The following is a 56,648-nucleotide window of genomic DNA, read 5'->3' as shown; positions in this document are numbered from 1 at the left end:
AGCTAAGTCGCCGAATGGCGGCTTTTTTAGTTTTGTGGAGTTCTTCCTAGTAATACTTGATATTATGTCTCTATAGTCAAACGTGACAGAAGACGACTATCATTTCTCCTGCAGGCCATCTCAATTAGAGGTGGTTTTTTTGTCGTTTGCATATCTACCCTTATCGGACGATTATAGAACTGTTAACTACTGGCTTACATTCAGTTGACAACAGATAACAAGCTTTTGCTGTCCTTTAAGGGGTTAAACTGAAACTTGAGGTCGCTTGAGGCGGGCCTGCTTTACTTTCTGACCTTTCTTATCATATTTAAAAATCCCTTTCGTTCTTTACAGAAGCTTCATAGCATGTTGATACTGCACTTACATTTCCCCTGTAACATGATAACCATGTGAGACCGTTCCCAGATGGTCCGTGTCACACAGCTTATCTAAACAAACAACATTCGGAAGGGGAAATCCGATGAAGCTCTTGGAGAAGCGAGGCTGCGTAACTCCTGAGGATTCCAGGACTCATATCCGGATTCCATTTGAGATGACCCAGGCTGGTGGTGAGATAACCATACAATTTGAGTATGGTCCCAAAGTGCTTGAAGACATGACGCGAGCCTTAAAGCTCTTAGAGCAAAGCTTTGATTGTTATGTCTTGCCAGCCCAGAGAGAAAAAGCAGCTAAGCAGGCAAATAAATACTTGCCGCTTAAAAACTTGATTACTCTCTCTCTGGATGATCCAAACGTATACCGGGGAGCATGTCATCGTCATGATGCTTATCAGCAATTAAAATTATCCGAGCTCCGGGCTTCTCCTGGACTGGTCATAGGCAAACTGCCTAGGGGCCAATGGACCGCTACACTCAGCTTTCACTGCATTGTCACTGGCAGCTGCGATTATCGGCTGCAAATTGATTGGACGGACGGGGAGGGGGAACGATGAAATGGTTCGCTTGCGAGCTGCATACGCATACGGTGCACAGCGATGGCAGCCAAACCTTACAGGAACTGGCGACAGGAGCCAGGAAGTTGGGCTTTGAGGCAATCGCATTGACTGATCATAATACGATGTCAGGCTTAATCGATAAGGAAGAGGTTCAACGGGAATCGGGACTTATCGTTATATCGGGAATGGAATGGACGACATTTTACGGGCATATGGTTACGATCGGCATTAACTCCTTTGCGGACTGGCGCCAAACAGATAAGGACAGCATCGATCAAGGGATTGCTGCAGTACATCGCTCCGGGGGACTTGCCGGACTTGCCCATCCATTTCGCATAGGAAGTCCAGCCTGCACGGGATGCTACTGGGAATACGATATCAAGGATTGGTCGGCAGTAGACTACATCGAGGTATGGTCGGGTACATTCGCGCCTATTCAAATCAGCAACCACCGGGCCTTTGCTCTATGGACAGAGAAGCTCAATGAAAGATTCCGCGTTGCTGCCACTTCCGGCAGAGATTGGCATTCCCAGACCAAAACGGAAGAGCCTCTTTCCGTTACCTATCTTGGTGTCCCGGAAGATGCAGTTCCGACGGAAAGACAGTTAGTCGAGGCTCTGCGCTGCGGCCGTGTATCCGTTACGATAGGCCCTCTGTTAGAGCTGGAAGTGGAACTGGATGGAGAATGTATAGGCATAGGCGGAGTAATCCCACATGAGAAGGCAAATCAAGCCTTGAACCTAAGAATTAAGCTTGATTTTAGTGTTAGAGCAGAATCGTGGTCACTGCCTGATCAAGGTAGTCCGGAGCAGCGGATCAAAGTGCGTTCAGATCAGAGAATCGAAGCGGAGTGTTTTACAAACGATGAGGCAACCTTATACGAAATGACTGTTTTGGGTGGAGAAAAAAAGTGGCTAAGAGCCGAATTATGGGGAAGCGTTCATGGAGTCAGTACTCTAATCGCGTTTACAAATGCCATCTATTTTGATTGAAGGGGGGATACCTATGAAACGATTTCCGCTGGTCACTGCTCATACGGGATGCATGGGCCTGCCGGATCATTCTATAGCCTCACTGCAAACGGCCTTAGCCTACGGAGTAGATATCTACGAAGATGATGTCCGGGTTACTCAGGATGGCGAGCTTGTGCTAGCTCATGATGATGAGGTGCAATTAGCTAACGGCCGCCTTGGCAGCGTGGCAGGTATGAAATGGGCTGAGCTCTCTGGACAGGCAGCTGAACCGTTAGTTTCTCTAGAGTATGTACTCCGGATAGTTAAAGAATCAGGAATAAGGATGAATCTCGATATTAAAACAGCTTCCAGTTTACAGCCTTTATTTATTTTGATCGAGAGCTTGGATATGGTTGACCAGGTTATTTTGAGCGGATGTAACTATGAGGCAGCATGCCTTGCCGATGGTCTAAGCCATCATGTGAATAAGCTGTTGAACGTGGACGCAGCCAGTTTTCAAAGCATGAGCTATACCGACGCGGTTCTTCAAGCGTGTGAGCACAGCAGAAAGGCGGGCTGTTTTGGGCTTAATGTACCGTATTGCCTTGTTCGTACTGAACTGCTGGAAAGAGCAGAAGCAGAGTGTTTGGATGTGTATGTATGGACAGTCTCGGATGAGGCGGATATGCGGCTTATGGCCGAATTGGGGGTTGCTTCGATAACGACACGCAATGTGGACAGGCTTATGGAGGTCAGGAAGGAATGGGAACGGCTGTGAGATGCCGGATGCCGGGGATGAGAAATAGCAGCTTTATATGGAATAGGAGAGTAACCGTTGACTAATAATCTTAATCATAGTTTGAAGGAATTGGCAAAAGCAGCCGGTGTATCGAAATCGACGGCTTCCAGGGTGATTAGCGGCAAGGGATATGCCAGTCCCGAAGTGAGGGACCGTGTGCTCCAAGCGGCAGAAAGGCTGAAATACAAACCGAATGCAGTCGCAAGAGCGATGGTAACCCGGAGAACGAACAATATCGGGGTGATCGTCTTCCGCGAAAAGCTGCCGATTGTCTCCCATCCCCTGTATGGAAGAATTATCGATGAAATTTTGTTAGCCGCACAAGCTCGAGGCTACTCGATTTTTCTAAAGACCGACAGGGAGATGTCGCTTAGCTCCACCGACTATATGCTGGAGCAGAGGGTGGACGGACTCATACTGGTAAGCAGGCTGAGGAAAAACGTTATTGATTATGTTAAAAAATTCAACCTCCCCTACCTGATGGTGAACGGTTCTACCGATGACCCTGAGGTCATCCACCTTGTGAGCAAGGACGAGCAGGGGGGAGAGCATGCGGCAGATTATCTTCACGGCCTGGGTCACCGCAAGTTTTTCATCATAGCGGGACCAGGCGCACACCGCAGCCATTCTATGCGTCTTGCTGGCTTTTGTAAAAGGCTTAATCAGCTTGAAATAGGGCGGGAAGGCTGTATGACTGTTGTGGAGTCGCCAGAATCGCATTTCTCCTATGGCGTAAAGCTAATGGCCGAGCATTATCAAGCGTTCAAGCAAGGAGGGTATACAGCGTTGTTTACCACAAACGATATGCTGGCGCTTGGGGCAATGAGGGTGCTGCTAGAGGCCGGAGTGCGTATCCCGGAGGAGGCAGCGGTTATGGGCTATGACAATATTGAATATGCCGGTATGTATTCTCCCCCGCTTACTACAGTATGTGTAAATGCCTCCGCTATCGGTCAGGATGCGGTTGATATTGTGGACAGGCTGATCCGCGGAGAAACGGATTTGCCCAAGCTGATAGAATATCCCAGCCAAATTATCGTGCGACAATCAACTGAGGCTGCAAGAGGAGGTTAAAGCATGCTGTGGTATTGGAGATCCGTTGGGCTGCGAAGAATTATCGAATTTTTACTGCTCACTGTATTTGCGTTATTTTTTGCCGGCCCGCTTGTAAATTTACTTGTGCTCGCTTTTAGCGAGAAATGGACTTATCCGGATATTTTGCCGGAAATATGGGGGCTGAGGTGGTGGCGCTTCGTACTGGAGAAGGATGATATTGTCTCTTCGATTTCCCTGTCTTTCCTGATCGCATCGATCGTAACCGCGCTATCGATTGTACTTTGTATTCCTGCGGCCTATGCATTCGCCAGACTCCGCTTTCCGCTTAAGCGGGTGTTCCTGTTCTCTTTTTTGCTGACGCACGCATTTCCCAAGATGGGGCTGTATGTTTCCATCGCAGTGCTGTTCTACAAGATCGGGCTGATGAACACCCTGCTAGGGGTCGTCCTCATCCACATGATTAATGTGCTGATGTTTATGACCTGGATTCCGACTGCGGCCTTCCGCAATGTGCATGCTGCCCAAGAGGAGTCTGCACGGGACGTTGGGGCGACCCCCTTCAAGGTCTTTCGCAAAATCACGCTGCCGATGGCGATGCCCGGCATTTTGGTCGCCTCAGTGTTTACCTTTCTGAATTCTCTGGATGAAGCACAAGGGACTTTTCTCGTAGGCATTCCTGATTACAAGACAATGCCCATCGTTATGTACTCGATTATTTCCGACTTCCCCAGCAGTGCCGGAGCGGTCTTTTCCATTATTTTGACGCTTCCGACGATTATCTTACTGCTTGCTGCCCAGCGACTCGTGAGCGCGGATGTGCTGGCGAGCGGATTCCAGACGAAATGACAGAGAACACGAGACTACAAGGAGGCAGGCAAGAGCATGCAGTTGACTGTAAAAGATTTGACCAAACGCTATAAAACCGGTGACGGGGTCAGCAATATCAATCTTGAAGTGGAAAAAGGAGAGCTGGTTACGCTGCTTGGTCCATCCGGGTGTGGGAAGACAACGGTGCTCCGCAGCATCGGCGGCTTCTTGGAACCTGATAGCGGCGATATTCTAATCGAAGGCAGAAGTGTAATCAAGCTTCCGCCCGAGAAAAGGCCGACCTCCATGGTGTTTCAAAGCTACAACCTATGGTCGCATATGTCTGTTTATGACAATTTGGCTTTTGGCTTGAAGATTCGCAAAAGATCGAAAGATCAAATCCGTGAAGCAGTAACTGATGTATTGAAGCTGGTGCGGCTTCCAGGCTTTGAAAAGAAGTATCCCGCGGAGCTGTCGGGCGGCCAACAGCAGCGCGTAGCACTTGCAAGATCACTGCTGCTGAATCCTGCTGTTCTATTGCTGGACGAGCCGTTCTCGGCACTCGATGCTAAGCTGCGGCATGAAATGCGGGAAGAGCTTCGCGAAATTCAGATGAAGACCGGATTAACAATGGTCTTCGTGACTCATGATCAGGAAGAGGCGTTATCCCTGTCTGACCGCATTGTTGTCATGAATAATGGGAACATCGAGCAAATTGCCCAGCCGCAGGAAATTTACGATGAGCCGGAGACATTATATGTAGCGAGCTTTATAGGCAAAATGAACTTTTTAAAGGGGGTGGCAGATGGGGGCCATATTCAGATCAGGAGGGGGATAAACTTTCCTAACCACAAACAGTTGACCGGTAATGTGATAGCTGCGTTTCGTCCTGAGGACATTGAGCTAAGAGAAATGGCGGATAGTGAAGGGCTTTTGACAGGTAAGATCAAGCAGATTATGATTCTCGGTCATTATGCGGAAGTTACGATAGAACTGGATGACTTGGGGATTCTGCGGTCGTTCCAAACAAAGGAAATAGCCCAGGATTTATCGATCGGAAAAGATGTTGGTGTCCATGTTACAAAAGTGACCGGCTACCCGGTAAACGAAACTTATATCGGAGGTTGATACAATGCGTTCTGCTAAATCATGGTTAACTATGTCCTCTGCCGTTGCATTATCCACCGTCTTATTAGCTGGCTGCGCTGCCGGTGGCGCCAGCGGGACCGGTGGTACCCATTCCAATAATAGTAATGGCGCCGGTGCATCGGCGAATAGCGGTTCGTCCTCTGCATCACCATCGCCGAAAAATGAGCCAGTTTCTTTCAACTTCTATTTCACAGGGTCACAAAATGTTAAAGACCTGTGGGACACATTGGTCCCGATGTTTGAGCAGCAAAATGACCAAGTGGACGTGAACATGGTTTATATTCCATCCGGTACTGGCGCTGAGCCGACCTATGACCGGATTCTTGCAGCCAAACAGGCGGGTAAAGGCTCCGGCGACATTGATCTCTACGAGGACGGCATAGCCACGGTAACAAGAGGTACGACAGATGGTGTATGGGAACAATTAAGTAAGGAGTCGATTCCAAATCTGGCAAATGTAAATGAGAAGACAATGGGTGATGTCGATCATTATGCCATTCCTTACCGCTCGTCAGCTGTAGTTCTGGCCTACGACAGCACAAAGATCAGTGATCCTCCGAAAACTTTAGACGAGCTGCTTGCATGGATTAAGGATAATCCGGAGCAATTCGCCTATAACGATCCGTCTACCGGTGGCTCGGGAAGCTCCTTTGTACAAACGGTTATCTATCAGGATCTGCCTGAGGAAGAGATTCATAACTCCGACCCGTCTGTCATGGAGAAATGGGAGCCAGGATTCAACAAGTTAAAGGAAATCGGCAATTATGTTTATGGCAAAGGGATTTATCCGAAGAAAAATCAAGGTACTCTTGACCTGCTAATGAACGGCGAGGTTTCGATGATCCCTGCATGGTCAGATATGGTTTTGCAGCAATTAAATGAAGGGCTTCTTCCGGAAACAATTCGCATGCAGCAGATTACTCCAGGCTTTAACGGAGGACCAACTTATTTGATGGTTAATGACGAGTCGGATAAGAAGGAAGCCGTGCATCAATTCCTTGATTTTGTACTGTCACCCGAAGCGCAAGCTGTCATTGTAGATAAGATGAATGGATTCCCCGGAATTGAACTGCAAAATATGCCTCAGGAGACACAGGATAAGTTTGAAGGGGTTGCAGAAGGGTTTCGCACATTCAATCTTGGCGATCTCGGTACAGAGATTAACAAGCGCTGGCAGAGCGAAGTTGCTGCCCAATGAGTAAAGAGTGGAAACAAACGGTTGCGGGGCTGACGATGGTCATCCCTTCCTTCGCCATCTTGCTGATCGTTGTCATTATCCCAATTTTTCAGTCCGTATTTATGAGTTTAAGCAACGGAGAGGGCGGATATGATCTTAGCCGTTATCAAATGCTGTTTACCGATAAAGGACTTCGCAACAACATTATATTTACATTGCGGATTACGCTGATTACTTGTGTAATCGTGCTGCTCATAAGTTATACGCTCGCCATCTACATGAGGTTCAACAATGGGCCAATTGTTGAATTGATACGCAGAACCTATATGATTCCGCTGTTCATTCCTGGAGTTATAGCTACCTACGGGCTCATAAACTTGCTTGGCAACCATGGGTGGCTGGCCAGAATATTAGATGTTTTCGGGATGACCCTGCCTCGCATTATTTTCGATGAAAAAGGGATTATTATTGCTAACTTGTGGTTCAACATTCCCTTTACTACGATGCTGTTAAGCTCAGCACTGGCGGGGATACCCTCTTCGGTTATTGAGAGCGCGAAGGATGTGGGGACAGGAAAGTTTAAGCTGTTCACGCGCTTTGTCTTACCTCTCACTTATAAAACCTTTTTGGTAGCTGTGACCTTTGTGTTTATGGGGGTTATTGGATCATTTACCGCACCGTTCTTGATTGGGGCGAATTCTCCGCAAATGCTGGGCGTTTCCATGCAGCAGGTGTTCAGTGTTTTCCAGGAACGTGAACAGGCTGCGGCAATGGCAGTTTTCTCATTCCTACTCTGTTCTGTATTAGGGGCCTTTTATATCCGGTCGATGGCCCGCGAAGAAAATGCTAAGCTATAGTAAGTAAGATCTCCGATTTTTCTCCTAAAGCCCTTGCTAAAGTCAGGGGTTTTTTCTTTTACACTTTTTCGATGTAGGACGACTCCACTCCTTCATGTGACAGTACTATAGGGCGAATGTGCCCGATCGTGGAGGGCGGCCCGGTTTGATATGCCGCTGCATGCGTCAAACTTTCAATTGTACGATATCCCATCAATTCAACTGAACTTGTTACTTTCATGCTCAAGATTGCTTCTTATCCTTGTTAAGGTCAAGCATGGGGATGAAGCAAGATTAGTTAATTTATTATTGCTGTATTAGTAAACGAATGTTGATGAAAAAGAATAAAAATTCCATTAAATTCGCACTCGTTTTAAAGATAAATTTATCCAATTTTATGGTGAAGAAATATTATAGATCCAGAAAAACCACTACAATAACAGCTTTTATAGGGGATAAGAATAGTACAGCAAGAGAAAACAAGATTTGTTTAACTATTAACAAGATATGTTAGATATTTGGCAGAATTATATGCTAGAATAGTCGACAAGTAAGCGTTATCATTTAGATGCAGGGAGTTTTATTAACAGAAGTTGCGTGAAGGGGGGGCTTTAATGTCTGGTCATAACACTCATTTACCAACAAATCGTGCTCTTATTAAGGACAAGATTTATATTCGCTATCGAGAGTCTAGAAGACAGTCAACATGGTCCCTGCATTCCCATGACGGATATGAGATTTATTATTTCATCGAAGGCTCGGCGGCTTATATTATCGGAAACAATATTTATAACTTGCTGCCCGGAGATATGTTGTTATTTCAAGGGAGCATCCTCCACCGGGTTAATCCGGAAGTAACGGGACCTTATGTTAGAAGCACCATCAACTTTTTGCCCTCCTTGATTGAAAGGGCCGTAACTCGAGAGTGGCTGGATAAGTTTATTCATCTGTTTGAAGAGCCGGGCGGAAGATTGATCCGCTGGAGCAATGAAGAAGAGAAGACTGCAATTAATCTCTTGTATGAAAAGATGCACCAGGAAAAAGAAAGAGAACTGCCCGGTTTCCACATGATGATTCAAACTCATATGGTAGAGCTTATGACGGTAATTTACCGGAAATCGATGGAGATAGGCGCTCCTAATGCGATCCCTAACGTTACCCAGAAAGAAATGTACGTCCATCGGATTTTGACCTTTATCAACGAGCATTACAAAGAGCCGTTATCCCTCGATCAAATTGCGGCTTCCCTGCATTTAAACAAATATTATATGTGCCACTGCTTCAAGGAAATTACAGGTGAAACCATTAACGTATACTTGTCCAATAGACGATTAGATGAGGCGAAAAAGCTGCTAAGAATGACCGATCTGCCTATTGGCCGGATTTTCGATGAAATCGGTTTCAATAGCGCTATTCATTTCAGCAGGCTATTTAAGCAGCACGTGGGTATTACGCCGCAAACTTACCGAAAGCTTAATCGCTTTTACAGCGATAGTACTACGTAATGCGAGCTGGGTTAAGATTCGTATTCATCAAACTACGATTCCAAAAGGGAGAGTTGCTATCATGCTAAAAAACTGGAAACGGAATTCCTTCTTCATTCTTACGGTCCTCCTTACTTTTACATTGGCTGCTTGCGGTTCTTCCGGTACTGGTGGATCTAATGCAGGGAGCGGGAATGGAGGCAGCAAGCAAACGACGCTTGATTTCGTCTGGTTTACAGACGGGGTAGAAGGCGAAGTAATGAAAGGGTTGATTAAGGAGTACGAGGACCAAAATCCCGGCATTAAAATTAACCTGATTGAAGTCGCTTACACAGATCTGGGCACAAAATTGAGAACAATGGTCTCTGGAGGTAAACCGCCGGCATTAAGCCGAATATCGGATACCGGAATGTTTGCCAACCAGGCCTTGGATTTAAGCGAGTATTTGGGAACGGCGGAAGAGTTCTCCAGTCAGTTTATTGATTCCATTAAACCGTATTATATTGTCGATGACAAAGTAATCGCGGCACCGATGGATGTAACCGCTAACGGCTTGATCTATAACAAAACCTTATTTGATAAGGCGGGGGTTTCCGTGCCAACGTCAAGTGACGATGTTTGGACTTGGGAAGAGTTCTCCGCTGCATTGAAACAGGTTCAGGAGCAGGGAGGGGCCAGATTTGGCATGGTTATGGACGTCACGCCCCATCGCTGGTCCACCATGCTGTATCAATTTGGAGGAAGCATCTTCAATGAAGACGGTACGCAGGCCGTCATAAATGATGGGAAGGCGGTTAATGCCCTGAATTATTTCGTCCAGCTGCATAAAGATGGAATTATGCCTGACTCGGTATGGATCGGCGGAGAAAATCCGAACAACTTGTTCAGAACCGGAACGGTAGGCGTTCATTTCTCCGGTAACTGGATGCTCAGCAACTACAAGGATATCAATAACTTTGAATGGGGAGTCACCTATTTGCCCAAGGAGGAAATCCGCTCTTCGGTTCCCGGAGGAAAATATCTGATGGCTTTTAAAAATTCGGGCGTAGAGGAAGAAGCAGCGGAATTTATCGCGTATTTGACTTCCAAAGAAGTGAACGGGAAGTATAATCAGGAATCGCTGTTTATTAGCCCAAGGAAGGATAGTGCTCAACTCGATTATGAATTCGGTAAGGAGTTTTTTGAAGTCTTCACCGATGAACTAAATAATTCGACACCGAAAGCAGCAAACGATTGGTCAAGACAGGACGTGATTACGAAATTTACAGACGACCTGCGCATCAACATTATTGAAACGCTGACGGGTAAGATGGAACCGCAAGAAGCATTGGACGATGTGGCCGACAAAGCCAACAAGGTTATAGAAGCCAGCAACTAATTTCATGCCGGCAGGTAAGAATGGGCTGAGCGGCGGCTGCCTTAGGGCAGCCGCTCATGTTTGGCTCTTCGGAAAGGAGTGCAGCCGATGGCAAACGTTTTGGACAAAGGAGCCGCTTATTCAAATAAGAAGTGGAAAAAAACTATAGCGCCTTATCTGTTTATTCTTCCTAACCTGATTATTTTTTCTGTATTTATCGTCCTCCCGGCTATATTCGGGCTGGTTTACTCTTTCACCGACTATGACGGCCTTAACGATATGAATTTTATCGGCCTGGCCAATTATATCGACATTTTGACAGACGCACAATTCTGGGGTGCTCTTAGTCGGACGGGGATGTATGCCGCCGTTGTGGTGCCGCTGTTGTTTGCCAGCTCACTCGGAATTGCTATTCTGTTGATTCAGCAGGTCAAAATGAAAGGGTTATTTAGAGCCATCATTTACTGGCCGACAATGGTTTCTTTCATAATCGTAGGTCTGACTTGGAAATGGATACTGGGGGGCAGCTTCGGCATAGCTAATTACCTGCTGTCGTTATTTGGTTTGGAACCTGTAGGCTGGCTAACGGATCCGTTCTTCGCGAATGCATCGGTTGTGGTTGCAACTTTATGGTCTAGAATCGGTTTTTTTATGGTCATCTTTATTGCCGGTTTGCAGAGTATCCCCCAGGAATATTATGAGGCGGCCACGATTGACGGGGCCAGCAAGCTTCGCTCGTTTCGCTCGATTACTTTGCCCTTGCTGAAGCCGACGAGCCTGCTGGTCATTATGCTTGCTGTGATCGATGCCTTCAAGGCCTATCCGCTCATGTTTGCGCTTACCGGGGGAGGCCCTGGGAGAGAAACCACTTATATCGTTCAACACATTTACCAAACCGGATTTACCTCCCAGCAATTAGGCACAGCCAGTGCGATGTCAGTCGTTCTGTTTGTCATTATCGGAGTCTTTACCCTGCTGCAATTCAAGCTGGCCAAAGGAGGAGAGAACTGATGAAAGGATGGTCCAAAGCGGGCGTCTATGCTGCATTAATAGTTATTTCCCTGCTGTTCCTGTTTCCTGTGCTCTGGGTCGTTCTCTCCTCTTTTAAAAACAACACCGAGCTGTATGCCTGGCCGCCGCAAATTTTTCCGCGCCAATTTACTCTGGATAATTATGCGGCAGCTTTCAATAAAGGGAACTTCGGTGTTTACTTTCTTAACTCGGCGATCGTAACGATTTCTTCAACACTGCTGCTGCTGTTTATTAATTCGATGGCCGGATTTGCCTTGGCCAAATACCGTTTTAGGGGAGCTACAATTATCCTGATCGGGTTTATTTCTACGCTGATGATTCCTTTGGAGGTTATCATGATTCCTATCTTCTCCATCATCAGCATGCTTGGATTGTACAACAGTCTGCTGGGTATCATCATTCCTCCGGCGGCTACGCCTACAGGAGTGTTTCTCATCCGTCAGTATTTATTATCTGTACCGGATGAGCTGCTGGAAGCGGCAAGGATGGACGGGGCATCGGAATGGAAAATCTATCGCAGTATCGTTCTCCCCATTGCCAAGCCGATTCTTGCTGTGCTGACCATCTTCTCCTTCATGTGGAGATGGGATGATTTCCTCTGGCCTCTAATTGTGATAAGTGATCCGGGCAAATATACGATCCAGCTGGCCTTGTCCAACTTTATCGGAGAGTACAATGTCGATTGGAGCAGCTTGCTGGCTATGTCCGTCATCACGATGATTCCGATTCTGATCGTATTCCTTATCTTCCAGAAGCAGTTGGTTAAAGGCATCGTGACTACAGGGATGAAAGGTTGAATCCAACTATGGCTAGCTTACTACGTTACAAACCGCTTAAGTTAAACTACCAGGTTCTGAACCGCTGGCTGGTCAGCGGTACTGAAGAAAGGCCCGTCCGCTTCGTGCCGACGACCATGAGCGGAGGCATTAACGATTGGCTGCTCAAAGGATTTGCTATTCATGAGAATCCTTGCCGCAGGGAGTTTGTTTCGGGGCGCAAGCAGGAAATTCCCAGCCTTCCTCCTATAGATGATTTTCAACCCGGGGGACTCTGCGGACAATTGGAAGGGGCAGGAGAATGGAAGCTTTATTTTCCTTGGGAGAATCCGCGGGTGGAGAGATCGTCTTTCTGGATGGTACCGACTCATTTACGTACTTTTGCTTTTAGTGAGCTTGAGTGCAAGAAAGCGCATAAGGCTGTGCTGCGCCTGCAAACCTGCGGCTCCATTACGCTTTGGGTCAACGAAGAGCTCATCACGGACTTTACTCCTTTTACAAGAAACGCCGAAGCGGAAACAGAAGTTGAAGTTACCTTAAAGCAGGGACTGAACCGCCTTGTAGTTTGTTTCGAAGATCTCGCGGAGCGAGATACGCAGTATTATTTCCGCATAGATTACAAGGGAAAAGAGGATGTCGCAACCGTACTTCCTTTGGGGGAAGCTGATCCGGAAGAAGTGCTGCAGCTGGAACAAGCGATGAAGGAAGCTTACTTTCCGAAGGATACGGTGACTTCAGGAAACGTGGCATTGCATATAAATAACCCTCTGGCAAAGGATATTCCTTTTGTTGTCGAGTATGGCAGTGCAATCTTTGGCGGTAAAAAAACGATGCATGCCACGCTCAGGAAGAGCTCCGCGGTTCTGGAGCTGGCAGATGCCGGAAGCTTCGGAATGGAGTATTTATATCTTCAGTTCACAGCACGTTTGGGGAGGATCTCCATTCAACGTACACTGGCTCTTCAAGTTTATTCAGACCAGGCAGCAGCGACTGGATCGGCCCCCAATATCGTCTCCCGCAAGGCGGAAGCGTTAAAGCTCATCGCGGAGTACGGAGCCCCGAATCTTCATACAGCGCTGGCTATTCTAAAAACCGGCGGGCCAATGGGGAAAGCGGAAGCGCTTCTCAGGGAAGGGATCGCGGGGATTAACGAGCGCCGGGATTGCAGCGACTTCTTCCTCGTCGCCTTATTCCGCATATGGCGGGATTATCGGAACAGCGGAATTCTCCCGGAGAGCTTCTGGGAGGAGGCTAAGCACTGTATCCTCCACTTCCGCTATTGGATGGATGAACCGGGCGATGATGTTATGTGGTTTTTCAGTGAAAACCACGCCCTTCTGTTCCATACCTGCGAGCTGTTGGCCGGCCAGCTGTTTCCCGCAGAAATGTTCCCTAATCATAACGCCAATGGAGAAGCGCATAAGCTCAAAGCAGAGCAGCGATTGGAGGAATGGTTCGAACGGTTCTTCTCGGAAGGTCTCGCTGAATGGAACTCCAGCGCATATCTGCCTGTAGATGCTGTCGGTCTGCTGCATTTGTACGATTTGGCCGAGAATGAAAGCATCAGGAATAAGGCGAAAGAAGCGATGGATCTGATATACTTTTATTTAACAGTCAACTCGGTGAATGGCGTGCTTGCCTGTACCTATGGACGCAGCTACGAAAAAGAGTTGAAAGGCCAATACATTACCGGGACGACCTCGATGAACTGGATCGGCTACGGAATGGGACATCCGAACGGCTACTCAATAAGCAATGTGGCATTATGCCTGTCCGATTACGCCCCTCCTGAGGACTATCTGGATTTGATGAAGCTATCCCCAGGGGAGAGGCTGGTGTTCCGGTTTGAGCAGGGAGCCGGCGGTTACGCGCAGCTATATCACTATAAATCGCCGGAATACGGCTTGTCTTCTATCTATAACTTCAAACCAGGCCAGAGAGGCTATCAGGAGCATGTCGTCCATTTATCCTTCGGGGCTGAAGCCAACCTGTGGATCAATCACCCGGGAGAGCTGGCCCAATTCGGTTCGGGACGACCCAGCTATTGGGCGGGGAACGGATATTTGCCTAAAGCGGCTCAATACAGGGGGCTTGCTCTGGTGATATATGATATCCCGGCCGATCACGAGGTGAGCTTCACACATGCTTATTTTCCGACCGCTGTTTTTGACAGTTTCGAGCAAAGAAACGGCTGGTACCTGGCCAGGGTCGGATCGAGCTATGCGGCTATCTATGCGGCGGGCGGGCTGCACCTGCGGGAGGAGGGACCGGGACGACAGCGGGAGCTGATATCGGAGGGCTGTCGTAACGCTTGGATTTTGAGGGTCTCGGATGAGCAGGAAAGCGGAAGCTATGAACAGTTTGCAGCCGCGGTTACATCGATAATTATCGAAAATTTGCAGTCCCTGCAGCTGGAATTTACCGATCCTTATTACGGCAAGGTTCAGCTTGGATGGAACGAACCGCTGCGAGTTAATGGAGTGGAGCAGAACTATAGCGGATTTGGCGTTAAAGGAAATCTGGAACGGATAGGCTGAGTATTTTGCAAGAGATAACAAGATATTATCACATACTTTATTCGAGCGGGCTCTTGGCTTTTGGGCTAACAGACGGAGAGGAGCCAATCGAATGGGAAGTTTAATAAACCAAGGAGGCAGCTTGAACATGATTACATTGTCGGGATTTGCTGATGAAATTTCTGCGGAATTAGATGAACAATTGGACATTTTAAATGCTGAATCAATCCGGTACGTAGAATTCAGAGGGGTCTGGAATAAAAATGTGTTGGATTTAACGGATGAACAGCTGCAGGAGATAAAACAAAAGATGGACAAGGAAGGAATTCGAGTTTCTGCCATTGGGTCGCCGATAGGGAAAATTAACATTACCGACCCTTTTGACCCGCATCTGGAAAAATTCGAAAGGGCGATCCATATCGCCAAATTTTTTAACACGCGCAATATTCGTATATTCTCATTTTTTATTAAAGAAGATCAAAAGCCGGAGGACTTTCGTGATGAAGTTATCCGCCGTATGAAGCTGCTAGTCAAGAGGGCGGAGGAGGCGGACGTGCTCCTGCTGCATGAGAATGAAAAGCATATATACGGCGACAATGCCGAAAGATGCCGGGACCTTCTTGAATCCTGCTCTAGCGCTAATCTGCGGGCAGTATTTGATCCGGCTAATTTCGTGCAGTGCGGAGTGCGGCCATTTGAGGAAGCTTACCCAATGCTATCTGCATATATTGATTATATCCATATCAAGGATGCGAAGTCGGCTGATGGATCAGTTACGGTTGCCGGTCTTGGTGATGGCCAGATCCCGGAGCTGCTTAGAGCTTTGAAAGAACGGAATTATTCCGGATTCTTGTCGCTGGAGCCTCATTTGCAGGCGGCCGGCAGCTTTGCCGGCTTCAGCGGTCCGGGCCTGTTCAAGGAAGCTTCAGATGGATTGAAGCGGCTCCTTGCGGATTTAAACTGGAAGTGGCAATAAGCCTTTGCCATCGTACCCCAGAAACCGGTGTTCCCGCTTGAGGAACACCGGTTTTTGGGATCCGTAAAGATCAGAACAGCATCGAAATCAAAGGCTGCTATGGGGCTGTTAAGGGGTTTCGCCGGCTCATTTGTCCTGATTAGTATAGACAGCTTACGGCCTGCATGTTCTCAGCAAGTACCTGGCCCATGCTCCCTAGCGGCGGAAAAAAATAATAACATAAGGTTTAAGAGTTAGGCATAAGAGCTTCAACGGTTAAGGTACTATTAGGTTATGTTGATCCAATGAGTAAAGCGGTGGAGTCCAATGCAATGCTTGCTTATTCATGTGGAAATTGCTCCAGCTTCCGAACTGATTTGCGATACTCCATTGGACTGATTTTCAACATTTGCTTGAACACTCTGCCGAAATGGGAGATATTGTCGAAGCCGGTTAGCTCCGCTATGCGGATAATCTGTTCATCCGTTTGTCTTAATAAAGTCTGCGCTTCTTTAATTCTTACGCTGTTCACATACTCCACAAACGAAAACCCCGTTACTTCCTTGAATTTTCGACTCAAATAGTAAGGACTGATATAAAAGGATCGGGAAAGCGAAGATAAGGTTATTTCTTCTCCATAATTAACGTTGATATATTCTACAATTTCGGAAATTTTGCGATGAAGAGGACTGGCATACTCAAAGTTCATACTGCTCTCTTCTTGAAACAGCCGTTCATTTCCGATCAGCAGCTTAGCAAGAGAAGCTTGCAGGTAGGTTTTCCACCCTGGAAGCTTGTTTTCGTATTCTTTCAGCATTTGAAAAAGCAGCGTTTCTACTCGGGACTGCTCTTGAGCGGTCAATTGGAGCCGCTTGGATGGTTTATGAAAGGGCGCCAGCAGAAGAGGATCCGTAAAGGATGCCAAAAAAGAATCGTCAAATTGAATTAATATTCGTTCATGGTCCGCTACTCCGGTGTCGGCGGTTTTGTGCAGGTCGTATTTTCCGATAAACACCAAGCCGCCTTTCGTAATCGGGTACGTGCGGTCTTTTATGAAATAGAACCTTTCTCCCTTAAGCAGATAATAGATCTCATAGTAAGGATGAAAGTGGTTTTTTTGCATCGTATAGTGGCCTTTGCGTTCCATGTGCTCCATGAAGAAAGAATTCATCAGCCAGCCCCCCCTTGGACCTAGTATAGCAGATAAAAAGCAATATGCGCAAAATATGCAAGGTATTTAAGAAAATAAGCAATAATTGTTTAGATATACATATAATCTTGCGCTAAAATGAGGAAAACTTAATCGGGAGATGAGTACATGACGCTGAAAAAATACGCACTGGTTGGTACTGGCGGCAGAGCTGAGTTCTTCTATGGAGCTATTGCCAAAACGTTCAGGGAAACGTCTGCATTGGTTGCCTTTTGCGATATTAACCGGACCCGTATGAATTACGCTAATCAGCTGCTGAAGGAGAAATATGACTACGAGCCGGTTCCCGCCTATGGGGCAGACGAATTCGATAAGATGATAGCTGAAACGAAGCCCGATACCGTCATCGTGACATCCATTGACCGCACTCACCATACGTATATCATCAGGGCTATGGAGCTGGGCTGCGATGTTGTAAGCGAGAAGCCGATGACCGTGGACGAGCGTAAATGCCAGGAAATTCTTGATGCTATCGAAAAAACCGGGCGCAAGCTTCGAGTTACTTTCAACTACCGCTATGCCCCCCATAACACCAAAATCCGGGAGCTCATTGCAGGTGGAGTGATTGGTGAAGTGAATTCGGTGCATTTTGAATGGCTGCTGAACACGAAGCACGGGGCTGATTATTTCCGCCGCTGGCATCGAGATAAACGAAACAGCGGGGGACTTCTGGTTCATAAATCTACGCACCACTTTGATCTGGTTAATTTCTGGCTGGGAACGCATCCCGAGACGGTCTATGCCATGGGGGGGCTCCGCTTCTATGGCCGGGAAAATGCCGAAAGGCGGGGAGAAACCCGGTTCTATCAAAGATCCCATGGCAGCGAGGCGTCACGCAATGATCCGTTTGCCCTCTCTCTCGAAGACAATCCTCACCTGAAGGCTTTGTATCTCGATGCCGAGCATGAAGACGGTTACCAAAGAGACCAGAGTGTATTCGGAGACGGGATCAGCATCGAGGATACGCTTGGAGTGATGGTCCGCTACCGCAATCAGGCCATCCTTACTTATTCTTTAAATGCATATCTGCCGTGGGAAGGATTCCATGTCGTCTTTAACGGCAGTAAAGGCCGGATCGAAGCGAGAGTAGCGGAGAGGTCATATGTCAATTCAGGCGGTAACAAAGCTGATGAAGGCGCTTTGAAAGAAAAGCGGCTTACGGTACACCCTATGTTTGCGGCGCCTTATGAAGTCCATGTAGAAGAGAAGGCAGGAGGCCACGGAGGAGGCGATCCCGTCATGCTGAATGATCTGTTCGGTGCTCCGGAGCCGGATCCCTTCAACAGAGCGGCGTCACATATCGATGGAGCCGTCTCCATCTTGACCGGGATTGCGGGCAACAAGTCGATGCAGACCGGGCTGCCTGTCGAAATTAAAAGTCTTGTCAGCTTCGGTTAAAGGTAAGAGAGGAGAAGCAGGCAAAAAGCGCGAGAGCGCTTCCTATCGCTAAAACAGGAGGATCGATATGAACAGCTATCAATCAGTTATCGTTGAATGGAATAATGCAGAAGGGAAATCAGCTTCATCCGATGAGGTTCAACTTATCGAGGGAGTTCAAGTTTACACCCGTTCCTTCTCCCGGCATGAAGGGACCCGGTTGCTGATGGTCCGCGGCAGCACTGGCAAGCAGCTGCTTGTGTGGGGGGATGGAAGCCTGTATCAGGAACTGGCTGGCGAGGAATCCGATCATTACAAGCTTTGCGGTTTGACACACGAAAACCGGCTTGTCATTAATCGGTATTTTCCTTACACCGTCCCCCGGGCTTTCGGCAAGCAGGTGGCCACGATCGGGCTTGGGGACCGGTTGGGACTTGCCTCCCCGGGCCATATCCGTTCAGTGCGGGGCAAAAATATCCGTCCCATTCTTGCCCAGCAAAGCATACGTGAGCTGAATCTGACCGGACGCGATTACAACCAGGTGCTGGATGCCGCATGCTATGCCGCCCTGCAGGAAGGCTACACCGAGGGCTTTGGAGCGGATGGCGATCACCTGAAAGAAGAGAAAGATATCGAAATGGCGCTCGCTCTCGGTTTTACGATGCTGACGCTGGACTGCTCGGACAAGATTGACAACGATGTCGAAGGGCTGTCCGCCACCGCAGTGGAGGAACGTTATTTGCAGCTTCCTCAGGAGGTAAGAAGCCGGTATGAATCCACTTACCTGGATACCGTATTCGAAGCCGGGGCAATTCAAATTAGCTTTGAACGCCAGCAGCTAATGAGCTATGCCCTTATCTATGGGGAAGCCATCAAGATGACTATCGATATCTACAATCGCTATATCCGGCCTTTGGACCGGGAAATGGACTTCGAGCTTTCTATCGATGAGACGAAAACGCCGACCGATCCTGCGGCCCACTGGTTTGTAGCTTATGAACTGGAACAGGCCGGACTGGATTTGTACAGCGTGGCTCCAAGATTTTGCGGTGAATTCCAGAAAGGTATTGATTATATAGGCGATGTGGAACAGTTCGAGAAAGAACTGGAGGTTCATTCCGCCATAGCCGACCATTTCGGCTACAAGCTGAGCATTCATTCCGGCAGTGACAAATTCAGCGTGTTCCCGATTATTGCCAATCACACCAAAGGGCGTTTCCACGTCAAAACTGCCGGAACCAATTGGCTGGAAGCGATGCGGACGATAGCGGAGGTTCATCCGAGCCTGTACCGCCGGATGCATCAGTACGCTATGGAGCATTACCCGGAAGCGCTGGCTTATTACCATGTCACAACTGACTTTGATGCCATTACACCGCTGTCTGAAGTAAGCGATGGTGAATTGGCGGAATATATGAATGAAGACAATGCCCGTCAATTGATCCACATCACCTACGGCTTGCTGCTGCAAGCCAAGGACGGAGAAGGCAACAGCCTGTTCCGGGACGAATTGATGGACACGCTGCAGAAGCATGAGCGGGAATACGACCAGGCGTTAATTCGCCATATTGGACGCCACCTGGAATTGTTGGGCAAATAGGCCGCACGGCGATTCGTGTGAATCACAAGGAGGGACCAACATTGACTATTGCCAATAAGCAGGAGCTTGAAGCTGTCGTTCGTGATGTCGTTGCCAAGCAAAAGATTACAGATATGCATACACATCTTTATTCGCCGAACTTTGGAGATATTTTGCTCTGGGGTGTGGATGAACTGCTTACTTATCATTATTTGGTCGCGGAAGTGATGCGCTTTAGCGATATACCCATCGACGATTTCTGGGCATTGTCAAAATCCGAGCAGGCTGACTTGATATGGAAAGAGCTGTTCATTAAGCACTCGCCTGTCAGTGAAGCCTGCCGGGGAGTACTTACCACCTTGCAGGGACTTGGTCTGGACTTGAGCACTCGGGATTTGGCGCAGTATCGGGAAGCTATTGACTCGGGAGATAGCTTTGCTCAGGTAAAGCGTGTAATGGAGCTGTCTAGCGTTGATCATATCGTGATGACGAATGACCCTTTCGATGACCGGGAAAGAAAAATATGGCTTGACGGGACGCGTCCTGACGAGCGCTTCCATGCGGCGCTAAGGATCGACCCGCTTCTTAACGATTATGCCAACAGCAAGCAGCTGCTGCGTGAGTGGGGCTACGCGGTAGGAGAGCAGTGGAGCGATGGCTCCGCTCAGGAGGTCAAACGATTCCTCAAGGATTGGATTGAGCGGATGAAGCCGCTTTATATGGCTGTCTCCTTGCCGCCTTCCTTCGCCTATCCTGAGGAATCCGATCGCGGGCGGATCATCCGCGACTGCATTCTCCCGCTTTCTAAGGAGACGGGAATTCCGTTTGCGTTGATGATCGGTGTGAAAAAGCGGGTAAACCCCGGGCTCGGCGATGCGGGGGATTACTTGGGCAAGGCTGACATGGATGCACTGGAATATTTATTGGCACAGCATCCGGAGAACAAGTTTATCGTGACGATGCTGTCCAGGGAGAACCAGCATGAGCTGGCCGTGCTTGGACGCAAGTTCCGCAATTTGATGATTTTCGGCTGCTGGTGGTTCATGAATAATCCGATCATAATTAATGAGATGACCCGGATGCGGCTGGAGCTGCTTGGTTTAAGCGTCGTTCCTCAGCATTCTGATGCAAGAGTGCTGGACCAATTAGTATATAAATGGAAGCATTCCAAAGAAATTATCAGTGATATCCTAATTGATAAATATAATGATATTATGCGCACAGGCTGGCAGGTTACTGCGGAAGAAATTCGCCGCGACACCGCCGACTTGCTGCGCAACAACTTCTGGCGCTTTGTCGGAAGGGAAGATATGGTCGAATACGAAGAGTAGACTTGCCGGTATCCTGATAGGATAATGGTATCCATGGATATGAGCACCGTATAACGGATGATCTAAAAGGTTTTGTCAAACAAGAATGCTAAAGTCGGAACGGCCGATTGCCCTTGAGGTGACCGAGCACGCTTTCTATCTCCACTCTAAGTCGAGCATAGATCGCAGTCTTCTCGTCATCCTCAAGGGCTCTTTCGGACAAACAAAGCGATCATCCCGCTCCTTTCAATCCGCCGTATGAAGCTCGCGGTACTTGCCAGGAGTAATCCCTTCCAGCTTGCGGAACGAGCGGATGAAGTTCTGTGAATTGTTATAGCGCAGGAGCTCGGAGATTTCGCGGACGGACATTCTCGTTTCGACGAGCCATTTCTTGGCCATTTCATGACGGTAAGTGGCAAGATATTCACTGAAGGAAATGTCCATTTCCTTGCGAAAAACGCTGCTTATATAATTCGCATTATAGTGAAGCCGATCAGCGATGGATTCCAGAGTAATATCATTATGAAATTCATCGCGGATAATCTGGATGATTTGGCTGGAAATCGTTTTGGACTGCAATTTCGTCCGTTCCTCTACCGTTTCTATAATCGGCTCAATAATCTTCTGGCGGAACCAGGTCATCCTTTCCTTGTTTCCGAGCTTGAACAGCTTGTCGAAGATCGGCCGGCTCTCCGAGAACGATACGGCCTCGATTCCCAGCGAGCGGGTCAGCTGGATCAGATCGACCAGCAGCTTGACCAGAGACAGTTCATATTCGTTCGGCCCCGAATCCTTGACAGACAAATGGTGGAATATAGCTTTGAGCTGTTCATCGGCGGCTTGCCGATCTGCCAGTTTAATCGCGTCATGAAGCGCCTGCTGCAGGTGATGAGGGAACGGCAGCCGGGTGGAATAACCCTGCGGAAGATCCTGGAAGAATATAATGGCGCCGTCTCCGAGTCGGATGCGGTGCTTTAAGGCTTCCAAGCCTTCCTGGTAAGCCTGCTGCGCATCCTGCAGGCTGTTCGCCGTATTGCTGATTCCAAAACTGACGGATAGATTCAAGTAGGTTTTGACAGTAGATTGGATATGCTTGGCCGTCTCGGATAATGTTTGGGCAAAGGCGGAATCGGAGTCGTTCCGATTGACCATCATCGTCACCTGGGATTGCTTGAACAGCACGGGCTGGAAGCGCAGGTCCTCCGGAATAATTTCCTCAATCATGTTGTTGATAGCGAACATTAACAAATCGATATCCCTGTCCCGGTACTCCGTGCCTTCCAGTGTATCGATCTGCAGGACGAGAACGGAAAGCCCTTTCCATTGCGCCGGGTATTGAAAAGCCTGGAGCTTATCCTCAATTTCCTTGGCAGTCACTCCCCCCTGATAGCATTTCATCATGAAAAATGTTTTTAATTGTTCAATTTGAGTGGTGAGCTTGCTTTCCAGCTCGCTTTTGGCGTGCAGCACCGTATGAATCTGCTCCTGAATAAATTCGAATTCATCCTTGTCCTGGACAGTGTTTTTAGTCTGAAAGGCGCTAAAGGCAAATTTGAACAACGATTGGACCGGTTTGTAGATCTTCCGGGAACCGAACCAGTTCATGAAGAGGGCAGCGAGCAGCAGCGCGGCGCAAATCCAGAACGTAAACCAGCCGATCGTCCGGGAAGGCTTGCTAATTTCTTTCACGGAAATAAGTGAAAAGTAGGTCCATCCGTTATAGCTGGAATTGCGGTAGTTCACCATAACTTCCGATTGTCCGAAGCCGATGCTGAATTGTCCGGCAGAGACGTTCGAAGAAGCGCTCTCCTCCCGGAAGCGACTGAGCAGGCTTTGCAGATTGGCGCTGTGCAGCTCGGTCACCGCAGCGTTCTCGATCAGGATCGGGTTCAAGTTTTCATCCCAGATCATCACCGTCTCATGGTTGAAGTCATAAGTGAACAGCCCTTTGATATGGCAGGCGGGGATGCTGGCCGAGGCCAGTCCCTTCTTGGATACTGTATTCAAAGGCAGCTTCTTGATTAGCTGAACGCGAGTTCCGCAATCCGTCGTGCTGTCCGGGTCGGGCGGCGGCACAAGGTCCCCTTGGTACTCCTCGGAATGTAAATCGTCATCCTCCATGACTACTGCAGTTTCCTCCGCACGTTTTCTATTCTCCATGAAAGGGCTTTCCAAATACCACTGAGAAGTCAGCGGCAGCTCGAAATAGGATAAAAGCTCATCGCGATTAGTCGTTTTGTGAAACCGGTATAGCCCAGAATTGTCAATCAGCCAGTCCTTCTCGGTGCTTAGCAAAGTGATGTTCTGAATGCCTGTATCGAACGTCTGCAAATGAACCATCTCTTGTCGGATTTGGTTGTACAGCTGAAATTGTTCAACGGTAAGCGGTTCATCCAGAGAGGATTTAACGAGCCAGGAATTGACGAAATAAGTCATGGAATGGTCAATCGTTTTCAACAGCTGTTCCACATTGGATTGAATCTGGTACAGGCTTTGCTGCTTCGCTTCGTTAACTTGGGTTTGGATAGTATTGGATGCCTTCAAATAGGAAAAGATGCCGACAACCATAACGGGAATAGTGCTGAGAATGCACCCCAGTAAAAAGATTTTCAGGAAGTACCTGGTTGAACGTTTCTGCATGGGCTCTCTCCCAAAATTGGAGTAAATACGGAACGGTTACAGCTTTAAGTATAACGAAAAACGGGCTGCAGAGTGACAATCATTTTATAACATTTCATGTTCAGTCGGTGTCATATGCCCAGATTTTGAGCAAATGGAGGCAAAAGAGCAGAAACAGCCAGCGGCAGACAAGCTGCAGCCAGCCATCCTTATAAGGCAATCATTTCATATGGAATAATCCTGGAGTTAGATTCCTCCCCAGGGTGGAGGGTCTGAAAGAATGATTGTAGATGGAACATTAGCAAATAAGTATCGTGAAGATAACGCCGAATGTAAGGATGAATGAGACTCCGGAAAAATTGAACCCAATCGAGAGGAGAGCCGCACAAAATGAAAGCTTCCCCATCATCAATCCAATCTGCCCAGCTGGACCCGTTTATCGGTAAACCGCGGGGAAAATCCCGGAGAGCCTGGGGACGTTTTGTCAAGAACCGATACATTTACTTGATGATTCTGCCGGGCTTGGTTTACTTCATTTTATTCAAATATGTGCCTATGTGGGGGCTTGTGATCGCCTTTCAGGATTACCAGCCGTTTCTGGGAGTGTCCGGCAGTCCGTGGGTAGGCTTCAAACATTTTGAACGTCTGTTTACGGAGCCTACCTTCTGGATGCTGTTCCGCAATACGATTGTCCTGTTCCTTTTAAACGTAGTGATTTATTTCCCGGTACCCATTGTGCTGGCGTTGATGCTGAATGAGGTTCGTGTCGCGGTCTTCAAAAGATTCGTGCAGACCCTGATCTACATCCCTCATTTCATGTCGTGGGTTATTGTCGTGTCTCTCACTTATGTTTTGCTGACGACCCAGGGCGGGCTTGTCAATGAATTGCTTGCCGGCCTCGGCTTCAACAAGATCAACTTCCTGCTGGATCCCGACTGGTTCAGACCCTTGTATATTTTGCAGGTCATTTGGAGAGAAGCTGGCTGGGGCACGATTATTTACTTGGCCGCTATATCCGCAATCGATCCGCAGCTGTACGAAGCCGCGCGCATGGATGGAGCTAACCGCATGAGACAGCTGTGGCATATCACCCTGCCCGGCATCCGCAGTGTCATCATTGTTTTGCTGCTGCTGAAGATCGGCGATATTCTTGAGCTCGGCTTCGATCATGTCTTCCTGATGCTGAATGCGATGAACCGCGAGGTCGCCGAAATTTTCGATACCTATGTTTATACCGCCGGGCTGCGGCAGGGACAATTCAGCTACAGTACGGCAGTTGGCTTCTTTAAGGCAGCAGTCGGTCTTGTTCTGGTCATGTTTGCCAACTGGCTGGCCAAAAAATACGGTGAGGAAGGCATTTATTAAGAAAGGAGGTTACAGGCCATGGTTCGAGACAAATCTTGGGGAAGCCGTTTGTTTGAAATAGCGAATTACAGCTTGCTGGCGCTGTTTGCGCTTATTACCGTTCTTCCGTTCGTGCATGTGCTGGCGGGGTCGTTTACAACGGCGGAGGAATTGATTCAGAAAAAGTTTGTTTTGTTCCCTACCCAGTTTACGCTGGACGCTTACCGCTATATTTTTTCCACGGATATTTTGCTGCGGAGTCTGGGTGTGTCCATATTCATAACGGTTGCAGGAACCTTCATCAGCATGCTGCTCACTTCGATGATGGGCTACGGTCTGTCAAGGAAAGACCTGGACGGCAGAAGACTGTTTATGTTTCTCGTTGTTTTTACGATGCTGTTCAGCGGCGGCATGATCCCGACCTTTCTTGTAGTTAAAGAGCTGGGGATGATCGACACGTACTGGGCGCTCTTGATCCCTTCTTCCATTAATGCTTTCAATTTAATCATTTTGCGCAATTTCTTTCAGAATTTGCCTGAGGGCATAGAGGAGTCGGCGAAAATAGACGGCTCCAATGATTTCGGCATCCTGTTTCGAATCGTTATCCCGTTGTCGATGCCTGCCATAGCTACTATTTCACTCTTTTATGCCGTTTCTTACTGGAATGTATTCATGCAGGCGATTCTGTATATCGATGACAGCACGAAATGGCCTATTCAAGTGCTGCTGCGACAGATTGTCATCATGGCCAGCGGCATGCAGGGCGATACGAGCGATTTGGCCGGGGATTACGCACCGCCGGAGGAAACGATCAAAATGGCGGTCATCGTTGTCGCCACCTTGCCGATTCTGCTCGTCTACCCCTTCCTGCAAAAGCATTTTGCCAAAGGGGCGCTGTTGGGTTCAGTCAAGGGATGAGCGAAACCATGCGTGCTTTATTCCCTGCTTTACCATACAATTACTATTGTGGAGGTCATGAAAATGAGAACAATGCAAAAGGTTCGAAAAAGCTTTATGTTTGCCTGCGCATTAGGCTTGGTCACTGCATCGCTTGCCGGATGCGGCGCTAAGGAGGAGCCAGCCCCCACCTCTTCAAGCCCGACTCCAAACGAAAAGCAAGGCGGGGAGCCGGTTCAGGCTGAACCGCTGGAGCTCACCTGGACGGCGATCCTGTACACGGCCCAGCCGCCGAAAGATACGATCATTAAAATGATTGAAGAGAAGACGAATACGAAGCTGAACATTACATGGGTGCCTGATGCCGTGAAGGAAGACAAACTAAATACGGCGCTGGCCTCGAACACGTTGACGAAAATCATGACGATTCAGGATATTAAAAACTCCGCTTTTCTTAATGCAGTAAGGGCGGGTTTGTTCTGGGAGCTCGGCCCTTATCTGGATGATTATCCGAACTTAAGCCAGATGAACCCGACCATATTGGAAAACATATCGATCGACGGAAAAATATACGGGCTCTATCGCGAGCGTCCTCTCTCCAGACAGGGAGTCGTAATACGGAAAGATTGGCTGGAGCAGGTCGGCCTGGCCGCACCCACAACAATCGATGAGTTCTATGAAGTATTGAAAGCCTTTACTTTGAACGATCCGGACAATAACGGAAACCATGATACGTTTGGACTTACGGACCGCAACGACTTGAAATTCGGCGCTTTCAAAACGCTGTCCTCCTACTTCGGAACGCCGAACGAATGGGGCTTGCAGGACGGAAAGCTGATGCCTGAATTTATGTTTGACGGTTATATGGAAACGATGAAGTTCATGAAGCAGCTGTATGACGAGAAGCTGATGAACGATGACTTTGCGGTCACAAGCAAGAATCAGCAGTGGGAGAAATTCACCAACGGCGAGGCGGGAGTCTATATCGGAAACATGGTCGATGCCAAAAATCTGTACAACACCGCAGTGAAAATCAACCCGGACATCGAGTTGGACATTATTAACCGTATTGCGGGTCCTGACGGCGATCATCGGATTTGGTCCCAGGCCGGTCATAACGGAATATTTGCCATCCCGGTTACCGCTGTAGAAACAGAAGAGGAAGTGAGGCAGATACTCGCCTTCTTCGACCAGCTGGCGGAAGCGGAGCTGTGGGATTTAATGAATCTGGGCATTGAAGGAACGCACTACACGAAGATGGGTGACGGGTACTATCAGCAATTAGAAGAGGCCGCAGAGCTGCGTGAGAACGAAGTTCGTCCCTTGAACTCCCTCGTGGCAATCGAGAACAGCACGCTGAAGCCGTATGAAGATCCTCTGCGCGAGAAATACGAAGAGCTTACCTTGGACAATCTGGAGATCATCGTTCCCAACCCGGCCGAAGCTCTCGAATCGCAGACCTTCATTGAAAGAGGTAATGAGCTGAAGAAGCTGATCGATGACGCCACTTACAAGTTTATTCTCGGCTCGATCGATGAAGCCGGCTTCCAGGCCGAAGTGGAGAAGTGGCGCAGCAGCGGCGGGGACAAAATGATAGAGGAGTACAACGAGCACTATAACGCCAATAAGTAGGGCTTTGCGAGGGTCATCCGGTAATTGGCATTATGAAGTTTATGAAAGAAGAGGCGGCAGGGGGACCCTGCCGCCTCTTCCAGTGAGCCGCCGCGCCGATTGCTGCTCTCTTTCTTCCCTTAATCTCTCACTCCTGCCACTCGCTAGTACTGTCTCTGACGATGAGTTTAGGGACAATTTCGTCTTTTGCTATATCTTTATGCCATTCGAATAGTAAAATCTCGGCAGCCCGTCTGCCCATCGTCTCCGAATTCTGATTAAGTGTGGTTAAGCTTGGCAAAGCATACTGACTCATCATTATATCGTCATAACCTACGATGCTTAGGTCTGCGGGAATGCTTAATCCCAGTTTTCTTGCCGTTCTCATAGCTCCCAGTGCCTTGTAATCGCTTGTCGCGAAAACGGCTGTAGGCGGATTGGGCAGTTCGAGCAATTGGGCTAGACCCTGCTCACCCATTTCTTCCATCTCTTGATCCCCGATCACGACGGACACCAAATCAGGATCAAGCTCAATGCGATGCTGGGAGAGAGCCAGTTTGTACCCTTCCAAGCGCAAGGTAAACTCCTGGTTCATCTCCAACCGGGATTTGCCGGTAAGGATTACACCAATACGTTTATGGCCGAGAGACAGCAAATGCTCCGTTGCCAAATATCCGCCTGTTAGGTTATCGCCTATTACGTAGGGTAGCTGCAGATGCGGATAGTAAAAATGAACGGTAACAATCCTCCGATTCTCTTCCTTCCACAATTTAATTTTATCCAGTGAAAGTACATGCGGCAGACAAATAAGGCCGATTTCATCTTCTTCAGGGGGGAGCTCGTGGTTCTGCCCCACCTCCCAAATGTGAAAATCGACCCCGTTATCCTCACAGACCTCGTGAATGCCTGAAAGCAAGCCGTCATAGAAGCGATGATTAAACATATGTAGGTTTACGCCGCGGTAAAGCAAGTATACCTTGCGAATTTCCATTAAGCGATTAGAGGACAGCATGTCACTATTGTGGTTCAAAAAGCTGCCCTTGCCGCGCACGCGATAAATAAGCCCTTCGTTCACAAGCTCAGTCAGCGCTCGTCTTGAAGAGATTTCACTTGTATTATACATTCTGGCCAGCTCAATCTGTGTTGGAAGCGGCTGATCAGGTGTGATTTCCCCATGCTTAATTTTTCTTTTCAAATCCTCGACGATGTGCTGATAAATTGGTTTCTTTTTGTGCTCAGTCAATATACCCACCTCATTATTAGTAAAAAGTATACATTACATTGAATTAAAAAGCAACACAAGCAATATTCTCGTTAGTATTAAAGAAAAAAAGAGTATTGACTTCGAATAAAGAATACTATTATGATTCTAGGTATATTATTTTACTGTTTGGTTTTATTTTTATGTGACCTTAAGATGTTGATTACTTAGAAAATGAACAAGGAGGGATGAACTTGCGGGGATTAAGTGGAGTAAACAAGCGTATAGGTATTGATTTAAAGCCCATCATTATTACAAGTTAAGGGGAGTTATCCATGGTAATCAAAAAAGCGAGACCTTTTATGGCGTTTTCCATCTTTATGTTTTTGGCCATGATTATCACTGCCTGCGGTGGAGATGGGGGCACTGGAACAAGCCCGAGCTCCAGTCCAAGCAGCACTGTAGATGGTGAGAGTACCGCCAGCCCAGAGAAGTCCAAGGACCCTGTAACGATTAAAGTAGCTACCTGGGTCGGTAAGGACAATGAGCTTTTTCAAGCAATTCCTAAAGCGTTTACATCAAAATATCCGCATATTACAGTAGACTGGATTTTCGTAGATAAAGGTCCGGGAGCTGTCCATGACGCGGTGACGCAAAGCATTGCCGCCGGAGACCCCATTGACGTATTTTGGCACAATTCCTTCGTAGATACGGTAATTAACGATTTTGCTGAAAATTTAACTCCATATATTGCCGATGATGCTGAGTTTCAAGAATATGAATTTCTCCCCGGTTATTTAGAAACGTTTCAGTGGCAGGGAGATCAGTATGCGCTGTCCCGTGGAAATGATGTATTTCTCGTTTACTACAATAAGGATTTGTTGAGCAAATATGGGCTGGAAGCACCGGGCAACGAATGGACCTGGGAAGAGCTGAAGGAAATGGCCAAGGCTGCAACCAACCCGGCGGAAAATCATTACGGGATATCCAATCATGCGCTTTGGTTTCAATATGGCAGCACGGTTTTGCCTTATGTCAATGGTCACGCGGATAACTTCAATATGCTGAATGCTGATATGACACAGAGTGTGGCGGATCAACCGGAAGTGCTGAGTGATTTGCAGTGGATGCTAGATTGGGTAACGAAGGATCAGATTATGCTGAATCCACAGCGGGCGAAGGAAAAAGGTCTGCCGGAAGCGCAAGCAACTATGTGGGCGAACGGGCAATCTCTATTTACGCTCCATGTCTCCCCGAGCATCCCGGGTTTCAAGTCAAGCTTGGGCTTTGATTGGGACGTAGCGCCTATGCCGAAGGGAACCGAGAAGCAGGCTGGAATGAGCTTCATCAATCCGATGTTTATGACTAAGGCTAGCAAGCACAAAGAGGAAGCCTGGGAATTTATGAAATTCTGGGCAGCGACAATTGAGGGGCAGAAGCTATTGATTGACGCTGGAGGCACTTTCCCGAATACGGATAATCCTGAAATTGTCGAATATTTCAAAAATCACCCGCAATTCGAAGGATTAAACAGCGAAGCATTGGTGCATGCGACCAATATTGCGATGATCGATCCGACGATTGTCATGCTGGGTGGAAGCGTTAATGGAGATATGGTGATTCAATGGACCAATTCTCAAGGATATGGTGCGGAAGTAAGCCCCTACGATTACTTCCCGCCTGCTGTAGAAAAGGTGAATCAGGAACTCAAGGAACTGCAAGATAAGTATAACTGAAACGGCACCAGCTAAAAAAAGTGCTTGATCAAGGGCGCAGTAAATCCTCATAGAAGACAAGGGCCGCTTTGGTTAAGCTCCGCATCGCGCATCTCCCCGGTGCGCGATGCCAAGTTGGTCGTCCCGGTCGGGAAGGGAAGATTGCTGCATGGGCAACCTAAAGTTTTTGCATGTGAAGAAGAAATATCCCGGCGAACGGCGATTTTCAGTAGATGATTTTCACCTGGAAGTGAACGATGGCGAATTTTTAGTGCTGGTTGGCCCATCCGGATGCGGAAAATCGACTTTGCTGCGCATGTTAGCCGGGCTGGAGGAAATTACCGAAGGGGAAATTTATATTGGGGACCGGATGGTCAACTACGTGTCCTCCAAAGATCGTAATATTGCGATGGTATTCCAAAATTATGCATTGTATCCGCATTTGTCTGTATATGAAAATATCGCTTTTGGCTTGAGAATGCGGAAACTGGCCAAGCATGAAATCCACGAAAAGGTTATCCGTGCTGCTAAAGTGTTAGAGATTGAAGCGAATCTGAATAAGCGTCCAGGGCAATTGTCCGGCGGTCAACGCCAACGTGTCGCCTTGGGCCGTGCCATCGTGAGAGAACCGGATGTGTTCCTGATGGATGAGCCGCTTTCCAATCTCGATGCCAAACTGCGTGTGCTGATGCGGGAAGAGCTTACAAAGCTGCATCGCAAGCTGCACCGGACAACTGTATACGTAACGCATGATCAGATTGAAGCGATGACGATGGGCAACAGGATTGTCGTGATGAAGGATGGAGTTATTCAGCAGGTGGGGACTCCGAGGGAGATTTATCGTACCCCGCTCAATGTATTCGTAGCGGGATTTATCGGAACACCTCCGATGAATTTGATTTCCGGCACGATCCGCACAGAAGGAAAATGTTTATTGTTCGAGACCAGGCGCTGCACGCTGCAGCTCGGAAGCGATAAGCTTGGCCTGCTGCTCGGTTCGGGCTACTCGAGTAGAAATATTCTCCTTGGTGTACGTGCAGAGTATATTTCTTGCGTGCCCGCAGAAGAAGGAGAGTCAAGTGAGCGTGCGCTGGGTGGACGGGTCGATTTGCTTGAGTTTATGGGCTCCGATATTTTTCTGCATGTGCAGAATGAGGAGTTCCGCCTGATTGCTCGTGCCGATCCAATACATTGCCCGGTCTCAGAAGGTGATGCGGTACATGTGAAACTGGACTTGGAGAACATACACTTATTTGATCCGAAGACGGAGGAGCGTATATGTTAAACGCCAATCGTGGAATCGTTTTCGTGATGATGGCTGTACTGATCCTAAGTCTGCTACCTATGCGCAACATTCTAATCAGGCACGGTCCGGACAATTTGGTAAAAGCCCAGACGCCGGGGGGAGAAGCAGCTCCGGTTGATCCGGTTAGCTCCAACTCCAACCATACCGTAAATTTTCAAAGCGAAATACCGGCAATCGAATTTCTTGAGGTCTCGGATTCCGATAGGATTTGGCGAGATGGAGATTCCCTGGTATGGGATGGGGACGGCGGATGGGTAGAATGGAAGGTTAGCATTCCCGAGGATGGCGAATACCGGATTGGATTAGTCTACGATACAGTAAACGAACAAAATGCGGCGATTGTCCGGGGCGTCCAGATTGATGGCGCTTACCCTTTTCCTGCAGCGGAATCGCTTGTGTTGACTCGCCGCTATGAACATGTCTCATCCGATCCCTCCAAACGAAAGCGGCCGCCATCGCGGGAGGTGCCGGGCTGGAGGCTGGCTTGGCTGGCGGACTATAGTACCGAGACGGGGCCGCTTCGTTGGCAGTTGTCCGCAGGCGAGCATACGATTCGTTTGCTCGGAGAGGAACAGCCGGTCAGATTGCAGCAAATCATCATTAGCTCTTTTCCGGAAACGGTGAGCGAGAGAGATAGCGGCGGACCGGCTGACGAGCAGGCAGGCGAGAAAGCGTGGATTAAGCTGTTCGAAGCAGAAGATATCCATGCCAAGTCACATCCTTCTATACAACTGCAGTCGATGCAAAGCGCAGGAATGTCGCCACCCGCCGACGGCCGGATTCGGTTCAATGCTCTAGGCGGAGAACAGTTTCGGCAAAGCGGACAATGGGTCGAATGGACGTTTGATGTTCCGGCAGACGGCGAATATGAAATTGGCTTCAAATACATGCAAGCCTACATCAATAATATGAACTCATTCCGTCTGATTGAAATCGACGGAGCAACGCCCTATTCCGGGCTGAAAGAGGTTCGCTTTCCCTATTCTACAGAATGGCAGGGCATGACGCTGGCTCATTCTGATGGTGAGCCGCTGCGCTTTCAATTGAAAGAAGGAGAACATACCCTCAGAATGACCGTGATCTCGGCACCGATTAAGCCTGTATACGACGGTATTCTGGAAAATATGGACCGGCTTCGCGAACTGGAATATGCCATTCGTAAAGTTACAGGCAACTTTGATAAATTGACGGCTAACGGCAATGTGGATACCAGCCGGGACTGGGATTTGCCGAAATATATTCCAGACTTTCATGAACGAATCGATCTTATCGTCAGCGATCTGCTGGAGCTGGCCGATCTGCAGAATGCAGTGTCAACGGGAGGTCTGTCAGATCCGGAAAATGCATTGCGCAGTGCGGCTCGGGATCTGACGGAAATGCGCAATAATCCGGCGAATGTGCCAAACGAGTTGGGGAGATTCGCGAAGATCCAGCAGAACTTGAGTACTTGGCTATTTCGCCTGCTTGACCAGCCGCTTTTGCTGGACTACTTCTGGGTGGCGGAACCTGGTGCGAGAAAGCCGGGAACGACGCCTTCCTTCCTGGATAATGTCAAGCATGCCGCGCTGTCATTCTTTCGCACCTTTACGATAGAGGACGAATTCGCGAGCGATGATTCCGAGGCTATTGATGTGTGGGTGAACCGCGGCCGGGATTATGTCCGGCTGATTCAGGAGCTGGCTGAGGAAACATTTACAGCAGAAACCGGCATTGCTGTGAACGTGAATATAGTGCCGGACCCGCAAATGTTCATCCTCGGCAATGCGGCTGGCATTCAGCCTGATGTAGCCATGGGCATTGATCAGGCTATGGCGATGGACTTCTCCATGCGGGGAGCTTTGACGGATTTGGCGACTTTTCCTGATTATGAGGACACCGCCGAGCCCTTCCATCCAGGAGCCCTTCGAGTTTTTCATTATCGGGACGGGAACTACGCACTGCCGGAAATTCAAGATTTTCAAGTATTGGTTTACCGGACAGACATTCTGGAAGGGTTGAACGCTTCACCGCCAGACACGTGGCAAGATGTGTACGACCTGCTGCCGGTACTGCAGCAGAACGGTTATGATTTCTTCATTAATCCGAAAGATTTTATGATATTCATGTTTCAGAATGGAGCCGAGCTGTACACCGATGACGGAATGAGGTCCTTTCTCGATAGTGAAGAAGCTTATATCGGCTTCCGCCAATGGACGGAGATGTTTACTTTGTACCAGCTCCCCAGGGAAGTCCCCAGCTTCTTTAATCATTTTCGCAAAGGGGACATTCCGGTAGGGGTCACAGATTTTAATACGTATTTGCAAATTCAATTTGCTGCGCCAGAGCTGGCCGGCAAATGGAAAATCGCTCCCCTGCCGGGTGTACGCCAGCCGGATGGCAGCGTTGCTCGCTGGGCCGGTGGAGGAATGCAGGCCATTGCCATGTTTGAGCAAAGCGATAAGAAGGAGCAGGCGTGGGAATTTATCAAGTGGTGGGTTTCTGAGGAGACTCAAAGCCGCTTCGGTCAGGACATTGAAGCCTTATTCGGGCCGGAATACCGTTGGAACACGGCGAATATGGACGCTTTTGACAGACTGCCCTGGCCGGCGGAGCATTTGCAGACGATTAGCGAGCAAAGGCGCTGGTACAAGGAAGCTCCGCAGGTGCCGGGAGGCTATTTTACAGCGCGTCAGCTTGATTTTGCTTGGAACAAGGTCGTTCTTCAGAGCGGCAATATCAGACAGGCGCTGGAAACAGCGGTCTCAGACATCAACAGGGAGATGACTCGCAAGCAAGTTGAATTTGGGCTCCGCGACAGGACGGGGACCATTCTGGAGAAGCTGTATATCCCTCCGGTTACGGAGCCATGGAACAGGGGACGAGAGTGATGAAGCCAACGATTGTGAATAGCAGCCGCCTTGGGAAAAGGATGGGAACCGGTAAAGGTCTGTCTTTTATGCGGAGTATTTGGCGCTATAGAATTTCTTATTTGTTCATAGCCCCGTTCATGATTACCTTCCTGCTGTTCATTTTTATCCCGGTAGTGGTGGCGATCGTGTTATCCTTCTTCTCCTTTGACGCGATCTCCAGTCCGCGATGGATTGGCTGGGACAATTTTTTGGCGATTTGGACCCAGGACCGCATTTTTTTGCAATATGCCATCCCCAATACGTTTAAATTTGCTGTTATTGTAGGTCCGGGCGGATACATGCTGTCTTTCTTTCTGGCCTGGCTGATTCATCAGCTGCCCAAGGCCATCCGTGACTACTTTACTCTGGCCCTGTATGCTCCATCATTGGCGGCAGGTGCCGCATTTATTGTCGTTTGGCCGGTCATGTTCAGCGGCGACCGTGTGGGGTATGTCAACAATGTTTTGCTGAAAATGGGGGTGCTCGACCAGCCGAAGCTGTGGCTGCAGGATCCGGAGCTGTTCATGACGATCATGATCATTATCACGTTATGGTCGAGTATGGGGGTAGGCTTCCTGGCTATGCTCGCCGGGCTGCAAACGGTAAATCGGGAGCTTTATGATGCCGGACATATTGACGGAATTTCCAATCGTATTCAAGAAATTTATTACATTACGATTCCGGCGATCAAGCCGCAAATGCTGTTCGGTGCGGTCATGTCGGTAGTGGGCACGTTAAAAGCCGGCTCCATCGGCTCCCTGCTGTCGGTTGCTGCGAGCGGCTCGCCTATTACGCCGCAATATTCCGGACATTTAATTATTAATCATGTGGACGACTTCGCCATGATCCGCTATGAGCTCGGGTATGCAGCGGCTTTATCGGTCATCCTTCTGCTTGCCATGTACGCGGCTAATAAGCTTGCTTTCAAACTGTTCGGCACGAAAGGAGAAGAGTAGCATGCGTCATATATGGAGTTTTTGGACAAAGACGGATGCCTTTCAAAAAATAGCCTTTCTCTGCTTGACAATCCTGGCTTTGTTTATGGCGCTGCCTATCATTTATACGATTAATCATGCTTTCAAGCCGATTAACGAGCTGTTTTTGTACCCTCCCCGTTTTTGGGTCAATGAACCGACGCTGCAAAATTTCAAGGATTTGTTTCTAAAGGCACAAACGCTGGTTGTCCCGTTCACACGCTATTTGTTTAACAGCTTGTTCTCCACCGGACTTACGGTCGTCATTGCTGTGCTGATCAGTGCGATGGCTGCCTATGTCCTGTCCAAACACCGTTTTCCTGGAGCAAAGCTCGTGTTTGCGATGATTATTTTCGCCCTTATGTTCGCCCCGGAAACGGTAGCCATTCCCCGTTATTTGGTTGTCGCGAACATGGGCATTATGAACACCTACCTCGCTCACATGCTGCCTTTGCTGGCTGCGCCTGTCTCCGTCTTTCTCATGAAGCAGTTTATGGACCAGGTCCCAGGCGAACTGCTCGACGCAGCCAAAATAGACGGAGCCGGAGAATTCACCTTGTTCGCGAAAATTGTAATGCCCATCTGCCTTCCCGCTGTAGCCACTGTGGCCATTCTGGCCTTTCAATCATCGTGGCAGCAGACCGAAACGTCCAATCTCTATATCCAGGAGGAAGTGATGAAGACCCTGCCTTACTACGTGGCTACATTAACGAACGGGATTGCAAATAATGTAGTCGGGCAAGGGGTAGCCGCAGCGGCAACGCTGTTGTTGTTCGTACCGAATTTAATCATCTTCCTGCTGTTTCAGCGGAAAGTAATGGCGACGATGGCGAATTCGGGAATTAAATGACGAATTGGGGAAAAGCAATGAGACGAGTTTTACTTAAATGGATGCTCAGTCTAACGGCAATCTTGATCACGCTGGCCGGATTCGCCCCGGCCTCTGAGGCCGCGCTTCCGTATCGGACAATGTCAACGGACGCCTCAGGCAAGCCCATACCGGCGCCTCATGGGTATGTGCCGGACCGGCTTATCGATGGCTTGCAAAATCCGGAGCATATCCTGATTAACGCTAATGAAGAGCTTTATGTAGCGGATACGGGCAATGACCGGGTGGTGATCATGGATATGGAAGGCCAAATTCTCCGAACGATCCCTGACGGCGGGGAGGTTGCCGATCAAAGAGAGCAGCTGCGCAGGCCGGAGGGTTTATACGTTACTGATGCGGGGGAACTCTACGTTGCCGATACAGGAAGCCGGCGAATCGCGGTCTTTGATGCCGAAGGCAGGTTCGTCCGCGAATATACTAGTCCGGAGTCTCCCTATCTTCCCGCCAATTATTTGTTCGTTCCCGCCAAAATTGTTCTCGACAATAGAGGCTACATGTACATTGCCAATAAAGGTGGCTATCAGGGGCTGCTGCAGCTTACCTCCGAAGGAGAGTTTTCCGGGTTCTTCGGGGCAAACAAAGTACCTTATAGCTGGATAGACCGGATGAAGCGGAGATTTTATACCGAGGAACAGCTGAGGGAAGAGCAGCAGAAGCTCCCGGGAGCGATTACGAATATGGCGATGGACAGCCGCGGTTTTATTTACACAGTCAACCGGGGACTGGCTCAGGGGGAGATCAAAAAGCTGAGCCTGGGCGGCAAGGATCTGCTGAATGATACTGATTTTTCCCCTGATCTCGGACCGCTCAACCGCTTTTCATTCGAGGCAATAACGGTAGACCGGCATGGGATTATGACCGTCATTGAGTCCGCGGGAGGACGCATTTATCAGTACGATTCAGAGGGTAAGAGGCTATTTCAGTTCGGCAATGATTTTTCGGTCTCTCCGCGTTTTGGTTTATTTCGCAGACCTACCGGAGTAGCTGTAAATCAACAGGGAGATCTTTTCGTTGCTGACGGTGATCTTGGCGTTATTCAAGTATTTAAGCAGACGGAATTTGGCGAGTTGGTTCATCAGGCTGTAGTTCTCGATGAAGAAGGCCGCTATGCGGAAGCAAAACCGGTGTGGGAGCGGATTCTGGTGCTGGATGGCATGTTCAACCGTGCTAATCAAGGTATTGCCAAAGCAGAATATGCTGCAGGCCGCTATGAGGAAGCGAGGAAGCATTTCGCTCTGGCCTACGACAAGGAGGGGTATTCCGAAGCATTCTGGCAAATTCGCATGAGCTGGCTGCTGCGTTACTTTGGTTCTCTAGCCACACTGTTAGCTGCAGCTTGGGCGGGGGGCAGCTTATGGGCGGCAATCAAACGCTGGAGGGGCAGGGAGATGTCTGATTCCGGCGCTGCAGATGAGCTTCAGACAGCGTCCTCTAGGAAGAGCAGCTGGCACACCGGTTGGAGGCTGCTGCTCCGGGTGCTGCGCCAGCCGGTTAATGGGATGTATGAGATAGCCAACTCGCCTGAGACTAAGCTGGCTTTCGCATTTACCCTGGTCGCTGCGGCATTTGCAGTTCATGTTGCCGGTCTTGCCGTGACCAGCTTTGTATTCGCAGACACTTTATTTGCAGACGTCAGTTTACTGTCTGAAGCGCTGAAGTTTTTTCTCTTGTTTAGCGGGTGGATTCTATCCAATTATTTGGTTGGTTCTGTCATGAAGGGAGAAGGCACGCTGCGCAAAGTTTTTATTGTGAACTCTTATGCGCTGGCTCCATTCCTGTTTTTTAACTTGCCGGTCCGTCTAATGACGAACGTTCTGACGCTTCAGGAACAAGCATTTTTCCAAATAGCCATTGCCGGCCTGGTGCTCTGGGTACTTATTTTACTATTCATTGCTTCACAGACAGTGCACAACTTTAATGCGAAGGAAGCGATCGGCATTAATACAGTTTCTTTATTTACGTTCGCTTGTATCGGTATTTTCGGATTTGCATTAATCGGTTTGCTGTATCAGGCTTACGACTTCTTCATTCAATTCGGACGGGAGGTGATTCAGCGTGTTTAATCAAAGGCTGCGGAAGCTGTATGGCCGGTTGGCTATTCTGTTCCTGTTGTCCGGGCTTATCGCTTATTTATGGTTAACCGCCGAGCGCGACTTTGAATTGTTGGGCAGCTATCGCCCGGAAGCGGCTCTCAGCTTCATGGATGGCCTGCAAATGCAACAGGGAAGTCCGCAGGACACGGAGACAGCAAGCTTCGAGGGAATGATTTATTACCGTATGGCGGAGGCAGGAGCGCTTTCCTTGTGGCTTGAGCCAGGCAGCGGGTATATTGCTCTGCAGCATAGCAGGCAGCCGGAACTGCTCTGGGCGAGCAATCCCGGGCCAGACGTGCTGGCTGAGGTGCAGACAAAAGGGCTATGGCGCTCAAATTTGGCGTCCCCCTTCACCTTCCGGTATTTGCGCGGAAACGAAAACAAGGAAACGGCAGGCAACACGGTGGATCACTCCGCCCAAATTGAATGGAAAAGGATTGAAGACGGAGTAGGAGTACGCTACACGGTTGATGATCTCGGCTTCGCCTTTTACTTCGAATATACGCTATTAGCTGACGGCCTTCAGGTACGGGTGCCGGAGCATGGAATTCTCGAGACGAAGGATAACCGGCTGTCTACCCTGGACGTTTTGCCCTTCTTTGCAGCCTCGTTCAACGACAGGGAAGGTTACTTATTCGTTCCTGACGGACCGGGCGGCCTAATCCATTTCGCCAAGGAGCGGCCAGCCCTGTCCTCGCCTTACGATTTCCCGGTGTTTGGGGCTGACTTGTCCATACCGCAGCTGGATGTGCCCTTTTCGAGGACACCGATCCAGTATCCGGTATTCGGGATGAATCGCGGCGATTCCGGCTTCCTCGCAGTCATCGAAGAAGGTCAACTGAAAGCGAATATTTACGCGGCTCCGGCCGGGCTGCATACCGAGTTCCATGCGGTAAATGCCAGCTTCCGTTTCCGCCAGCCCTACCGTCAGCCTGTCGGCCTAACCAGCGCGGTGACCAGCTATGAGCAGGCGCTGATGGCGGAGCCGATTCAAATCCGGTACACCCTGCTGGATAAAGACGATGCCGATTATGTGGGCATGGCCAAAGCCTACCGCAAATATCTGATGAGCGAACATGCCCTGGTCCCGCTGCAGACTGACCAGGAAACTCTACCGTTATATTTGGATATCATTGCGGCGGCCAGTAAGCCGGGGCGTTTCGGAAGCGAAACTATCGTGACGACGACACTGGAGCAGGCCAGGACGATGGCTGACTTCATTCGTCAGGAAGGAGTCGCTGATTTGCGGCTGGGACTGGTCGGCTGGCACGAAGGGGGCTATCCCGGGAAGCTGCCCAAGCGATTTCCGGTGGAGCGCAAGATAGGCGGAAAGCAAGGGCTTGGCGAATTGGCGAATTATGCTCGTGAGAACGGAGTAGTGCTGTACTTGGTTGATCCGTTCAATGAGGCCGCGGGGGAGCAGCCCGGCACAGGCTTCTCCCCAAGAAGCGATGCCGCCCGCATGCTGGATGGGCGGGCTTTGCAATTTCAGCAAAGTCGCGGCTACGATGCCGCCCGTTCCCCAAGCCCCAATTATGCGGTTAGTCCAGAGGCTGCGGTCCAGCTTTTCCAGGAATCGATTGCTCACTACAAGGCCACAGATGTTAGCCATATAGGCTTGACCGGGATGGAGTATGTATACAGTGATTTCAGTAGAAGCGGGTTTTACGAACGGAAGGACACGATCCGGGTCTATCAGGACATTATGGACGAAGCAAGGGAAAAGATGGATTATCTAATCTTATACGGAGCGCCTTCCTTCTCTATCGGCCTGGCTGACCATTATCACCGTTTTCCGGTTGAAGGCAACTATGATTTCATCATTGATGAACAAGTGCCCTTTTATCCGATAGCTCTGCACGGTCTGGTCACATATTCAGCATCTCCCGGCAACGAGCGGGGCGATCCGGAGGCGGAGTTCTTGAGGGCTATTGAATATGGGGCCCTGCCTTACTTCACGGTCACCTATGAAAACACCCGGCTGCTGCTGGAAACTAGCTTCTCCTCGATGTACAGCACCCAGTTCGCACTATTGAATGAGCGAATCCTGCAAGAATACAACGACTTTGCAGCAGCTCTGCAAGGGACGTGGGGAAGCTTCATTGAGAACCACCGCAAGCTGGCTGAAGGGGTGTATGAAACGACCTATGGGAATGGCCGCACGGTATGGGTGAACTATACGCGGATGCCTTTTGAGAGTGCCGGGCACCGGGTAGAGGCTTTATCGTTCCGGGTCGTTCAGGAAGGAGGCGGCCGGTGAGCACATTATCTCCGCAAGAGCATAAGCGGCTGCAGCGCAGGCAGCGGGCCAAGGCATCAGCGATCGGTCTGCTCTTCTTAACTCCTTGGATGATCGGAATGCTGGCATTTATGGCTTATCCGCTGCTGTACTCCTTGTTTTTAAGCTTCCATAAGATCCGGATAGCCCCGGATGGCTCAGGCCTAATCTATCAATTCGTTTCTTTGGATAATTTTGTCTATGCCTTTTTGCGAGACAACAAGTTCCCGGAGCAGATGTTTCTGTTTGTCCGGGAGGCGGTGCTCATCGTTCCGATTACAGTTATTTTTGCTCTGCTGGTGGCGACATTGTTAAACCAGCGATTTTTCGGAACGATGTTTTTCCGTACCGTCTTCTTCCTGCCTGTAATTTTCGCTACGGGACGCGTTCTGATTGAATTGTTTAACCAGGGTCAAGGTGAACTGCCCCTTACGCAGCAGTATAACGTCGAGGAGCTCGTCTACACCCTTCTCCCCCCGACCGCGGCTGAACCGGTTATGAGCGTATTGGGCAAGTTTATTATGATTCTCTGGTTCTCGGGCGTCCAGGTTATCATTTTCCTGGCCGGTTTCCAAACCATTTCCCAATCTACTTATGAAGCTGCGCAAATCGATGGAGCCTCACCATGGGAGACTTTCTGGAAAATTACGTTTCCGTCCATTGTGCCCTTCATTGTGTTAAACGGAATTTACACGGTCGTCGACCTGTCGACTAACCCGTTTAACCCGATCATGCAGCATATTTTGACGAATATGGTGGATCCGGAAACGGGTTATGGCTATGCCAGCGCGCTGGGATGGATCTATTTTGCCTTTGTGTTCCTCTGGATTGCTTTGCTTATGCGGTTCGCCATGAAATTCAATATCCGAAGGAGGTGAGCCTGATGAATGAAAGCGTAAAACCAACCGGTCCGGGCCGCAGGCGTCCTCTGCGCTTGACGGATGCTCTCCGTGAGCGCCGGGTAAGCGGGGGGCTGCGTGACCGGATCAAGCTGCTGCTTATCGGACAGCGCTTGAATGACGGGTATTTGCTGAAAATCGCTGTGTATATCACGCTGACTTCGCTGGCCGTGCTTTATATTTCGCCACTGCTCTATATGTTGTCGACTTCTTTCAAGAACATGAGTGACATGCTGGACCCCGCGATCCGCTGGATTCCGATGTCCTTCGAGCTGCAGAACTATGTGGACGCAGCCATAGGTCTCGACTATGCGCGTGCTCTGGCACATACCAGCTTCATGGCGATAACGGCGGCCCTGCTGCAGGTGGCATCCTGTGCATTGACCGGATATGCTTTCGCCCGGTTGGCGATCCCGTTCCGCAACGTTCTGTTTGCGATTGTGCTCGTGACCTTTCTCGTTCCGGTTCAAACGATGGCGATTCCCCTCTTTGTGCTCTATTCCAAGCTGGGATGGCTGAATTCGCCGCTTCCCTTCCTGATTCCGGCCTTGTTTGCCCAAGGAATCCGGGGAGCTTTGTTTATTATTATTTTCCGGCAATTTTTTGCGGCGCTGCCGAAGGAACTGGAGGAATCTGCTCATATTGACGGCTCAGGCCCCCTGCGTATGTATTGGAAAATTATGTTCCCCTTGGCCCGTCCTGCCATGCTGGTGGTCTTTCTCTTTTCATTGGTGTGGCACTGGAACTCGTATTTTGAGCCTTCGTTGTATTTAAAAAACAACAGCTTTTTGGCCATGGCTACACAGCTTGATTATTTGCAGGCGAATCTCAACTTCAAAGCTGGAGGCGGTACAGCAGTTGCCGGGCAATTCGATGTGAACGAGCCGATTAAAATGGCTGCCTCGCTGCTTGTCATTATGCCGCTGCTGGTTGTGTATATGTTTGCCCAGAAGTATTTTGTTCAAGGAATTGAGCGAACAGGACTTGTGGAGTAATTTTAAAAAGCAATGAGGAGGGGAAGCTGTGACGGTTGAGTGGTCCGCTTCTTGGATATGGAATGAACTCCCGGAATCCGTGGAAAACGTTTATCTGGAGGCAAGGAAAACCTTTCGGCTGGAAAGTGCGCCGGCTGCAGCCCGTCTGGCTATTTCGGCGAACCAATTCTACATCGTCTATATCAACGGGTTAAAGGTCGGGCGGGGGCCGGCTCCGGCCGATCTGGCTTGGAAATATTATGACGAGTACGACGATGTCGGAGCTTATTTGCAGCCGGGTACTAACGTTGTGGCGATTGCAGCCTACAATTTCGGAAGCCGGGATATCGTCACTGAACAATTTCAAGGCCCCGGAGGGTTGATTGCCCAGGTAGATATGGAAACGGCAAATGGAAGAATGACAATCAGCACGGACAGCAGCTGGAAATGCCGGAGATCACCGCGGTGGGTTTCTCATGTTTCCCGTCTGCATAAGTGGAACGGCTTTCGTGAGATCTATTTGGCGGAAGAGGAGGACGGCTGGGAACAAAGCACCTATGATGACAGCGTTTGGGGGTTCGCGCAGGTGGTTAGTGCGGCCAACGACCCGAGCGGTCCATGGCCACGTCTGCTTGCTCCGGAAATTTCCGCACTCGCCGCGGAAAACGTAAAGCCGCTGCGGATCGTCCGCACGGACATGAATTACGGCCGTATAAACGGGCAGAACGCACTGCTTGCTGACAGCAGCGGTGAGACGGCTCCGCTTCAAGTTGATGCCGGAGTACCGGGTTCATTGCCGGGAGTGGTATACGATTATGGAAAAGAAGTCGTCGGATACTTGCATTTGACGGTCGAAGCCCCCGCTGGCGGGGTTTTGCAGCTATCGTTCGGAGAGTCTCTGGAGATGCAGCTTGGCAATACATTCATTATGAAGAATGGCCGGAATGAACTGCATACGTATGCGAGGCGTGCATTTCGCTATTTGCAGATTACCGTGATGGCCACCCCGGAGCCGATACGAGTCCTGTCGCTAAAAACCGAGTTTACGCATTATCCGTTCGGTCCGGAAGGATCGTTTAACTGCAGCGATCCGCTGCTGGAGCAAATTTGGGAGACAGGGGTATACACGGCAAAAGTCAACAGCCAGCATCATATTGAGGACTGCCCGTTAAGGGAGCAGGCGTTATGGGTAGTGGATGCGGTCGTTATCGGCAAAGTGATCTATCACGTATACGGGGATAGGCAATTAATGCGCAAATGCTTGACGCAATCGGCCCGCATTCAAAATCCTGACGGCTCGATTCCTGGAACCGGGCCGGAGCGCAACAGTCATATGCTGCCCGATTTCTGCGCGCACTGGCTGTTTGGCGTATATACACATTGGAAGTATACCAGGGACAACGCGTTTCTTGGCGAAATGTGGCCCTATATATGGCGGCTGCTTGATTGGTTCCGCGGGCAGGAGGATGCGTCCGGGTTATTCGCCCGTGCTGATCGCAGCGGTTGGTGGTGCTTTATCGACTGGGCTGATTATCTCGACAGGCGGGACCGGGTGACCGCAGTTAATTGCTTCTATTATAAAGCCATACTGCAGGCTGCTGAAATGGCTGAAGCCATCGGCGAGGCGGACACCGCCGACATTCTTCGCCAGAGAGCAGGCCGGTTGCGCAGCGCAATCCGAGATCAGCTGCGGTTTCCCGATAGTCTGGCGTTTGCCGATTGTCTGACGGATGAAGGCCTGTCGACTTGTTTGTCGGCTCAGTCGAATTTCGCCGCGATCTGGTCGGGAGTAATGGAAGAAGAGGAAGCTGAAAGCTTCTTGAATGAAATCTATTTCCAGAATCAAACCCCGCCTCTGAAGGGCTCCTTCTTCTATCATATCGTTCTGGAAACCTTGTTAAGCCGTAATAGAGTCAGCGAGGCGCTCGATATTGTCCGGTCGTATTGGGGCGAAATGCTGGCCCGGGGGGCCACCACCTGGTGGGAAACGTTCGATCCGTCCAAGCCGGATTGTACTGTGCCAAGTCCTTATCAGGGCCATACGCCTACCTACTTGAGGGATGATGTGCCGGTGAGCTTCTGTCATGGCTGGGGGGCGTCTCCAACTTATTTGCTGACGCAATATGCTTTGGGAGTGAACATCTGGGAATTAGGCAGCGGTATCGTGCAGCTGAAGGGATCGGTCAACGGATTGGATTGGGCTAAGGGCGATATTCCTACGGCGGCAGGAATGATCCGGATCCAATGGAATCGGGGTCCGGACGGAGTGATTATGTATAGGGCGGACATTCCCGAAGCCTTGCAGGCGGTTGTTCATCCGGCACCTGATGTTCGTTATTTTGTGAATGGGGTAGCGGTCTAATACGGTTTTTCAGGCCAACAACATGAGAAAGCACAATCTGAGCCTGCTATTCATGATTGAAAATGAAAGGGGGTGAAGCATAGAGAACATACACAGCCGGAAACCGGAATCCGGGACAGAGTGGAAAGAAACTGCGCTGACGAGAACTTGTCATTAAAGGAGATGAGGGCGTGAGTGGGAAGAAGTCGTTTCGCCGAATGCTGCTGCTAAGTATGGCCGGAAGTACGATGCTTGTCGGAACGGGTGGGACTGCTGCCAGCAATAGTATGGGAACGGACGTCTGGCATCCGACCATTCAAACGGCCAATGCCCTGCAAAACCAGGTGCAGGCGTACTATGCGGATTATACAAGAGATGATTTCGTAATACGCAACCTCGAGATGGAATTGACATACGGTTTATCGGAGGCGGGAGAGAAACAGGTTGTGTCGTTTCAGCCTGCCGGATCCGCCGGCGCGTATGCCGAGCAAACGATGGATGTAGTCATTGAAGATGAGGAAGGAGGCCTTTACCGGGCTTCATTCAGCGATACAGCTGGTCGCATTAATATGCACCGGCTTGGAATATACTACACCGATGTACACCTATTCGATACGAATTTTCGTCGGGAAAATGCGGAGGAGCATGTAGTGGAATTCGCCTCCTTTCAATTTGAGAACTCTTTGGAAGGATGGGAGGCAAGCGATCATGTCGGGGGACTGACTGCCGCTAATGGCGTGCTGCGCGGCCAGATTACATCGGCTCTTGACCCGTATGTCTTTGTCTCCGGTGTAGATTTACCTATCGGTACAGCCAATGCGGTCGAAGTACGGATGAAGGTGACGGGAAGCACTGGCGGCGGCAAGATTTTTTACGGTACGGAGGACCAGCCGGGCTTTGCTGAGGCACGCAGCCAAGTCTTTACTCTAACTCATGACGGAGAATTCCATACCTATACGGTTAATATGGATTCTCCCAATTGGTCGGGTCGCCTGACTGACTTGCGTATGGATATTGAAGGCGGCCAGGCAGACAGTTATTTTGAAATCGATTACATTCGCGTAATCGATAATCGCAAAGCCGCTCTTCCTGTAAGACTGGAACGGATTTTCCACGTTTATCCGGACCGGCTGTATGAGGAAATTCTTTTGCATCCGACAGGCGAGGTCCGAATCCGGGATGCTTATGTGGAAACTACCGTTCCGGCAGATCAGATCCATGGTCTTGAAATTCGGGACGGAAACGGCACTCATAATGATCCCTCCGCCCTCGATTCCAATACTGTTGAATATGTAGGGATTAACAAAGGAGCGGTTGGAATATTCGGCTACATTTATCCGGATGTGGCGGGCAACGGAACAGTAACCATTGACCAAACCGCAAGCGGGCTCACGATCAAGCACCACGCCGATATCGGCGACGGCGAATGGGGGGCCGGAGAGAAGATTCGTTTTGGCCATAGGCTGTACAATGATGCGCAAGGGCAGCCGGGGCGTATAGCTGCAGAGGCTGAACTGGAGAGAAACCCGTTAAGGGCGGATAACATCCAGGTGCTGAATGCCGATGCCGTAACCGGATTTGCGGGCTATGACCCGTATCGGGGCTTTTATGAGTTTACGGTCGATCATTCTGATTTTAACGAAGCGTTTTATTTGCAGCCGCATAAGCAGCCGGCAGCCAAAATTCGAATAGCAAATGATGAAGCACCGCGGCGGATATTTGTACAGATTCGGACGAAGGCCGCCTCAGGTGCTTTAGAGGCGGGCGTAGTGCTGAATGAGAATGATGTATTGCTGCCGCTGCCGGTGGAGGTAGCGAAAAACTTTCAAGGGGAAAATGAAGATGCCTTTTACTACCCCGGGGATATTGCGTTCTCTGAAAGCTATTTCCCGCTGGAACTGGCACCTGAGCAGACGCTGGAGTTTACGTCGCTGCACCTTTATCAGAATTGGGGCAAATTCCCTTTAAAGCAAATTTCTTCGGTCCGCTTCACCCGGCCGTACTATCATTTATCGACCGGGGTCACAGAAACCAATTGCTGGGTGCCCTTTTTCGTCAATGGGCGTACTGGATGGATTCTCCCCGATTTCCGTACACGCAGCGGTTATATGTGGAGCAACCAGCCTCAATTTGATGCGGTGGGTAAAAATTATTTGTTCGAATACCGGGATAGCGACGGAAATTTCTCATTAATGGAAAATACTAACGCTAAAATCGACAGTGTCGGTCCAACGCATTCGGACATTACGTTAGACTTCGTCACGGATGACGGGAAGGCGGATGTGACGGTGCGCTCCGTAGAAATGCCGCAAACCGATGAGAACCGGACGTTTGTCTCTGTAGAAATCGTATTTCGGGATACACTGCACATAAGCGATACCAAGAACAACCTCAGCCTTTTCAAAACCGAGAGCCGGAACCAGACCTTTCGCAAGCTGGGTTATTTGGACGAAAATAACACTCCTGCGACTCAGCCGCTGCTGGTGGGCACTGAGCCCGGCAAGGTGGTATTAGGTGAAGCCAAGCCTTACTGGACGCTGTATGACTTCGACCGTACGAATAACCCTGGGGGAGGTACGAATGTCGGCGTTCTCGTTCAAAGAGCCGACATTACCGCAGGGGGCCAGCCATATCAAGATGGTCTGGCGGTAGTGACGAGTCATCAGGGAAGCGGCCCAGCCACGACCAATACGGCGAGTATGACTTTAAACCGCCCGCAAATTACATTTGAGCCGGGAGACCGGATTGAGCTGGAGCTTATTCTGCTTCCCTGGGGGAGCTACGAGTCGGACAATGATCAGACACTGCAAGCTTTACGTTCTGATTACGGCCTGAATCCGTTGAGCGCAACTGCCCATACCGGACAGGTGACGGCAGACTCGTTTGTTCCAACCGTTCAGGCGGTCCAGGAAGCCGCAGAATTTACAATTTCCGGAGGCAAAAACCATGTTTCATTCGCGGTTGAAGGCTTCAGCAGCTACGAACCACCCGAGATTTATAAGCTCAATCGGGGGCAGTGGGAGCTTTACGATCCGTCCGTGAAAGGATATGACGGTTACCGGGTATATGTGGACCGCAACGGAAAATACGGATTTTCATATGTGGATGAAACGGATGGCAGTGAGCAGCGATACCGCGTCGCGGCTAAAACCCGGGGTGCATTCCCCGAGCGCAACTGGGAGTTCAAGCAAACCGGGGATACCGAAGGCTGGACAGCGCATAACGGTGCTGTGATTACGGTTTCCAATGGAGCTCTTGAGGCTGCCTCTGCGGATGGCAGCGGGTATATTGAGTCTGGAGAGCGGCTAGGGATGCAGGCTGCACTGTACAAGTACGTGAAGATTAACTTGCGCAACAACACCGCATCGCCTGATATGAAGCTGTATTATACGACCCGTTCTGACCGTACGTGGAGTGAAGATAAAGCGATAACGTTTTCTCCGCTGCCAAACGCCGGGGCATTTGCCGAATATACGCTCGATATGGGAAGCCAGCGCAAATGGCGGAGTTTGATTGACCAGATGCGGCTGTACATTCCGCCAGGAGAGGATGGAATCGATATCGATTATATCCGGGTGACCAGGCAGCCATCCAGTGATTCGATTCCGCCGGCAACGGTTGCGGATCTGATTGTGACAGCGACAACTCCGACATCGGCGGTGCTGTCCTGGACGGCACCGGGGGATGACGGAATGAGCGGCAAAGCGGCCTATTATGACATCCGCTATTCCACTACTCCTTTCACCGAGAGCACATGGGCGGAGGCCACACAGTTTCATCGTGTGCCGGGGCCCAAGAAAGGCGGGCTGCCGGAGAGCTTTACCGTGACGGGACTAGGTGAGAATACCACTTATTATTTTGCTCTGAAGGCTGTGGACGCCAAGGCGAATGTATCCGGGATGTCCAATTTGGCCGAGGGCATTACAGGGATTAGACCTGAGTACATCCGAGCCTGGGAATTTGCAGCGGATTCAGATCTCGAGGGCTGGCGTATGCAAAATCAGGTTTCAGGCTCAGTGGGCGATGGGATTCTTCGTCTGATCTCTACTGGCACCGATCCTTATATTTTGTCGCCTGATCAGCTGGCCATCAGCGATCCGCAGGTCTACCGGCATGTGAAATTGCGCCTAAAAAATGAAACATCCAGCCCATCCGGGGATATTTTCTTTATTACGAATGAAGATCCGGTGTGGAATAGCGCGAAATCTGTGCCGTTTGCCACCAGCGGTAATGATGAGGAGTATCAGGAATACATCATCGACATGGGGGCTAACCCCCTCTGGCAGGGCACTATCCGGGGAATTCGTCTGGACCCTGCTTCGGCACCGGGTATTATTTCGATTGACTACATTCGTATTGCCGGGGATATCACGGAGGAAATGGAATAAAGGGGAGGCTTGCTGTGAGTGCTAATCATTCCTTGACTTACCTGGACAACGGAACCTTAAAGCTGGGTGTAGATACAACCTGGGGCGGAGCGATTGTTTATTTGTCCGTGTCGGGCTCCGGTACTAATCTGATTAACCGGTATGATGCAGGGAGGCTGGTGCAGCAATCATATTACGGGGCAGGGCAATACGTGAACTGCGGCTGGGGATTAAACCCTGTGCAGGGCGGTGACATGTACAACAATCCGAGCGGAATTATAGAGCATTATAATACGGGCGAATTAATCTATGTGAAGAGCCGTCCGCTCGATTGGTGTCTCCAAAATGATGCAACAGCTTGCATTATGGAGAACTGGTACCGCTTGAAGGATAATACGGTTAAGGTAACAGCCCGCTTCAGCCATAACGAAAGTTCCATGGGCTTAATCCGGGATCAGGAACTGCCCGCGATTTTTACCCCCTCCTCGTTAGACCGGTTTACACGTTACTCCGGGACGGATCCTTTTGCATCTGGGGGGATAACGACGAACACTCCCGGGTATCCGAATGAGCTGCACTATCAGTCGGAAGGCTGGGGCACTCATCTTGATGCCGGGGGCATCGGCTTGGGCTGGTATACGCCAAATGTATATTACAGCACCAACTATATGTACGTAGGGGCAGGCAGTACGGGAGAATACGGTGACCGGACCGCTTATTCCGCCCCGTTGTACCGATTCGCTCTGGCCCCGGGCTCGGTCTACCAGTATGAATACTATCTAATTATCGGCACAGCCGAAGATGTGCGCGCTACGGCATACCATTATAATGTGCGTACAGCTTCAAGCTGGAATTTCGATTTTGCCGGGGACAGGGAAGGGTGGTCACTCAGTTCGCATGCCGATGGCAGCGGCCCCCATAACGGCATCTGGTCCATGAACCCTCCTGTGGGAACGTCTTTCGTGTTAGTCTCGCCGCCAGTAACGATTCCAGCTTCCCGTAACCTGGTACAGATTCGGTTGAGTAATGCAACGGGTGCCACATCGCTTACGATATCGTGGCAGCGATCCGGGAAACAGGAGCTTCATGGAGGGGTATTCAGCAACTCGGTTACTATTCCTATAGCCAATGACGGGCAATTCGCGACATATACGTGCGATATGTCGGGAGTGGCTTCCTGGACCGGGCTCATTCAATCTATCAAGCTGTCGATTAATCCGACAATCGCATCGAGCTTCTCCAGCTTCGATATAGACTGGTTCCGCATTAGATCGGAAGCCGGCTCGGCGCCCGTGATCAGTAATGTGGAAGCCGAAGCACCTTGCGGTTACTTCGCGGTGGTGAGCTTTAATACCGACACAGCTGCCACAGCTCGAGTGGAATATGGGCCTGACTTCGCTTATGGCTTTCATTCCCCCGACAATATCAATCTATCGTGTACCCATCAGGTTTATTTGTCAGGCTTGCAGTCTGGTCAGACGTATCATTACCGGGTGCGAACAAGGGAGGCGGGCGGTCATGAAACAGTAAGTTCGGATCACACCTTTACTACACCCGTTCGTGTGAAGGTCAAGCAATGGGAATTTGAGCAAGCCGGGAATTTGGAAGGGTGGTCCTTCCAGCACCAGGTGACAGGTGTCGTAACAGGCGGCGCACTGGTGCTAACGTCTACGGGTAATGACCCTTATGTCTGGTCACCGGATCTGCTGTCTGTTATCGATCCGTCCCGGTTCCGTTACATCCGGATTCGTTTGAAAAACAGCACGAGCGATAAAGTGGCCCGATTTTTCTTTATAACCGATGCCGACCCGGCGTGGAACGCAGTTAAATCCATTGCATTCACCATTTCAGCCAACGACGCAGATTACAAGGAATATGCAGTTGACATGGCTGCTAACAGCAATTGGACAGGGACAATCCGCCGATTCCGCTTTGATCCGTTCGGCACCACCGGTATTATGTTAATTGACTGGATTCAAATCACAGACTGAGAGAACGACAAAATAATGGAAATAAGTAGAGTCGAAGGAACGCAAGCAAAAACCCGGTTTTCCTGGTTCTTCAGGATACCGGGTTTTTTGGTTGCGCGGGCAGGCTGGCAGCGGAGCAAGAACGGATAGTCCGCGGGTAAGCGAAGCGAACAATTAAGCTTCCCTGCATATAGTGCCGGCTATATAGCGGTCTCCAAGCGGCTCATCGTAAAAATAGTAGGCTATCAGAATGTCACCGTTTGCCAGTTGAACGGCACTGGTATAGCCGAGATCGCCGGCTATGCCGTCATCCCTCAGAACGATTTCTTCAATATCATCCCATCCTTCGCATTCGCTGTCGAGCAAAAACGCACGGACACCGGCAGGCTGGTACCGGTACCCGTAATTAATGAGTACTTTGCCACTCTGCAAGCGCAAGGCATGAAAAGGGCTTGGTGAGAAAACCCTCCGCATGACCGGATCACTCCATGACAGGCCTCCGTCCAGCGATTCGCTCGTAAACAGCGGGTGGGAGCGGCCGCTCGCATCGGGACCGTGCAAGCTGTTGGAACGCAAAAGAGCGACGATTTTTCCGGACGGGGTGACATAAAGAAACGGCTCGTAGAAATGGTAATTCTCGTTCTCCAGCTGGGCAACTCGTGTCCAGGATGCACCGAGATCTTCAGACTTGCTAATGATAACCCTTCCCCGGTTGTCCGCTTCGCCATATGTACTTACTAGGAGAGAGCCGTCTTTAAGCTGTACAGGAACACCTCTGACTGCCTGACCGACATTGGCTGCAGGCTGCGGTGCCTCCCAATCGCTGCCGCCATTGGTTGACCGAATCGAATACATGCGATCCAAACGACAAAGCCAGCGGTCAAAGAGCTTGTGGTCCGTATCCGGGTTCTCGGCCATATCTTCTCTGTCGAACACCTTCCAGGCATAAAACAGGCCATAAAGCGTGCCATCCTGTAGACGGGCAAGACACGGCTCATGGACACCGACCAAGAAATCGTCATAAATTATGGTGGGCTGTTCATCCCAGCTGACTCCATGGTCGCGGGAGCTGACGTATACAGCCCGGGCGGAGGGATCAACGTGAGTGATGTTGCCCATCTGAACGATCCGGTTCGGAGCCTGGCGGAAAGCAACGAGAATACGCTCATCCTCCGTCGTAACGGCGATAGGAAAGGCGTTGTATCCCCCGTCGCGGTAAATAACCAGATCCCTCACCTTATGCAGCGTTCCCATAGTTAGCGGCCTCCTTTTAGGAAAATAATATACCTACTAAAATATAACATCTTTATATCGGTCATTACAATATAATAATCATTAAAATATATACAAAATAAAACTAAAGTATACTATTAAAAGAAAAACAATTTATAAAGTAAACCTAATTCCCTCTAGGAGCTTGTAAACAAATGGTCATGAAAGTACCAAAAACGGTAATAAAAGTTCGATAGTTTATCCAAAAGGAAGCGGTTACAATTGAGGCGTAGCCCAAAATCTAGTAACGGAGGGATGATATTGAAACGCTTCAAATCGTGTGTGTCTCTGTTTACGCTAGTTTGCATGGTCGCTGTTGTGTTATTTGTTAGTACAGGTTGGATTCAAGCTGATCGAGGTTACGCAGCCTCGGTACCGCTTTACTCGCAGCAGGAGACGCTTGGCGAAGCGGCGGGCTCCAGCGGGGCTCTGTCCGGCGCGTCGGGGCTGGACGAAGAGCCCTTTCTGACCGACTCCATGTTTGCAGACCCGGTTTTGGCCAATGAACCTCTTGGGGAAGGAGACTTGCACGTTGAAGTGGAAGCCGCCAATGGTATGCGGCGCTCCATTAACTTTGTGGATACACCGCCTCACGGCTATTTTGTAGGCGTTTATACTGAACGCTACGGCAGCCGTACAGGCAATGAAAACCGTTATAATGTAGCGGTTCAGGTTAATGAGGATTTTGAGGTTACATTAGTAACAAATCAGTCCAGACAGTGGAACGAATCGCCGAATATTGACATTTTGCCGGACGGCTTTGTTCTGCTAGCTCAGGACGACAGCTATGCGCTTGGCTATAGACAATTTTTGCTGGAAAATTTTCAAGTCGGTGACCCGGTTACCCTGTATATCAATGGAAATGAGGTAACCCTGGAGCAGTTCAAGGCCTTAACCGAGGAGATAGCCAGACCTTCTTACGTTTCCTTGAATCAGCCTGACAGGTTCAGTGTGACAAAGGACGAGTCGCAAACGGAAATTTCCGGCAGACTGATGAACTATAACCCGGATAATAACTACCATATCGCAGTAAATGGAACAGAAGTCGCTTTGACACCGGACGGGGCCTTTAGCTCCCAGGTTTCTCTGGAACCTAAAACGAACTATGTTTCGATAGAGGTGTTCCGGGATGACCGCTTGGAAGACACCCAGTACGTCACGGTTTACCGCTATATGGGTGTGCATGACGAGCACGAAGTTTGGCTGTGGATTGAGCAGTCGACGAATGCCAAAAACTATCCGAATAAGGAAAGCATTCGCAGAATGCTGCTGCAGGCCAAGGATGCCGGCGTAACCGGAGTCCAATATCCGGCCAAAGGTCATGAGGGCTTTGTTACCTATTTGCACAATGAACTATCGCAAACCCCACACATTAGCCAAATTCAGGAGCCGAGCAAGCAGGGGGTGCCCGCCGACTTTGACCAGCTCCAGGCTTTTATCGAGGTAGCCCGTGAGCTCGATCTTAAAATTGCGGCTGTATTTAATGTTTACGGAGGCGGTACGGTTTCCTACTCAGTCACCCAGCCCTATCAGCTGCTGAGCACCGCCTTAACCCCCGAGCAGCTGCATGAATATGAAGAGTGGATCTATAGTGTGGATGATGGAGGGGAAATTCGGAGATTTAGCGATAGTCTTTATAAAAATAAAGTCATTCATTTCCTGAATCCGGCAAATGAAGCTGTGCAGGAATATCAGCTGAAGCATTTTGAAGAAGTGATGAGAAATTATGACGTGGACGCCATTATTTTGGACCGTGCACGCTATGATACGATGCATGCAGATTTTAGCCCGGAATCGAAAGCGAAGTTCGAGGATTTCTTGGCTGAGCGCAATAAGTCGCTGGTTCGCTGGCCGGAGGATGTGTTCGAGCATCGTTATAACAGTGCAGGAGAATTTACAGAGACGGTGCCGGGTCCCCTTTACTATGACTGGCTTGCTTTCCGTTCGTCAGTATCCAAAGCTTTTATGCAGAAAACCCGTGATCTCGTAGACCGGGTGAACCAGGAGCAGGGGACCGATATTCCGCTGGCTATTTCTCTAGGCTCATGGTATGAGAACTACTATCAAAGCGGGCAAAACTGGGCAAGTCCCAATTTTGACTACGATGAAAGGCTGGGTCTGCCGCTCGGCGAACTATACCGCAATCCGGAATACCGCTATCAGGAGACGGCATTTGGCGATCCCGACATTTTTGATTATATGGTCATCGGAACTTACCAGAATAATCCCGCGGCCATCAAGCGCTACTTGACGCTGTTGAATGTCCTGACGATGGAGGAATTTCCGGTATATGCAGGGATGCAGGTGCCGAATCTTCCTGAGCCTGCGGACCAAAGGGAAGCCTTCCAGGCCGCCTTCCGTTTCTCCAATGGGATCAAAATGTTTGATCTGTCCCGCCTAAACTGGGAAGTGCAAAAAGCTGCTATCCAGGATTACGAGTATGTGAAAACGTATCAGTTGGGCATCAGCATCCCCGAGTCGCTGCAAGGATTCCCTCCTTCTTATCAGCCTGTGGAGAATTATGAGAAGCTGATCGAGAACGGATTCATCGAAGCGGATTTTGTAAATCAAGGCCTTGCTAAAGGATCGATTATCATTTATTCGGACAGTTATGGGGAAAACACAGGTACTTCCGGCAGGTATACCGTGGAAGCGGTGGTCGGAGCAAACGGGCTGGTTAGCAATGTGGTGAACAAGCAGCAGGCTATCCAGTGGTCCTGGAGCTCAAGCCATCCCGCGAACAGTGCTATCCCTGAAGGCGGATTTGTAATTTCAACGATTGATTATGACGGTACCCGAACTTTGCGGCAGCTGATTGCGCATGTCTACAATTCAGGTGATCCGGTACGGGCAGCCCTGCTTCGCGGACAGCGGGATTATGACGGCAGGCTGACCTCTGAATCCGTCATAAACTATGAGGGCAGCGTGGAAGTGATAGGGCCGGGAAATGAAATCGAAGTCTATGTAAACGGGGAAGCAGCCATTGTTAATGAGTATGGCGATTTCGTCCGGGCTGTTGAATTGACTCCTGGCGAAAACACACTGACCATCGAAGTTTATGTAGATCAAATGAAAACCAATGAGGTAAGCGTAGCGGTCACGCATGAACCGGCTCCTGCTGAGATTGGCCTGGAGGCTTTGCAGGATCAGCTGGCGGCTTTTATAGCAGGCGGCGAGGTTAGAGGACCTCTCACCAATCAGTTGAGCAACAGGCTCTCCCAGGTGGAGCATCACCACTCCGCAGGGCGTATGCCTCAGGCCATCAAGCATTTGGAGGATTTTCTGAAGCATCTCAACAATTCCCCCATGCAAAGACATATTGAGGAAGAGGCGAAGCACACCCTGGAGCTTTTGGCCAATCAGCTATTGGAGCAGTGGGCCGGAGATTGAAGCGAGGAGCTGTCCAATCATTCCTAAACTTAAAGCAAGAGTTGGGGCTGTCCAATAAGTCCCGAAAATAAAAAGGCCGGGCGAGAAAACGTAAGGTTTTCCGCCCAGTCTTTTTTTGGGTAATCGCACTTCAATCACATGCATGTGTACGAAATATGTAAACACACTGGCTGCGGCTCCTTAATAGCTTAAAGCCCAGCATTTGTATGCATTTTGTACGATTTGTCATACAAATTTCGGGTAATCGCACTCCAAATCCCTGCATTTGTACGATTTGTCATACAAATCTTGGGTAATCGCCCTTCAATCCGGT

General features: G+C 49.6%; 37 protein-coding genes. 33 read left to right on the top strand and 4 right to left on the bottom strand.

Annotated features, from left to right (window positions below):
- Positions 1 to 460: 460 nt before the first annotated feature.
- The 14 genes from PSHG_RS21045 to PSHG_RS20980 all read left to right on the top strand — a co-directional run bounded on the left by PSHG_RS21045 (position 461) and on the right by PSHG_RS20980 (position 15,852).
- Positions 461 to 931 (top strand): hypothetical protein, encoded by a 471-nt coding sequence (locus tag PSHG_RS21045; RefSeq protein WP_010277312.1) that lies wholly within the window; start codon positions 461 to 463, stop codon positions 929 to 931.
- A complete protein-coding gene (locus PSHG_RS21040; RefSeq protein WP_010277308.1) occupies positions 928 to 1,926 on the top strand; it encodes a CehA/McbA family metallohydrolase in 999 nt (332 codons plus the stop codon). Before PSHG_RS21045 ends, PSHG_RS21040 begins: the two co-directional genes overlap by 4 nt.
- 13 nt (positions 1,927 to 1,939) lie before the next feature.
- Positions 1,940 to 2,665: a glycerophosphodiester phosphodiesterase gene (locus PSHG_RS21035; RefSeq protein ID WP_010277305.1), complete on the top strand. Its 726-nt coding sequence runs from the start codon at positions 1,940 to 1,942 to the stop codon at positions 2,663 to 2,665.
- A gap of 57 nt (positions 2,666 to 2,722) precedes the next feature.
- Positions 2,723 to 3,760 carry a LacI family DNA-binding transcriptional regulator gene (locus PSHG_RS21030; RefSeq protein WP_010277303.1) on the top strand — a complete coding sequence of 346 codons (1,038 nt, stop codon included), beginning with the start codon at positions 2,723 to 2,725 and terminating at the stop codon, positions 3,758 to 3,760.
- A gap of 3 nt (positions 3,761 to 3,763) precedes the next feature.
- Positions 3,764 to 4,588, top strand: a complete 825-nt coding sequence (locus PSHG_RS21025; protein WP_010277301.1) for an ABC transporter permease — start codon at positions 3,764 to 3,766, stop codon at positions 4,586 to 4,588.
- A gap of 36 nt (positions 4,589 to 4,624) precedes the next feature.
- Positions 4,625 to 5,677 (top strand): ABC transporter ATP-binding protein, encoded by a 1,053-nt coding sequence (locus tag PSHG_RS21020; RefSeq protein ID WP_010277299.1) that lies wholly within the window; start codon positions 4,625 to 4,627, stop codon positions 5,675 to 5,677.
- Between the two features lie 4 nt (positions 5,678 to 5,681).
- Positions 5,682 to 6,896, top strand: a complete 1,215-nt coding sequence (locus PSHG_RS21015; protein WP_010277297.1) for an extracellular solute-binding protein — start codon at positions 5,682 to 5,684, stop codon at positions 6,894 to 6,896.
- Positions 6,893 to 7,732 (top strand): ABC transporter permease, encoded by an 840-nt coding sequence (locus PSHG_RS21010; protein ID WP_010277296.1) that lies wholly within the window; start codon positions 6,893 to 6,895, stop codon positions 7,730 to 7,732. The genes PSHG_RS21015 and PSHG_RS21010 overlap by 4 nt, the downstream gene beginning before the upstream one ends.
- Before the next feature lie 593 nt (positions 7,733 to 8,325).
- Positions 8,326 to 9,216: an AraC family transcriptional regulator gene (locus PSHG_RS21005; RefSeq protein WP_010277294.1), complete on the top strand. Its 891-nt coding sequence runs from the start codon at positions 8,326 to 8,328 to the stop codon at positions 9,214 to 9,216.
- A gap of 61 nt (positions 9,217 to 9,277) precedes the next feature.
- Complete coding sequence (locus PSHG_RS21000; protein WP_010277292.1) at positions 9,278 to 10,573, top strand: ABC transporter substrate-binding protein; 1,296 nt, start codon at positions 9,278 to 9,280, stop codon at positions 10,571 to 10,573.
- 87 nt (positions 10,574 to 10,660) lie between these two features.
- The gene (locus tag PSHG_RS20995; protein WP_010277289.1) at positions 10,661 to 11,563 is read left to right on the top strand and encodes a carbohydrate ABC transporter permease; all 903 of its coding nucleotides are present in this window, start codon (positions 10,661 to 10,663) and stop codon (positions 11,561 to 11,563) included.
- Positions 11,563 to 12,381, top strand: coding sequence for a carbohydrate ABC transporter permease (locus PSHG_RS20990; protein WP_010277285.1), 819 nt, complete (start codon positions 11,563 to 11,565; stop codon positions 12,379 to 12,381). The genes PSHG_RS20995 and PSHG_RS20990 overlap by 1 nt, the downstream gene beginning before the upstream one ends.
- A gap of 8 nt (positions 12,382 to 12,389) precedes the next feature.
- Positions 12,390 to 14,897, top strand: a complete 2,508-nt coding sequence (locus tag PSHG_RS20985) for a hypothetical protein (protein WP_010277284.1) — start codon at positions 12,390 to 12,392, stop codon at positions 14,895 to 14,897.
- Positions 14,898 to 15,024: 127 nt separating this feature from the next.
- Positions 15,025 to 15,852 (top strand): sugar phosphate isomerase/epimerase family protein, encoded by an 828-nt coding sequence (locus tag PSHG_RS20980; protein WP_010277282.1) that lies wholly within the window; start codon positions 15,025 to 15,027, stop codon positions 15,850 to 15,852.
- Between the two features lie 319 nt (positions 15,853 to 16,171).
- Here PSHG_RS20980 and PSHG_RS28545 read toward each other — a convergent pair whose 3' ends face one another.
- Positions 16,172 to 17,002 carry a helix-turn-helix transcriptional regulator gene (locus tag PSHG_RS28545; RefSeq protein ID WP_010277279.1) on the bottom strand — a complete coding sequence of 277 codons (831 nt, stop codon included), beginning with the start codon at positions 17,000 to 17,002 and terminating at the stop codon, positions 16,172 to 16,174.
- Between the two features lie 147 nt (positions 17,003 to 17,149).
- Here PSHG_RS28545 and PSHG_RS20970 point away from each other — a divergent pair, with 147 nt between their 5' ends.
- From PSHG_RS20970 to PSHG_RS20960, 3 genes are all read left to right on the top strand, one after another.
- A complete protein-coding gene (locus PSHG_RS20970; RefSeq protein WP_010277278.1) occupies positions 17,150 to 18,439 on the top strand; it encodes a Gfo/Idh/MocA family oxidoreductase in 1,290 nt (429 codons plus the stop codon).
- Positions 18,440 to 18,506: 67 nt separating this feature from the next.
- Positions 18,507 to 20,018, top strand: a complete 1,512-nt coding sequence (locus PSHG_RS20965; RefSeq protein ID WP_010277275.1) for a tagaturonate epimerase family protein — start codon at positions 18,507 to 18,509, stop codon at positions 20,016 to 20,018.
- Positions 20,019 to 20,059: 41 nt separating this feature from the next.
- Positions 20,060 to 21,328 carry a glucuronate isomerase gene (locus PSHG_RS20960; protein WP_010277271.1) on the top strand — a complete coding sequence of 423 codons (1,269 nt, stop codon included), beginning with the start codon at positions 20,060 to 20,062 and terminating at the stop codon, positions 21,326 to 21,328.
- 225 nt (positions 21,329 to 21,553) lie between these two features.
- Here PSHG_RS20960 and PSHG_RS20955 read toward each other — a convergent pair whose 3' ends face one another.
- Complete coding sequence (locus PSHG_RS20955) at positions 21,554 to 23,947, bottom strand: helix-turn-helix transcriptional regulator (RefSeq protein ID WP_010277269.1); 2,394 nt, start codon at positions 23,945 to 23,947, stop codon at positions 21,554 to 21,556.
- Positions 23,948 to 24,316: 369 nt separating this feature from the next.
- Here PSHG_RS20955 and PSHG_RS20945 point away from each other — a divergent pair, with 369 nt between their 5' ends.
- From PSHG_RS20945 to PSHG_RS20935, 3 genes are all read left to right on the top strand, one after another.
- Positions 24,317 to 25,291: an ABC transporter permease gene (locus PSHG_RS20945; RefSeq protein ID WP_010277267.1), complete on the top strand. Its 975-nt coding sequence runs from the start codon at positions 24,317 to 24,319 to the stop codon at positions 25,289 to 25,291.
- A gap of 18 nt (positions 25,292 to 25,309) precedes the next feature.
- Positions 25,310 to 26,188, top strand: coding sequence for a carbohydrate ABC transporter permease (locus PSHG_RS20940; protein WP_010277264.1), 879 nt, complete (start codon positions 25,310 to 25,312; stop codon positions 26,186 to 26,188).
- Positions 26,189 to 26,260: 72 nt separating this feature from the next.
- The gene (locus tag PSHG_RS20935) at positions 26,261 to 27,799 is read left to right on the top strand and encodes an extracellular solute-binding protein (RefSeq protein ID WP_392392030.1); all 1,539 of its coding nucleotides are present in this window, start codon (positions 26,261 to 26,263) and stop codon (positions 27,797 to 27,799) included.
- A gap of 127 nt (positions 27,800 to 27,926) precedes the next feature.
- Here the strand turns inward: PSHG_RS20935 and PSHG_RS20930 are convergent, their stop codons facing one another.
- Complete coding sequence (locus PSHG_RS20930) at positions 27,927 to 29,030, bottom strand: substrate-binding domain-containing protein (RefSeq protein WP_392392025.1); 1,104 nt, start codon at positions 29,028 to 29,030, stop codon at positions 27,927 to 27,929.
- Between the two features lie 284 nt (positions 29,031 to 29,314).
- Between PSHG_RS20930 and PSHG_RS20925 the strand changes: the two genes are divergently transcribed.
- The 12 genes from PSHG_RS20925 (at position 29,315) to PSHG_RS20870 (ending at position 51,694) form a co-directional block, all read left to right on the top strand.
- A complete protein-coding gene (locus tag PSHG_RS20925) occupies positions 29,315 to 30,715 on the top strand; it encodes an ABC transporter substrate-binding protein (RefSeq protein WP_010277255.1) in 1,401 nt (466 codons plus the stop codon).
- Between the two features lie 148 nt (positions 30,716 to 30,863).
- Entirely contained in the window at positions 30,864 to 31,979 is a 1,116-nt protein-coding gene (locus tag PSHG_RS20920; RefSeq protein ID WP_010277254.1) for an ABC transporter ATP-binding protein, read from the top strand.
- Complete coding sequence (locus PSHG_RS28540) at positions 31,973 to 34,867, top strand: extracellular solute-binding protein (protein ID WP_010277251.1); 2,895 nt, start codon at positions 31,973 to 31,975, stop codon at positions 34,865 to 34,867. The genes PSHG_RS20920 and PSHG_RS28540 overlap by 7 nt, the downstream gene beginning before the upstream one ends.
- Positions 34,867 to 35,844 (top strand): carbohydrate ABC transporter permease, encoded by a 978-nt coding sequence (locus PSHG_RS20910; RefSeq protein WP_010277247.1) that lies wholly within the window; start codon positions 34,867 to 34,869, stop codon positions 35,842 to 35,844. Before PSHG_RS28540 ends, PSHG_RS20910 begins: the two co-directional genes overlap by 1 nt.
- Before the next feature lies 1 nt (position 35,845).
- Positions 35,846 to 36,712: a carbohydrate ABC transporter permease gene (locus PSHG_RS20905; protein WP_010277244.1), complete on the top strand. Its 867-nt coding sequence runs from the start codon at positions 35,846 to 35,848 to the stop codon at positions 36,710 to 36,712.
- A 17-nt stretch (positions 36,713 to 36,729) separates the two neighbouring features.
- A complete protein-coding gene (locus tag PSHG_RS20900; RefSeq protein WP_026021520.1) occupies positions 36,730 to 38,814 on the top strand; it encodes an SMP-30/gluconolactonase/LRE family protein in 2,085 nt (694 codons plus the stop codon).
- Positions 38,807 to 41,104 (top strand): DUF5696 domain-containing protein, encoded by a 2,298-nt coding sequence (locus tag PSHG_RS20895; RefSeq protein WP_010277238.1) that lies wholly within the window; start codon positions 38,807 to 38,809, stop codon positions 41,102 to 41,104. The genes PSHG_RS20900 and PSHG_RS20895 overlap by 8 nt, the downstream gene beginning before the upstream one ends.
- Positions 41,101 to 42,000, top strand: coding sequence for a carbohydrate ABC transporter permease (locus PSHG_RS20890; RefSeq protein WP_010277235.1), 900 nt, complete (start codon positions 41,101 to 41,103; stop codon positions 41,998 to 42,000). Before PSHG_RS20895 ends, PSHG_RS20890 begins: the two co-directional genes overlap by 4 nt.
- Positions 42,001 to 42,005: 5 nt before the next feature.
- Complete coding sequence (locus PSHG_RS20885; RefSeq protein ID WP_010277234.1) at positions 42,006 to 43,016, top strand: carbohydrate ABC transporter permease; 1,011 nt, start codon at positions 42,006 to 42,008, stop codon at positions 43,014 to 43,016.
- 28 nt (positions 43,017 to 43,044) lie between these two features.
- Positions 43,045 to 45,357 (top strand): family 78 glycoside hydrolase catalytic domain, encoded by a 2,313-nt coding sequence (locus PSHG_RS20880; protein ID WP_010277233.1) that lies wholly within the window; start codon positions 43,045 to 43,047, stop codon positions 45,355 to 45,357.
- A 170-nt stretch (positions 45,358 to 45,527) separates the two neighbouring features.
- Positions 45,528 to 49,724: a fibronectin type III domain-containing protein gene (locus PSHG_RS20875; RefSeq protein ID WP_148497803.1), complete on the top strand. Its 4,197-nt coding sequence runs from the start codon at positions 45,528 to 45,530 to the stop codon at positions 49,722 to 49,724.
- A 14-nt stretch (positions 49,725 to 49,738) separates the two neighbouring features.
- Entirely contained in the window at positions 49,739 to 51,694 is a 1,956-nt protein-coding gene (locus PSHG_RS20870; RefSeq protein WP_010277226.1) for a fibronectin type III domain-containing protein, read from the top strand.
- 153 nt (positions 51,695 to 51,847) lie between these two features.
- Here PSHG_RS20870 and PSHG_RS20865 read toward each other — a convergent pair whose 3' ends face one another.
- Positions 51,848 to 52,927, bottom strand: coding sequence for an exo-alpha-sialidase (locus PSHG_RS20865; RefSeq protein ID WP_010277224.1), 1,080 nt, complete (start codon positions 52,925 to 52,927; stop codon positions 51,848 to 51,850).
- A 279-nt stretch (positions 52,928 to 53,206) separates the two neighbouring features.
- Here PSHG_RS20865 and PSHG_RS20860 point away from each other — a divergent pair, with 279 nt between their 5' ends.
- Entirely contained in the window at positions 53,207 to 56,335 is a 3,129-nt protein-coding gene (locus tag PSHG_RS20860; protein ID WP_010277221.1) for an FIMAH domain-containing protein, read from the top strand.
- Positions 56,336 to 56,648 lie beyond the last annotated feature (313 nt).

This window comes from Paenibacillus senegalensis JC66, from assembly GCF_000285515.1.
GTDB lineage: Bacteria > Bacillota > Bacilli > Paenibacillales > NBRC-103111 > Paenibacillus_L > Paenibacillus_L senegalensis.
This window is presented reverse-complemented; position numbering and strand designations above follow the sequence as displayed.

Bases quoted from the DNA above. Each gene is read 5' to 3' on its own strand.
- PSHG_RS21045 (WP_010277312.1), top strand. From the start codon at position 461: ATGAAGCTCTTGGAGAAGCGAGGCTGCGTAACTCCTGAGGATTCCAGG.
- PSHG_RS21040 (WP_010277308.1), top strand. From the start codon at position 928: ATGAAATGGTTCGCTTGCGAGCTGCATACGCATACGGTGCACAGCGAT.
- PSHG_RS21035 (WP_010277305.1), top strand. From the start codon at position 1,940: ATGAAACGATTTCCGCTGGTCACTGCTCATACGGGATGCATGGGCCTG.
- PSHG_RS21025 (WP_010277301.1), top strand. From the start codon at position 3,764: ATGCTGTGGTATTGGAGATCCGTTGGGCTGCGAAGAATTATCGAATTT.
- PSHG_RS21020 (WP_010277299.1), top strand. From the start codon at position 4,625: ATGCAGTTGACTGTAAAAGATTTGACCAAACGCTATAAAACCGGTGAC.
- PSHG_RS21015 (WP_010277297.1), top strand. From the start codon at position 5,682: ATGCGTTCTGCTAAATCATGGTTAACTATGTCCTCTGCCGTTGCATTA.
- PSHG_RS21010 (WP_010277296.1), top strand. From the start codon at position 6,893: ATGAGTAAAGAGTGGAAACAAACGGTTGCGGGGCTGACGATGGTCATC.
- PSHG_RS21005 (WP_010277294.1), top strand. From the start codon at position 8,326: ATGTCTGGTCATAACACTCATTTACCAACAAATCGTGCTCTTATTAAG.
- PSHG_RS21000 (WP_010277292.1), top strand. From the start codon at position 9,278: ATGCTAAAAAACTGGAAACGGAATTCCTTCTTCATTCTTACGGTCCTC.
- PSHG_RS20995 (WP_010277289.1), top strand. From the start codon at position 10,661: ATGGCAAACGTTTTGGACAAAGGAGCCGCTTATTCAAATAAGAAGTGG.
- PSHG_RS20990 (WP_010277285.1), top strand. From the start codon at position 11,563: ATGAAAGGATGGTCCAAAGCGGGCGTCTATGCTGCATTAATAGTTATT.
- PSHG_RS20985 (WP_010277284.1), top strand. From the start codon at position 12,390: ATGGCTAGCTTACTACGTTACAAACCGCTTAAGTTAAACTACCAGGTT.
- PSHG_RS20980 (WP_010277282.1), top strand. From the start codon at position 15,025: ATGATTACATTGTCGGGATTTGCTGATGAAATTTCTGCGGAATTAGAT.
- PSHG_RS28545 (WP_010277279.1), bottom strand. From the start codon at position 17,002: ATGAATTCTTTCTTCATGGAGCACATGGAACGCAAAGGCCACTATACG.
- PSHG_RS20970 (WP_010277278.1), top strand. From the start codon at position 17,150: ATGACGCTGAAAAAATACGCACTGGTTGGTACTGGCGGCAGAGCTGAG.
- PSHG_RS20965 (WP_010277275.1), top strand. From the start codon at position 18,507: ATGAACAGCTATCAATCAGTTATCGTTGAATGGAATAATGCAGAAGGG.
- PSHG_RS20955 (WP_010277269.1), bottom strand. From the start codon at position 23,947: ATGCAGAAACGTTCAACCAGGTACTTCCTGAAAATCTTTTTACTGGGG.
- PSHG_RS20945 (WP_010277267.1), top strand. From the start codon at position 24,317: ATGAAAGCTTCCCCATCATCAATCCAATCTGCCCAGCTGGACCCGTTT.
- PSHG_RS20940 (WP_010277264.1), top strand. From the start codon at position 25,310: ATGGTTCGAGACAAATCTTGGGGAAGCCGTTTGTTTGAAATAGCGAAT.
- PSHG_RS20935 (WP_392392030.1), top strand. From the start codon at position 26,261: ATGCAAAAGGTTCGAAAAAGCTTTATGTTTGCCTGCGCATTAGGCTTG.
- PSHG_RS20925 (WP_010277255.1), top strand. From the start codon at position 29,315: ATGGTAATCAAAAAAGCGAGACCTTTTATGGCGTTTTCCATCTTTATG.
- PSHG_RS20920 (WP_010277254.1), top strand. From the start codon at position 30,864: ATGGGCAACCTAAAGTTTTTGCATGTGAAGAAGAAATATCCCGGCGAA.
- PSHG_RS28540 (WP_010277251.1), top strand. From the start codon at position 31,973: ATGTTAAACGCCAATCGTGGAATCGTTTTCGTGATGATGGCTGTACTG.
- PSHG_RS20910 (WP_010277247.1), top strand. From the start codon at position 34,867: ATGAAGCCAACGATTGTGAATAGCAGCCGCCTTGGGAAAAGGATGGGA.
- PSHG_RS20905 (WP_010277244.1), top strand. From the start codon at position 35,846: ATGCGTCATATATGGAGTTTTTGGACAAAGACGGATGCCTTTCAAAAA.
- PSHG_RS20900 (WP_026021520.1), top strand. From the start codon at position 36,730: ATGAGACGAGTTTTACTTAAATGGATGCTCAGTCTAACGGCAATCTTG.
- PSHG_RS20885 (WP_010277234.1), top strand. From the start codon at position 42,006: ATGAATGAAAGCGTAAAACCAACCGGTCCGGGCCGCAGGCGTCCTCTG.
- PSHG_RS20865 (WP_010277224.1), bottom strand. From the start codon at position 52,927: ATGGGAACGCTGCATAAGGTGAGGGATCTGGTTATTTACCGCGACGGG.